The sequence below is a fragment of the Microvirga zambiensis WSM3693 genome (assembly GCF_016735695.1).
Taxonomy (GTDB): Bacteria; Pseudomonadota; Alphaproteobacteria; order Rhizobiales; family Beijerinckiaceae; genus Microvirga; species Microvirga zambiensis.
In genome coordinates this window covers 1-56,090 of record NZ_JAERQD010000037.1, presented here as the reverse complement: position 1 = coordinate 56,090, position 56,090 = coordinate 1, and the positions used below count along the sequence as shown (strand labels likewise).

Genomic DNA, 56,090 nt, shown 5'->3' with positions numbered 1-56,090 from the left:
AATGGATGCACAATTGGAAGCGGCGCGGCTGGCGCACCGCCGACAACAAGCCGGTGAAGAACGAGGACCTATGGCGTGCGCTCGACGAGGCCGCATCGAGGCACAACGTCGCCTGGCACTGGGTCAAGGGCCACGCGGACGACCCGACCAATATCCGCGTCGATGAACTGGCCGTCGCCGCGATGCAGCCGTTCAAGAAGCAGAGCCGGAGAGCCGGTGCCTGATCGCTCGGTTCCAGCCTGGGATGTCATGACCGGGCCTGTCCCGGTCATCCTGGTGCTATGGAGCGCAGTGCTCTTCTAATCGGGATCACCGGCACAAGGCCGGTGATGACGAAGCAGGTGAATTTCCGGCTTGTTTCCGGGCGGATCAAAGATCCTTCAAAATATTCTCGGCGCCGGAATGCTGCGCCTTGGAGGGAGCGTCCTCCACGTTGATCGCCTTCACCACACCGTCGTCGACGACCATGGAATAGCGCTGGGAGCGCGTGCCGAGGCCGAAGCCGGAGCCGTCCATGGACAGGCCGATCGCCTTGGCGAAATCGGCGTTGCCGTCGGACAGGAACTCGATGCCTTCCGCCTCGGAGGCCTTGCCCCAGGCCTCCAGCACGAACACGTCGTTGACCGCGGTGACCAGGATGCCGTCGACGCCCTTGGCCTTGATCTCGTCCTTCTTCTGCACGTAGCCGGGCAGGTGATTGCGGTGGCAGGTAGGAGTGAAGGCGCCGGGAACGGCGACGAGAACGACCTTGCGGCCCTTGAAGAGATCGTCCGTGGTTTTGGCCACCGGCCCGTCCGGCGTCATGACACGGAAGGTGACCTGGGGAAGGCGTTCTCCAACCTGGATGGGCATAGGCGGTTCTCCAAAAGGGAAAAGGTGCCTCTTCCCTAGCGCGGCAGTTCCTTGGCGTCGAGGCTCACTTCCGTCTCGACGGACTTTCCCCCTGCAACGAGCGTCAGGCGCAAGGCAAGCGGTCCGGATGCGTCCTTGGGCTTTTCCTCAACCGTGACGGTGAAGCGGTTCGCATCGTCCGGGAGCGAGGTCGAGAGATACCAGTTTTCCGGCCCCTCGGCGAAGAGGGCAGGCTTCGCGCTGGAGGGAGCGCGGGTCGTGACGATATAGGCGGGCTTGTCCTGCTTCACGGGCTCGACCGAGATGACCGACAGATCACCCGGGGCGGCAAGGGGCTGGGGAACGGGCACCTTGGCCAGGGCCGCCTCGATGAGGCTGCGGCCCATTGCATCCTCGGTGAGATCCAGCGTCAGGTCGGCGCGGGCCGGGATGCAGATCTCCTTGCAGACCCCGTATTCGGCGGAGAGCACGAGCTTGACCGGCCTGTCCTTGGCCGCAGCCTTCACGATGACGGGGAACACCACCTTTTTGCCGTAGACATGGATCGTGCCTGCCGCATCCTCATGGCGGGAGGGAGAAGGCCAACGGATCTCGGCGTCGGCCAGGTTCTCCGACCCGCTCCAGTCGAACCGGGGCGGCAGACCGGAATCGCCTGGATTGCGCCAATAGGTCTTGAAACCGGGATCGAGGGTGATCTCGATGCCGGCGAGCCAACGATCCCCCTGCAATCCGCCGGAGATCAGGCGGGCGCGGGAGTGAAAGCCTTGGGTCGAGGCGGACGGCTTGAGAGATTGCGCGGCAATGGGAGCAAGAGACAAAATAAAAAAAATCGCGGCCGAAGCGGCGCGGAACATGAATGCCATGGAACTGACGCCTCCCTGAGGCGCTTCCCTTATGCGTTTCTCTTCGGGTCTGCCATCCACGATCCTGTGATCGGGTGGCAAGGCAAGCAAGGCAGATTTTAGGATATGGGCTCTCATCTTCCACCTTACGGCATCGAAACCTCGTATCTCGACGGGCAGGTCCTCGTTGCCATGCCGGGGATGATGGATGAGCGCTTCGCGCGCTCCGTGATTTATGTCTGCGCCCATTCTGCGGAAGGGGCGATGGGGATCATCCTCAACCGCCCCGCGACGAATGTGAACATGCCCGATCTCCTGGTGCAGCTCGAGATCATCCCGGAACTGGAGCGGATCCGGCTGCCGCAGCGGGTCGGGACCATGCAGGTGCTGATGGGCGGGCCCGTGGAGACGAGCCGCGGCTTCGTTCTGCATTCGCCTGATTTCCATATCGAGCAATCGACGCTGCCCATCGACGACAGCGTCTGCCTGACGGCAACCATCGACATCCTGCGTGCCATCGCCGCCGGGCGTGGACCTGAGAACGCGGTGCTGGCGCTGGGCTATGCCGGCTGGGGTGCAGGCCAGCTGGAAATGGAACTTCAGGCCAATGGCTGGCTCAACTGCCCCGCGGATGCGGAGCTGATCTTCAACACCGCCGTCGACCTGCGCTACGAGATGGCCCTGCGCCGGATCGGGATCGAGCCGGCGATGCTGTCCATGGAAGCTGGCCACGCCTGATCAGGCGGCGGCCGGCGCTGCTCCCACGAGCTGGCGTGCCTGCAGCGTCGACATCGGCTCGCCGAAGACCGATCCCTGCGCATATTCGCAGCCGAGCTGGTAGAGCTCGATGGCTTCCGACTCGCTCTCCGCACCTTCCGCGACGATCTCCATCCCGAGTTCGTGTGCCATCTTGACGATGGAACGCAGAATGACCGGCTTGCCGGAGGCCATCAGACGCACGAAGGACTCGTCCACCTTGATCGTGTCGAACGGGAAGCGTTGCAGATAGGTGAGGGCGGAATAGCCCGTGCCGAAATCGTCGAGCGAGAGCCCGGCGCCGAGATCGCGCAGGCGAGCGAGCATCTGCGCCGAGTATTCCGGGTTCTCCATCACGAGGCTCTCGGTCATCTCGATCTTGAGCGTGCCGGGCAGGACACCTGAGCGGGCGATGACCGTCTTCACATCCTGCAGCAGATCGTGCCGGAGCAGGTGCTGGCTCGACATGTTGACGCTGGCGAAGATCGGCGGCTCGACCTCCAGCGCATTCTGCCATGCGGCGAGCTCGCGGCCGGTCTGTTCCAGCAGGAACACGCTCAGCTTGATGATGAGGCCGGTTTCCTCGGCGATGGACATGAAGTCCTCGGGACCGATGCGGCCGAGGCGCGGGTGGTCCCAGCGCAGCATCGATTCGAAGCCGGCGATGGTCCGGTCCTCGAGGCGGACGATCGGCTTGAACAGAACCTTCATCTCGTTGCGGTCGACCGCATGCCGAAGGTCGGTCTCCATCGTGAAATGGTCGCTGCGGTCGGAGCGCATGGTCGGCCGGAAGACCTCGATCCGGTCGCCTCCATGGCGGCGCGCATGGGCCATCGCGATCTCGGCGTTGCGCAGCACCTCCTCGCGCCGCGCGGCGATCTGCGGATCGTAGAGAGCGATGCCGATGGACGCGGTGAGGAAGATCTCGCGCTCGGCATAGGTGAACGGCGTCGTCACCACGCGGCGAACCATGTCGGCGAAGGAGATGATCCGGTCGGTTTCACGCTCGGAGAGCAGGATGATGGCGAATTCGTCGCCCGAGATGCGGGCCAGGGTATCCTGCGGCTTGAGCAGGCGGCTCAGGCGACGGGACAGGGTGAGCAGAACCGAGTCGCCGGCGGCGAACCCGGCGATGGCGTTCGTTTCCTTCAGCTTGTCGAGATCGACGACGAGCACGGTGGGACGTAAGGAATCATCCTGGCTGGCGAAGGTGAGGGCGGCTTCGAGGCGGTCGTAGAAGAGCTGCCGGTTCGGAAGGCTCGTCAGGTTGTCGTGCACGGCATCGTGCAGCAGGCGCTCCTCGGCCGTCTTGCTGTCCATGACGTCGGCGAGCGTGCCGACGATGCGCAGAACCTCGCCGTCCGAACCGATCACGGGGCGCGCCTTGAGGCGGAACCAATGGTGGGCACCGGAAGCCGAGCGCAGGCGGAAATCCTGGGTCAGGCGGCCACGGCGCTGCTCGATCACCGCATCGAGGGCGAGCCGGTAGCGATCCTTGTCGAAGGGGTGGATCAGGTCGAGCCAGGCGGAGGCCGGGCCTTCGAGGGAGCCGCGCTTCAATCCGAGCTGATGCTCGACCTCGGGGCTGACGAAGATATTGTCGGAGACCACGTCCCAGTCGAACACGATGTCGCCGGCGCCGGTCAATGCGAGCGCCCTGCGCTCCGTGTCGTTCACGAAGCCACGGGTGAAGGCGCCGCCGGCGAAGGCGTGCTGCATCACGGTGAAACCGATCAGCATGACCACGAGCACGAGGCCGCCGACGAGAGCGGGAGGCACGAGGTCAGAGGAAAGCTGGCCCACCACGGTAAAGCTTGCCGCCGTCACCCAGGCCACCAGGAGCAGCCATGTGGGAACGAGCATGACCGCGCGGTCATAGCCGTGCGTCGCCAGATGGATCACCAGGACGAAGCCGATACCGGCCACGGCGGCGATCGACATGCGGGCGACGCCCGAGGCGACCGGCGGATCGACGATGGCGAGCGCCACGAGGCCGCCGAGGAAGAGAAGCCAGAACGCGGTCACGTGGCTGTAGCGCACGTGCCAGCGGTTGAGGTTGAGATAGGCGAAGAGGAAGACCAGGAGGGTCGCCGCGAGCACCGCTTCCGCGCCGGCGCGATAGACCTGCTCGGTCGCCTCGGTGATCGGGAAGATGCGCTGGAAGAAGCCGAAATCGATGCAGGCATAGGCCAGGACCGCCCAGGCAAGGGCCGCCGCCGCCGGGAAGATCAGGGCGCCCTTCACCACGAAGACGATGGTGAGGAACAGGGCCAGCAGGCCGGCAATGCCGATGATGATGCCCTTGTAGAGGGTCAGGCCGTTGACGCGATCCTTATAGGCGTCCGCGTCCCAGAGATGGAGCTGGGGAAGGTTGTCCGTACGCAGCTCCGCCACGAAGGTGACCGTGGTGCCGGGATCGAGGGTGATCAGAAAGAGGTCCGCATCTGCGCTGTCGTCCCGCTCGGGCCTGATACCCTGGCTCGCGGTGATCGCCGCGATGCGGGTCGCGCCGAGGTCGGGCCAGAGGACGCCCGAGCCGGTGAGACGGAAATGCGGAGCGACCAGAAGCCGGTCCACCTGCTCGTCGGTGTCGTTGGTCAGCGCGAAGACCATCCAGTCCGGCCGCGTGCCCGCCTCGCGGGCCTTCACCGCGATGCGGCGGACGATTCCGTCACGTCCCGGGGCGGTGGAAATCCTGATCTCGTCCCCATCCGAGTTGTAGCGCTCGATGGCCGGCGTGAGGTCGATGGCCTTCATCTTGGGGTCGACGCGCACAGATTCGACGGCCCAGCCGGTCGACGGCAAGGCCAGCCCCAGGAATGTCGCCAAAAGAAGGGTTATGGCGAAAGATACGATCCGCAATGCTTCGGTCTTTCGTCCGGTACTAGACAGTGGAATAGGATTGGTACCGGTCAGGAGGCTTGAGGGCAAGGTGGAGCCTCTCTTGGCCCCCACTTGTCCGCAGGACTCGATTGTTATTGTTACAAGCGGGCTGTGAGACCAGTTTGCGGCGGGATTGAGGAGATCACATCATGCCATGTCACCGGCACCGATCCCCGGATCAAGTCCGGGCAGATGATGACCATGCGGCAGGTGTCGTCCCCGTCAGACCTAAGAGGCTGGCTCGTCAATCTCTCGCCTCATCCTGAGGAGCCACGGAGTGGCGTCTCGAAGGAGGGTCCAGAGCGCAATGGAAACGCCCTCGTCCTTCGAGACGGTCACTCCGTGACCTCCTCAGGATGAGGGCTAGGGGGCGGAAACCCTTTTGAGCCAGATGCTCGGAACAGGTGCGGCGCAAAACCTCAGCCGCGCAGGGTCGAGGCGATGCGGTCGAGGGACGGGAGATCCTTGATCGGGCCGATGGCTGCGAGCGTCGGGGTACCCTGCAACAGGCGGCGCCCCGCCTCGCGCACATGCTCCACTTCGAGGGCGTCGACCTTCTTCTTGATCTCTTCGCTGGAGATCAGCCGTCCCCAGGACAGGCTCTGGCGCGCGACCCGCTCGATGCGGCCGCCGGGAGCCTCCAGGGCGGTGAGAAGGGCTACCTTCATCTGCGCCTTGGCGCGGATCAGCTCGACCTCGCTGATGTCCTGTGTCGCCTCGACCATGCAGGCGAGCGTCACGTCCATCAATTCGCTCACATCCGCCCCCGCCGTTCCGGCGCCGATGCCGAAGAGGCCGCAATCGGAGAAGGGCCAGTGGAACGAATCGATGGAATAGGCGAGACCGCGGGTCTCGCGCACCTCGTGCCAGAGGCGCGAGGTCAGGCCGCCGCCGAGAATATGGGCGAAGAGGTGGGTTGCGAAGTAATCCGGATCCTTGAAGGACAGGCCGGGCAGCCCGAGAACGATATTGGCCTGTTCGAGCTTGCGCGGGATGCGCCTTTCGCCGCCCGTGTAGCGTCCCGACTCCGGCTGGCGCGGCGCAACGGCGGGCATGGCGCCGAACAGGCGATCCGCGATCTCGACGATCTGCGCATGATCGACGTCGCCTGCTGCGGCGAGCACCATCTTGCCGGGGGTGTATTCCCGCGCCAGGAACGCGCGGATCGTCGCCTCGTCGAAACTCCTGATGGTGTCCGGCGTGCCGAGGATCGGCCGGCCGACTGCCTGGCCCGCGAAGGCCGTTTCCATGAAGGCGTCGTAGATCAGGTCGTCGGGAGTATCCTCGACGGCGGCGTATTCCTGCAGGATCACGCCTTTCTCGCGGGCGAGCTCGCCGGGGTCGAAGGCCGAGTTGATGAGAATGTCGCCGAGCACGTCGAGGGCGACATCCACGTCCTCCCCGAGGACGCGGGCGGTGTAGCTCGTGTATTCGACGCTCGTCGCGGCGTTGATGTCGCCGCCCACATTCTCGATGTCCTCGGCGATCTGCCTGGCCGAGCGTCGCGCCGTTCTTTTGAACGCCATGTGCTCGATGAGATGCGAGAGGCCATGCTCATGCGGCTCTTCGTGCCGCGAGCCGGTGCCGACCCAGACGCCGAGAGTCGCGGTGGCGATCTCGGGCATGCGCTCGGTGGCGACCATCAGGCCGTTGGACAGGGTGGTGATGTCGATCCGCTTCTCGCGGACGAAATGCTGGTTCATGCGGCAGCGCCTCTGACCGCCCGTGCGCGCTCGCGGATGAAGCGCTCGACCGCAGCCTGATCGTTCGGGAGAATCGTGAAGCTCTCCTTGCGCTCCATCAGATCCGCCATGTGCGGCGGAAGTGCGGGGCGGATGCCCGTCGCGCGCTCGACCGCATCGGGAAATTTCGCGGGATGGGCGGTGGAGAGGGCGATGACGGGCGTTTGCGGATCGTCCTTCAGCAGCGCGCGGCCGGCACGGGTGCCGACGGCGCTGTGCGGATCGAGCACATAGCCGGTGCTGCGATAGGTCTCCGCCATCTCCGCGATCACGTTGTCTTCGTTCACGGCCGTCGCCGTGAATTCGTTACGGATGCGCGCGAGCGGATCCGCGTCGATGGTGAAGGCACGGGACTGGTTGAGGCTCGCCATGAGGCGGCGCACGGCCCCGCCGTCGCGGCCGTAGACCTCGAACAGCAGCCGTTCGAAATTGGACGAGATCTGAATGTCCATCGACGGCGAGGTGGTGGGCTCGACGCCCTTCATCTCGTAGGTGCCCGAGGCGAGGGTTCGGGCCAGGATGTCGTTGGCGTTGGTGCCGATCATCAGCCGATCTATGGGCAGTCCCATCCGCTTGGCGACGAAGCCGGCGAGGATATCGCCGAAATTGCCGGTGGGCACCGAGAAGGACACCGGGCGGTAGGGCGAGCCCAGCGCGACGGCGGCGGTGAAATAGTAGACCGCCTGCGCCGCGACGCGCGCCCAGTTGATCGAGTTCACGCCGGAGAGCTGCAGCTCGTCGCGGAAGCGGGCATGGTTGAACATGCCCTTCACCATGGTCTGGCAATCGTCGAAGGTGCCCTCGACCGCCAGCGCATGGACGTTCGGCGAGGCCACCGTCGTCATCTGGCGCCGCTGCACGTCCGAGACGCGGCCATGCGGGTAGAGGATGAAGATGTCGACCTGATCGAGCCCCTTGAAGGCCTCGACCGCGGCGCTTCCCGTGTCGCCCGAGGTGGCGCCGACGATGGTGGCGCGTGCGCCGCGGCTTTTAAGCACGTGGTCCATGAGCCGCCCGAGCAGCTGCATCGCCACGTCCTTGAAGGCAAGCGTCGGGCCGTGAAAGAGCTCGAGCACGAACAGGTTGTCGCCGATCTGCGTCAGCGGGCAGACGGCGGCGTGCCGGAACGAGGCGTAAGCCTCGTCGATCATGCCCCCGAATGCGGCCTCGGGAATGTCGCCGTCGACCAGGGGGCCGAGCGCGGCCTTTGCGACCTCCGCATAGGGTTGCCCGGCGAAACCGCGGATCGTTTCGGCCGTGAGTGCCGGCCAAGCTTCCGGGAGGTAGAGGCCGCCGTCACGGGCAAGGCCGGTCAGCAGGGCATCGGCGAAACCGAGCGCGGGGGCTTCCCCCCGGGTCGAGACATGGAGCACGTTGGATCTCCTGGAAATTCCGGCGGACATTAGAGCGGTTTGCAATCTTTTTGAAATTGCAAACCGCTCTAATGGGTCATTAGCCGCATCTTCTTATCGGCGAACCGGTATCCACTTCGCCGGAAGATGCTTTATGGTCATGAACCGGACACGGCAAGCCGCATCCGGTCGCAGATATCATGGTTTTATGCGCGCCATCGCATAGGCATCGACGAAGGCGCCGCCCCGGAAGGCATAATCCCGGTGGGTGCCCTCCATCGCGAACCCGTGGCGCTCGTAGAGGGCGACGGCCCGCGCATTGTCCACGTAGACGGTCAGTTCGATCCGCCGCAGGTTCATCCAGTCGTCGGCGATCATGATCAGCTCGCGCAGCAGCCGGGAGCCGATGCCCTGTCCGCAGAATTCGTCGTGCAGGCCCATGCCGAGATAGGCGACGTGGGCACGCCGTCCCGTCTGGTGCTCGAACCCTCCGCTGCCGATGATCCGGCCGCTTTTCTCGACAACCAGGCTGACATTGTTGGCCGGGTTCAGGCTCTCGAGCCATTTCAGGGTCGCCTCCGGGGTCTGATGAGGCAGCCGCAACGTGCCCCAACGATAGCCGGGCATGTTCGCGAGCGCCGCGATTCCCTCGCAATCCATGGGGCGGGCTGCGCGAATGACGATGTCCTCGACGGGACTGGGGGGATGATTTTCAGGCTGCTGGTTCATGTCGCTCTCCTCTGAAGGGGGCGGAGGCGAACCGAAGCTTTTTGGAGAAGCCCTGCTCGTCTCCGCAGGGCTTGTCGGGAATGCTCGACGCTTAACCGATGCGCAAAGCCTCTCCCGTACGCCCTGCAAGGCGCATCGTGAGACGGGTTACGGACGTGAGAAGCGTGAACATGGGAGACATGGTACAATCGTCAGGACGATAAGCCAAGCTCGCCGCCTTGGGATGCTTTCGCCCATGCGCATGACCCGGATCGACTGGATCCTGCTCCCCATTCTGGCCGGCGTGCTGGCAGGCATAGCCCTCGGTGCGTTTCTCTTGGCGGGCTTCCTTGGCCTCGGCGTTCTCGGTCTCATCATCGGCGTCATGGCCCAGCGCATCGAACTGGAGAAGGATGGCGCTACCAGCAATGACATGACGACTTCGCTCTATGCGCAGCAATTCATCGCGCAGGAGCGCATGACCCGCGCCGAGCGGGCCGAGCGGAGAGCGGAGAACGAGGCGCTTCTGAAATGGCTCTTCGTCGCCAAGGTGGTCAGCGCCGGGCTGATCATCCTCGGCTTCGGCCTCTTCGTCCTATTTCAGCTCGGCTGAAGCCGGCCCCTGCAGCCGCCGCCAGGCGAAGGCCGCGAAGACGCCGATGAGCGTCAGCGCGATTCCGAACCAGGTGATCGCGTATTGCAGGTGGTTGTTCGGCAGGGTCAGCGGGGTCTGTCCGCCGCGCGGCCAGCCGCCGGGATTGGGGCTCGCATCCGCGTCGATCAGGAAAGGCGCCACGCGCTCGAGCTTGTGGGCTGCGGCAATGGCCTGCGGGTCGCGGGCGAACCATTGGTTCTTGGCGGGGTCGTCATTGGGCGTAAACGTGTTGCGCACCTCCGGAGCGCGCACGAGGCCGGTGATCGTCACATCGCCCGTGGGCTGGCTCTCGGAGCGGCGGGCGGGATCGCGCAGATCGGTCGGGATGAAGCCGCGGTTGACCATCACGATGGCGCCGCTCGCAAGCTTCAGGGGCGTGATCAGATAATAGCCCTGGATCGGCGCGCCCTGACGCTCGCCTGGAGCGAGGCCGTAGACGGGGGCTTCGAACTCATGAAGGAAGGTGCCGGTCACCCGAACCTTGCGGAACTCGTCCCGGTCCGCCCGCCAGGAGGCCCATTCCGGTTCCGGCAGGATGGCGCCCGGCTCGCCATAGGCGCGGGCCTGGATCTGCGCGATCAGGTCTTCCTTCCAGGCCATGCGCTGGAGCTGCCAGGTGCCTAGCCCGATCAGGATGGCCAGCGCCACGAGGGCCGCAAGACCCGGAACGACGAGCGAGCGTCCCTTGTGCGATCCGGAGGCGGTCACTTGTGGAAGCGCCCTTCCTCGGCCTTGTGGTGGTATTGCAGATTGACCAGCACGCCCTTGAGCGGCCGCACGAGGAGGAGGCTGAGGGCGATGCTCAGGGTCGTCCACATGATGAGGTGAAGCCAGATCGGCGGCTCATAGGTGAACTCGGCCCACAGCGCCAGGGCCACCACCACGATGCCGACGAAGGACATCACGAAGAAGGCCGGCCCGTCGCCCGTATCGGCGAAGGCGAGATCGAGGCCGCAGGCCTCGCATTTCGGCTGAACCTTCAGGAAGCCCTGGAACAGATGCCCCTTGCCGCAGCGGGGGCACAGCCCCTTCAGTCCGGTCGTGATGGGCGAGGGCAGGGAAGGATCGTGAGCCACGGCTTTTCTCCAGACAAGTGCCGGTCGGCGAACTCTCTCGCAGATGGCGACGAGGAGCCCAAAAGCGAAGGGCGGCCTGACGCCGCCCCTGCCGGATCTCAATTGCGGTAAGGGGGGTCAGTGACCGCCGCCGGCCACCGGGCCGCCGTAGCCCCACACGTAGATGGCGGCGAAGAGGAACAGCCACACCACGTCGACGAAGTGCCAGTACCAGGCGGCGAACTCGAAGCCGAGGTGCTGCTTGGGCGTGAAGTCGCCGCGATAGGCGCGCAGCAGGCAGACGGCGAGGAAGATCGTGCCGATGATCACGTGCGCGCCGTGGAAACCCGTCGCCATGAAGAAGGTGGCGCCGTAGATGTTGCCTTTGAAGCCGAAGGCCGCGTGGCTGTACTCGTAGGCCTGAACGAAGCTGAACAGGATGCCGAGGATCACCGTGAGCCACAGGCCCGCCTTGAGGCCCTGGCGGTCGTTCTCGAGAAGCGCGTGGTGCGCCCAGGTCACCGTGGTGCCCGAGGTGAGCAGGATCAGGGTGTTGAGGAGCGGCAGGTGCCAGGGGTCGAAGGTCTCGATGCCCTTGGGCGGCCACACGCCGCCGAGTGCCTCGACGCGGGCGTAGAGCTGCGGGTCGCCGGCATAGAGCGCCGCGTCGAAATAAGCCCAGAACCAGGCAGCGAAGAACATCACCTCGGAGGCGATGAACATCATCATGCCGTAGCGGTGGTGGAGCTGGACCACGCGGGTGTGCGAGCCCGTGTTGGCCTCCTTCACCACGTCGGTCCACCAGCTGAGCATGGTGTAGAGAACGCCGATGATGCCTGCGCCGAAAATGAACGGGCCGAGATGCATCCCGGCAATGGTGAGGGCCTTCCACCAGGTCACGAACCCGGATGCCATGAGGAAGGCGCTGACCGCGCCGATGAGCGGCCACGGGCTCGGCTCAAGGATGTGGTAGTCGTGGTTCTTGGCGTGGGCCTCGGCCATTTCGTGTCGTCTCCGTGCCTCGAAGGTGATCTCGCTTTAGGACGTTTCCGCCCAGCTTGTCACGTCCCTTATTGCGCGATGGGTTTGGTGGATGATGTCGCCTCCGCCACCGGCTTGCCCCCCTTGGAGGGGAAGTAGGTGTAGGAGAGAGTGATGGAGGTCAGATCCTTCACGTCGGGGTCCTGCACGAGGCGGGGGTCGACGTAGAACACGACCGCGGATTCCAGAGTCTCGCCCGGCTGGAGCGTTTGCTCGGTGAAGCAGAAGCATTCGAGCTTCGAGAAATAGGTGCCGGCGAGGTCCGGCTGCACGTTGTAGGTGGCGATCCCCGTGCTCGGCCTGTCGCCGGCATTGGTGACCTTGTAATAAACCGTCGTGGTCTCGCCGAGCTTGACCTTGACCTCGGGCTTCTCCGGCGAAAAGCGCCAGTTGAGGCCGGGCGCCACGTTGGAGTCGAAGCGCACGGAGATGATCCGGTCCATCACCTCGGAGCCGTTCTCGTCGCGGACGATCGGCGTGCCGCCGAAGCCCGTCACCTTGCAGAAGAGGTCGTAGAGCGGCACGGAGGCGTAGGCGAGGCCGACCATGCCCACGACGATGCCGACGCAGGCGAAGGCCGTGCGTTGCATCTTGCGTTCGAGGTTGGGAGTCTCAGCCATGTCGAACCTCACATAGGACGCTGCATGACGCCGGGCCCGAGCTTCGCGATCGTGATCACGTAGAAGATCAGCACGAGGCCGCCGAGGGTGAGAGCCAGCGCCAGCGAACGTTTGCGACGCCGCTTCTGTTCCTCGGGAGTCAGGCTGCGGGGAGCTTTGGGGTCAGCCATCCGATCACCCGAAAACCGGCCGGAAGAAGCCGAAACCGTGCTCCGCGAGCAGGGTCGCGAAGAGCAGGAAGAGGTACAGGATGGAAAAGCCGAAGAGCTGCTGGGCCACCCGCATGGCCGGCTCGCCCTTGCGCAGGCGATAGACCTGCACCGCTAGCGCCAGCATCCCGAGGCCGCCGACGAGCGAGACGATGGCATAGGCGAGGCCGCCGAAGCCGAGCGCGACGGGCGCCATGCCCAGCGGCGCCAGAAGGACGGTGTAGGCCAGGATCTGGAAGCGGGTGGCATCCGGCCCGGCCACATTCGGCAGCATGGGAATGCCGGCGCGCTCGTAATCGCTCGACTTCACCAGGGCGAGCGCCCAGAAATGCGGCGGCGTCCACATGAAGATGATCGCGAACAGCACGATGCTGTCCAGCGCGACGTGACCGGTCACGGCGGCCTGCGCCACGACCGGGGGGAGGGCACCTGCCGCGCCGCCGATGACGATGTTCTGCGGCGTCCAGCGTTTCAGCCACATGGAGTAGATCACCACGTAGAAGAAGATCGTGAAGGCGAGGAGGCCTGCAGCGAGCCAGTTGCTGGCAAGGCCGAGGATAATGACCGAACCGAAGGCCAGGGTCAGGCCGAAGGCGAGCGCCTCGCCGGGCTGGATCTTGCCGGCCGGGATCGGACGCTTGCGCGTGCGGGTCATGATCGCGTCGATATCGGCATCCCACCACATGTTCAGGGCACCGGAGGCGCCGCCACCGACAGCGATCATCAGCAGGGACACGAACGCAACGACGGGATGAACGTCCGGATGGCTCACCACCATGCCGACGAGCGCGGTGAAGACGACGAGAAACATCACGCGCGGCTTCAGGAGAGCGAAGAAGTCGGACACGTCACCCTGAGAGAGGCCTGCGGTGACGCGGCTTTCGGTTTGGGGTTCGGCCAGGCTGTTCGACATGGTGCTCATAACTGAATCTTCCGAAATGCCGTGACGAGGCCGAAAAGGCCTCCGATGGTCGGCTCCTCGCCGGAGGGCTTGAAAAGTGAAGCCCTCTGGGGAGGAGCGGGCGGCGCAGGGCCGCCCACTCGAATACTTTAGTGGCCCGTGTCGATGACGCGCGGCAGCGTCTCGAACTGGTGGTACGGAGGCGGAGAGGACAGCGTCCATTCCAGCGTCGTCGCACCTTCGCCCCACGGATTGTCGGCGGCCTTTTCCTTGCGGACGAAAGCATAGACCACGCCGAACATGAAGATGAAGAGGCCGGCGAAGAAGATGTAGGCGCCAATCGAGGACACGAGGTTCCAGCCCGCGAAGGCATCCGGGTAATCCGCATAGCGGCGCGGCATGCCGGAGAGGCCGAGGAAGTGCATCGGGAAGAACAGCACGTTGGCGCCGATGAACGCGACCCAGAAATGCAGCCTGCCGATCCAGTCGGGCATGATGTAGCCGGTGATCTTCGGGAACCAGTAGTAGATGCCGGCGAAGATCACGAAGACCGCGCCGAGCGACAGCACGTAGTGGAAGTGGGCCACCACGTAATAGGTGTCGTGCATGTAGCGGTCGATGGGAGCGTTCGCCAGCACGACGCCGGTGACGCCGCCGACCGTGAACAGGAACACGAAGCCCACAGCCCACTGCATCGCCGCCGTGAAGCGGATGGAGCCGCCCCACATGGTGGCGATCCACGAGAAGATCTTCACGCCGGTGGGAACCGCGATCACCATCGTGGCGAACACGAAATAGGCCTGCGTCTGCAGCGAGAGGCCGACCGTGTACATGTGGTGTGCCCACACGACGAAGCCGACCACGCCGATCGCCACCATGGCATAGGCCATGCCGAGATAACCGAAGATCGGCTTCTTGGAGAAGGTGGAGATGATGTGGGACACGATGCCGAAGGCCGGCAGGATCATGATGTACACTTCGGGGTGGCCGAAGAACCAGAACAAGTGCTGGTAGAGCACCGGATCGCCGCCGCCCGACGGCTCGAAGAAGGTCGTGCCGAAGTTGCGGTCGGTGAGCAGCATCGTGATCGCACCCGCGAGAACCGGCAGCGACAGGAGCAGCAGGAACGCGGTCACCAGCATGGCCCAGGCGAAGAGCGGCATCTTGTGCAGCGTCATGCCCGGAGCGCGCATGTTGAGGATCGTGGTGATGAAGTTGATCGCGCCGAGGATCGAGGCGGCACCGGCGAGGTGCAGGGCCAGGATGCCGAAGTCGAGCGCGGGACCCGGATGGCCCGCGGTCGAGAGCGGCGGATAGACCGTCCAGCCGCCGCCGAAGCCGAGCGAGCCCGGAGCGCCTTCGACGAAGAGCGAGCAGAGCATCAGGCCGAAGGCCGAAACGGTGAGCCAGAACGAGATGTTGTTCATCCGCGGGAAGGCCATGTCGGGTGCGCCGATCATGAGCGGGATGAACCAGTTGCCGAAACCGCCGATCAGCGTGGGCATTACCATGAAGAACACCATGATGAGGCCGTGGCCGGTCACGAAGACATTGAAGGCCTGCGGATTCGAGAAGTACTGGAGGCCGGGCTCCTGCAGCTCCAGGCGCATGGCGACGGAGAGAAGGCCGCCGACGATGCCCGCCGTGAAGCCGAAGATCAGGTAGAGCGTGCCGATATCCTTGTGGTTCGTCGAATAGAACCAACGGCGCCAGAAGGTCGGAAGGTGATCGTGGTGATCCGCGTGAGCGGCATCAGCTGCATGTGCCATGATGAGACCTCTGTGGTCCTTCTTACAATTACTGAGCGGTGGCGAACTTGAGCGGGGCAGAGCTTTCGGTCGAAGCATACTTCTGCTTCGCCTCGGCAAGCCAAGCGGCAAATTGCTGCTCGCTCACGACGCGGATTTCGATCGGCATGTAGGGATGGCCGTTGCCGCAGAGTTCGGAGCACTGGCCGAAATAGACGCCTTCCTTCTCGGCCTTGAACCAGGTCTCGTTCAGGCGACCGGGAACGGCATCGACCTTGATGTAGAAGGACGGCATGGCGAAGGCGTGGATCACGTCGGCGGAGGTCACCTGGACGCGCACGACCTTGCCGACCGGAACGACCATGGCGTTGTCGGCGCCGAGCAGACGCGGCTGATCGGGCTTCAGGTCCTTGGCTTCGGTGATCATGTTCGAATCGAACTTGAAGCCGCCGCCCTGATCGGCGGGATACTCGTAGCCCCAGTACCAGGAAAAGCCGGTCGCCTTGACCACGAGGTCGGCCTGCGGCGGAACGAGCTGCTGGCGCAGGAGGCGGAAGGAGGGAATGGCGATCGCCACGAGGATCAGCACCGGAACGATGGTCCAGGCGACCTCGAGAAGGGTGTTGTGCGTGGTCTTGGAGGGAACCGGATTCTTGTTCTCGTTGAAGCGTACGACGACCGCAATGAGCAGCGCCAGCACGAAGAGGCTGACCACCGTGATCAACCAGAGCAGATAGGTATGGAAGTTGGACACGCTCTGTCCCAACTCGGTGACCATGTCCTGCATGCCCATTTCCCAGGGGGAGGGCCGGCCGGCCGCAGCCGATGCCTCACTTATGCCCAACACAAGTGCGACCGCTGCCGTGGAGAGGGCGGTCACCGATCGACGTGCATTCTCGATCCGCATCGGCGTTCCAAAGCTCCTAAAGATGTGATGGCGCAAGGCCATAGAAAGCATCGGGGAAGGCGCGGGCATGCAGAAATCGGCGCCCGGCTTGCGCCATCACCTTTGATCTGCGTCAAAGACCACAGGACGCGCTCAAGCGCAACGGTAGAAGCGTTCCAAACTGTGCGTCATAACCGCCAAAAAGCATTTCGACCTGCCAAACGGCCTCTCTCGCTTGACATCGCGGCCCCTGCCATGGTCCCAACGGGGCCAAAGATGGATCGAAGCGGCGATGGCCGCTGCCCTCGTCAGAGGGATTCGCGAATGGAGAAACCGATGGGCGCATCGCGGTGGGTTCGTTCCGGTGCGGCGGCATTCCTGGGGCTCTCGGCCCTGTTGGGAGCCAGCGGAGCCGGCGCTCAGGGCATGGTCAAGAACACCTACGGCGAGTGGCAGATGCGCTGCGAGACGCCTGCCGGAGCGACGGCCGAGCAATGCGCCCTCGTGCAGAACGTGGTGGCCGAGGACCGCCCCAACGTCACGCTCGTCATTATCGTGTTGAAAACCGCCGACGGCAAAAGCCGCCTCCTGCGCGTCGTCGCGCCTCTGGGTATTCTGTTGCCCTCGGGCCTCGGCCTCAAGATCGACCAGACGGATATCGGCCGCGCCGGCTTCGTGCGTTGCCTGGCGACCGGCTGCGTCGCCGAGGTCGTGATGGAGGACAGTCTGATCAGCCAGATGAAGACCGGCCAGCAGGCCACCTTCATCGTGTTCCAGACGCCGGAGGAGGGGATCGGCATTCCCGTGTCCCTGAATGGATTCGCGGCAGGGTTCGACGCCCTTCCGTAACAGATTGAAGAAAAGACTGGGGGCGATCATGAGAGATGGATTGAGCCGGAAGGCCGGATGGACGCTCGCCGTGCTCGGCCTGACGGCGCTGGCGGGCTGCAGTTCACCGGGACAGGGCAGCATCGGGGTCGGCGAAATGCTGCTGACCGGCGGAATGACGCGGCCGCCTCCCCAGGCCGTTGTGAACCGCGACGTCTATTGCCCGAGCATCGAGGTCTTCGACGGCGGCTCGGTCCTCCAGGTTCGCGGCGGCGGCGAGGCCGGCTCGGTGCGCAGCCAGCTCACTCTCGGCGAGATCGCCCGCGAATGCGTCGGCCAGACGGACGGCTCGACTCTGGTCAGAATCGGCGTGGAGGCAAGGGCGCTTCTGGGCGTCGGCGGGTCCGCAGGCCGCTACGACATTCCGGTCCATATCGTGGTGAAGGACGGCTCCACCGTCTTCGCCAACCGGACCCGCCGCGTGGCGGCGGCGATCCCGGCAGGCCAGACCCAGGCGACGGTCTCCGTGATCGAGGAGGGCATCGTGGTTCCGGCCGCCAATGCCAACAGCTTCGAGATCGAGGTTGGCCTCGGGACCGGCACCGGTACCGGGCGTCGCGGCTAATAAAGCACCGCCGCGCCCGCGCGCTGGTTGAGCGGAATGGCAAGGACCTTGTCGATCCGGCGCTCGTCGAGGTCGATGACCTCGAAGCGCCAGCCGAGCGTCTCCACATGTTCGCCCGTGGTCGGCAGGTGCTGAAGCTCGCTGATCACGAGGCCGCCGACCGTGTGGTAGCTCCGGCTCTCCGGCAGGGTCACCCCGAGAATCTCGGCCATTTCGTCGACGGGCATGGAGCCCGCGAGCAGCCATGAGCCGTCCTCGCGCCGGACCGCATCGGGCTCCGGAGCCTCGCCGTCGGACCGGAAGGCGCCGACGATGGCCTCCAGCGCATCGGCCGGGGTCACGACCCCCTCGAAATGCCCGTATTCGTCATGAACCAGCGCCATCGGCACCTCCGCGTCGCGGAGTGTGGCGAGTGCATCGAGAGCATAGAGCGTATCCGGAATCACCGGTGCCTGCTGAACATGCTTGCGGATGTCGAGCGGCTGGCCGGACAGCATGGATGCCAGCAGCTCGCGCGACTGCACGACGCCGATCACGTTGTCGGGCGTGTTCTCGCTGACGGGCAGGCGCGAATGCGGGGTCTCGATCAGCAGCTGGCGGATCGTCTCGTCGTCGTCGTCGAGGTCGATCCAGTCCACATCCGTCCGCGGCGTCATGAGGCCGCGCACCGTCCGGTCGCCGAGGCGGAGCACGCCCGAGATCATCCGCCGCTCCTCCTCCTCGATGACGCCGGCGCTCTCGGCCTCGCCGACGAGCAGCTTGATCTCCTCTTCGGTCACGGTCGACGAATCGTCGGACTTGGTGCCGATCAGGCGGAAGATCAGGCTGGTGGAGGCATTCAGGAGCCAGACCGCGGGGGCCGCGACCTTCGAGAGCACCAGCATCAGGGGGGCCATGGTGCAGGCGATGGTCTCCGGGTTGCGGAGCGCCAGCTGCTTCGGCACCAGCTCGCCGATGACGATGGAAAGATAGGTGATCGCGCCGATCACGAGGCCGTAGCCCAGGGGTTCGGCCGCGCCCTCGGGCATGCCCTGGCCTAAGAGGATCTGGGTCAGCCGGTCGCCGAGCGCGGCGCCGGAGAAGGCGCCGGCCAGGATGCCGACGAGGGTGATGCCGATCTGGACCGTGGACAGGAACCGGCCCGAATCCTCCATGAGAATCAAGGCCGTGCCGGCACCGGAGCGGCCCTGCTCGGCCATGGCCTTGAGACGGGGCCGCCGGGCGGAGACGATGGCAAGTTCGGAAAGAGCGAAGACGCCGTTGAGGGCGACGAGAGCGAGAGCGATGATCAGTTCTAGCAACGATGCAAGGAGCTGCTGACCGGATCAGGCCGCGCTTCTCCCCTTCTGTGAAAAGATGGCCCTTAAGATGGAGCGTCGGGGGGCTGCCGTCAATTAAAGGGTGAGAAGGATCGCCCTGCTTTGTCGGGTAGTGGCTCAGTTTGCCTCCGCCCGTCATTCCGGGTTCCGCTACGCGGCCCCGGAATGACAGCGGCCCGGTCGGAACTCAATCAGAACTCAAACTGAGTCACTCCTCTTTGTTGACAGGAGGTCATTTCCTCTTCAGAGCTAAACCCAGCCGATGATCCCCGCGGAAGAGACCGGGCTTAGAGCCCGGCGCCGAAGGCGCAACCGCCCCGGAAACGCTCAGGCCAAAGGACCGCGCGGGAGCTGGCACTCTGGAAAGCGGCGACGCCATGGTGTCGCCCACCGACGGGCGTAACCCGCCGCAGAAGCGGTGAGGGAAATCTCTCAGGTCTCGGGACAGAGGGGGCGCAGAGCAACGGGCCGCAAGGCTCGATGGAACGCGCACCTTTGAGGAAATCCGATGGCCGAGCCGGTACATAGCGACGAGCCGCTCCTGAAAACCCCGCTCCATGCCGAGCATGTGGCCCTTGGCGCCCGCATGGTGCCCTTCGCCGGCTACGACATGCCGGTGCAGTACCCCACCGGCATCCTGACCGAGCACAACTGGACCCGCGAGCATGCGGGCCTGTTCGACGTCTCCCACATGGGCCAGGCCTTCCTCGTCGCCGAGGACAAGAGCCATGAGACCGTGGCGAAGGCCCTCGAGGCGCTGATTCCCGCCGATGTGCTGAACCTGAAGCCCAACCAGCAGCGCTATTCGCAGCTACTCGCCGACGACGCCGGCATCCTCGACGACCTCATGGTCACCCGCGTCGGCGCGCCCGGCCACGAGGGCTGGCTCTATCTCGTCGTGAACGCCTCCATGAAGGAGCAGGACTACGCCCATATCCAGGCTCGCCTGCCCAAGGGCGTCAGCCTCAACCGCAAGGACGATCTCGGCCTGATGGCCCTGCAGGGACCGTCCGCCGAGGCGGTTCTCGCCAGGCTCGCGCCCGAGACGGCAGGCCTGCCGTTCATGATGTCCGCCGATGTGCAGATCGACGGCATCTGGTGCCACGTCTCCCGCTCCGGCTATACCGGCGAGGACGGCTTCGAGATCTCCTGCCATGGTGAGGATGCGGCCAAGCTCTGGACCAAGCTCCTCGCCGATCCGGAGGTGAAGGCCATCGGCCTCGGCGCGCGCGATTCGCTCCGGCTCGAGGCGGGGCTCTGCCTCTACGGCCACGACATCGACACTACGACCTCGCCCATCGAAGCCGGCCTGATCTGGTCGATCCAGAAGCGCCGCCGCGAGGAGGGGGGCTTTCCGGGCGCCGCCCGCGTCCAGAGTGAGATCAAGGACGGTGCTTCCCGCGTTCGCGTCGGCATCAGGCCCGAAGGCCGCGCCCCGGCCCGCGAGGGTGCTGTCATCACCACGCCCGACGGGCGCGAGGTCGGCATCGTGACCTCCGGCGGCTTCGGCCCTACCGTCAACGGCCCGGTCGCCATGGGCTATGTGGCGAAGGACGTGTCCGCCATCGGCACCGATCTTCATCTCGTCGTTCGCGGCAAGCCGCTGCCGGCCAAGGTCGCGGCCATGCCGTTCGCACCGCATCGCTACAAGCGCTGACATTTCAAGAAGAGGGAATTCATCATGACCACGCGCTACACCAAGGATCACGAATATATCCGCGTCGAGGGCGATGCCGGCATCGTCGGCATTTCCGATTATGCGCAGGGCCAGCTCGGCGATGTCGTGTTCGTGGAACTGCCGAGCGTCGGCAAGAATCTGTCGAAGGGTGATGAAGCGGCCGTCGTCGAAAGCGTGAAGGCGGCAAGCGAAGTCTACGCACCCGTCTCCGGCGAGGTGGTCGACGTCAACCGCGATCTCGAAGCTTCGCCCGGCACGGTCAACGAGGATCCCGCCGGCCGCGGCTGGTTCATGAAGATCCGCCTGACGAATCCGAGCGAGCTCGACGGCCTCATGACCGAGGAACAGTATCAGGAGTTTGTGAAGTCGATCAGCTGAAAACAGCGATCGCAAATAAAGGGGGGCACCATGTCACACGACGCACACGAATACACAGCTACCGTCCGCTGGAGCCGCGACGGCGCGACCTTTTCAGATAGCCGCTACAGCCGCGGCCATTCCTGGTCGTTCGATTGCGGCATCGAGGTTCTCGCATCCGCATCGCCGTCGGTGGTGCCGCTGCCGCTCTCGCGGGAGGATGCCGTCGATCCGGAGGAGGCTTTCGTCGCGGCGGTGTCGAGCTGCCACATGCTCACCTTCCTCTCGATCGCTGCCAAGAAGCGCTACGTGATCGACAGCTATGTGGATCACGCCCTCGGCATCATGACGCCCAACGAGAAGGGCAAGCTGTATGTGTCCAAGGTGACATTGGACCCCGAGATCAAGTTCTCGGGCGACAAGATCCCGACGCCCGAGCAGATCGCCGACCTGCATCACATTTCCCACCAGGAATGCTTCATCGCCAATTCCGTCATCACGGAGATTGTCGTGGCGGGCATTCCCTCGCACTAATCGTAAGGTTTCTTACCGATGCGCTATTTGCCTTTGTCCGACACCGACCGCGGCGAGATGCTCGCGCGGATCGGCGTCAACCATGTTGACGAGCTGTTCGCCGATGTGCCGCAAAACCTGCTCCTGACGGAGCCGGTGGATCTGCCGCGCCGCAAGGGCGAATTGGAGGTGGAGCGCATCCTCTCCCGCATGTCCGCGAAGAACGTCTCGGCCTCGAGCGTGCCGTTCTTCGTGGGCGCCGGCGCCTACAAGCACCACGTGCCCGCAACCGTCGATCACCTGATCCAGCGCTCCGAGTTCCTGACGAGCTACACGCCGTATCAGCCCGAGATCGCTCAAGGGACGCTGCAATATCTGTTCGAGTTCCAGACTCAAGTGGCCACGCTCACCGGCATGGATGTGGCGAACGCCTCCATGTATGACGGCTCCACCGGCACGGGCGAGGCGGTGTTGATGGCGCATCGCGTCACCAAGCGCCGCAAGGCCGTGCTCTCGGGCGGCCTGCATCCGCACTATGCCGATGTGGTGAAGACGCTCTCCGACATGGCGAGCGACGAAACGATTATCCTCGCGCCGGACGTGACCGGCACCGAGGACATTCTCGCGCAGATCGACGACACCACCTCCTGCGTCGTCGTGCAGTCGCCGGACGTGTTCGGCAACGTGCGCGACCTGAAGCCCATCGCCGACAAGGCGCATCAGCACGGCGCATTGCTGATCGCTGTCTTCACCGAAGTGGTGTCGCTGGGCCTGCTGAGGTCGCCCGGAAGCATGGGCGCCGACATCGTGGTGGGCGAGGGGCAGTCGATCGGCAATGCGCTGAATTTCGGTGGGCCTTACGTGGGCCTCTTCGCCACCCAGTCGAAGTACATCCGCCAGATGCCGGGCCGCCTCTGCGGCGAGACGGTGGATGCGGATGGAAACCGGGGCTTCGTGCTGACGCTGTCGACCCGCGAGCAGCACATCCGCCGCGACAAGGCGACGTCGAATATCTGCACGAATTCAGGGCTTTGCTCGCTCGCCTTCACCATTCACATGACGCTGCTCGGCGAAGCCGGTCTCTCGCGGCTCGCCCGCATCAACCATGCCAATGCGGTGAAGCTGGCGGATCAGCTTGCCGCCGTGAAGGGCGTCGAGGTTCTCAACAAGACCTTCTTCAACGAGTTCACCGTGAAGCTCACAAAGCCCGCCGCCGAAGTGGTCGAGCGTCTCGCCGAGAAGGGCGTGCTTGCCGGCGTGCCCGCGTCGCGTCTCCTGCCTGGCGCCGGCCTCGACAACCTGCTGCTCGTCGCTTCCACCGAAGTGAACACCGATGATGACCGCGCGGCCTTCTGTGCCGCCTTGAAGGAGGTTCTGTGATGTTGAACCGCCAGGGACGTCCCTCTTCCGCCGGCGAGGCCGGCACCACCACGCATCCGACCTTCACGGGCAACAAGGCGCTGGCGCAGGTCGAGCCGCTGCTGTTCGAGATCGGCCGCTATGACACGACCGGCGTCGATCTCGACGAGCCGGAGGATCTCAAGCCGCGCCTCGGCGGGCTGGAGCGCAAGGAGGCCATCGGCCTGCCGGGCCTCTCAGAGCCCGAGACCATGCGCCATTACGTGCGCCTCAGCCAACAGAACTACGGCATCGATACGGGCCTGTTCCCGCTCGGCTCCTGCACCATGAAGCACAATGCTCGGCTCAACGAGCGTGTCGCGCGCCTGCCGGGCTTTGCCGACGCGCATCCGCTGCAGCCGGTCTCGACCGTGCAGGGTGCTCTCGAGCTCATGAACGAGCTCGGGCGCTATCTGATCACGCTCACCAACATGACGGCCGTCGCGCTATCGCCGAAGGCCGGCGCCCATGGCGAGCTCTGCGGCATGATGGCGATCAAGGCCGCCATCGAGGCGAAGGGCGAGGGCGCCACACGCAACGTGGTGTTGGTGCCCGATTCGGCGCATGGCACGAACCCGGCGACCGCGGCTCTCATCGGCTTCAAGGTGAAGCCGGTGCCGGCGCGCGATGACGGCTTCGTGCATGTGGAGGACGTGAAGAAGCTGCTCGGTCCCGACGTCGCGGCGATCATGCTCACCAACCCCAACACCTGCGGCCTGTTCGAGCCGCAGGTGGCGGAGATCGCCAAGGCGATCCACGATGCGGGCGCCTATTTCTACTGCGACGGCGCCAACTTCAACGCCATCGTCGGTAAAGCGCGTCCCGGCGATCTCGGCGTCGATGCCATGCACATCAACCTGCATAAGACTTTTTCCACGCCCCACGGCGGCGGCGGTCCGGGCTCCGGCCCGGTGGTGCTCTCCGCCCGTCTCGCGCCCTTCGCGCCGGTGCCGTTCGTCCGCGCAGGCAAGAATGGTTTCGAGCTGGTGGAGCAGGAAAGCGATGCGGCGGAAAAACCTTTCGGCCGCATGACCGCGTTCCACGGCCAGATGGGCATGTATGTGCGCGCCTTGTCCTACATGCTCTCGCATGGCGCGGACGGCATGAAGCAGGCCTCGGAAGACGCCGTGCTCAACGCCAACTACATCCGCGCCGGCCTGTCGGATCTGCTCTCGCTGCCCTTCGGCGACAAGCCGTGCATGCACGAGGTGCTGTTCGACGATGCGTGGCTGAAGGACACGGGCGTGACCACGCTCGATGTGGCGAAGGCGATGATCGACGAGGGCTATCACCCGATGACCATGTACTTCCCGCTGGTGGTGCATGGCGCCATGCTGATCGAGCCGACGGAATCCGAATCGAAATCGTCCCTCGACCTCTTCATCGCGACGCTCCGCGACCTCGCCATGGCCGCGAAGAAGGGCGACACGGAGCGCTTCACCGGCGCCCCCTACCACGCCCCGCGCCGCCGCCTCGACGAGACCCGCGCCGCGCGCAATCCGGTGCTCAAATGGACGCCGCCCGCGCCCGTGGCGGAAGCGGCTGAATAGGCCTTTAAGATCCATCCTGCTTCTGGAAATGCCGCCGTTTCGGGCGGCATTTTCATGTGTGAAGTCGGCTTGGATTTGAACGAGGCCTATCCGTTCAGAGAGGAGGCAAATCGCGCTGCCTGAATTAAGGATGCTGTAACGTAACGGCAACTCTCATGGTGCCGGGCGAGCTTCGGCAAGGCATCGGGTTTTCTCAGTTCGAGGCTCTGAGCGGACTGGATCCACGAGCGGAGTTTTGCCCGGACATCGTGACTGGCGGGACAGCACGCGATGACGGCCTCCAGGTCGAAAGCTTCGAACTATCGCCCGGAAATCCAGGGCATCCGCACCATCGGCGCTCTTCTGGTGGCTATCTTCCACATCTGGGGCGGCAGGGTCTCCGGAGGCGTGGACGTTTTCTTCGTCATTTCGGGCTTCCTGATCACAGGCTCTCTCTACAGGGAGATCAAGCGGACCGGCACCATCGATGTCTTCGCCTTCTGGGGGCGAATCGCGAAACGGATCGCACCGATGGCCTATGCGGTTCTCGCCCTCACATTGCTCGCGGCCCTGCTGTGGATGCCGCATTCGCGCCAGCAGGGTTTCCTCGTCGAAGTCGTCGCCAGCGCGCTTCAGCTCGAGAACATCAAGCTGATGATGAGCTCGGTCGATTATCTCGCGCGGGACGACGCCCCGAGCCCCGTTCAGCAGTTCTGGGCGCTGTCGGTTCAGGTGCAGTTCTACGCGATCTGGCCGTTTCTGCTTCTGGCCATCGCATGGCTTTCCCGATCGTTTCACCACGCGGCGAAGACCTGCCTCTGCGTACTGGCCGCGGTTTTCGCGGCGTCGCTGGTCTATTCGATCCTCCAGACCCGGCTCGATCCTGCGCCGACATATTTCAACACGCTGGCCCGCGTGTGGGAATTCGCGCTCGGAGGCGCTTTGGCGATCGCGCTTCCCTATCTGAATCTTCCCGCGAAGCTGCGTCTCGCTGCCGGTTGGGCAGGATTGCTCGCTGTCGTGAGCTGCGGTCTCGTTATTCCCGCGACCGCGCATTATCCCGGCTATGTTGCTCTGTGGCCGACGCTCGGCGCGGCGCTGATCGTTCTCTCGGGCGGCGGAGGAACGGCCTTCGGGGCCGACCGCATTCTGGCCTCCAGGCCACTCGTCGCGCTGGGGGACATTTCGTTCTCGTTCTATCTCTGGCACTGGCCGATCCTGGTGTTCTTCCTGATCGTCGGCGAGCGGACGCAGCTGGGTTTTGGAAGCGGCCTCCTGGTGATCGCGACGGCACTCGCAGGAGCTTATGCGACAAACCGGTGGCTCGAGCGGCCGATTCAGCGATCCTCTCTCGGCGGGCGATTTGCCTGGCAGGTTCACGCCATGGCCTTGGGGCTGGCTCTTCCGGTGATCGCTGCCGCCATCGGTTGGTTCGCTTTCAACCAACGGCAGGAAATACGCGAGGCCCTGGCACTTGAACGAAGGATGAAAGATTATCCCGGCGGCCGGATCGCAATGTCGCCGGCGACGGCCATCAAGCCGAATGTTGCACTCTTTCCGTCGGTTGCCGAAGCCAGAAGCACTGCTCCGCCTGCCTGTCGCAGCGAAGAGGGCAGTGGGACCTTCGCCTGCACTCATGGCAGGGTGAATGGGGCGCGCAAGACGATCGTTCTGACCGGCGGCGCACAGGCGGAGCAATGGCTGCCGGCGCTTGAGGTGCTCGCGTCCGGACAGCAATGGAAGATCGTCGTGCTTGCCGATCGCAACTGTCCCGCACCGGGCGAAGGAAGCGCGGAGTCGTTCTGCCCGGAATGGAGCGATGCGATCCGCGATGCCGTGCTCAAGATCCATCCGGATGTCGTGTTCACCCCGTCGACGCTGCTTCGGCGAGAGAGTGCGGAGAACATCCCGGAGAGCTCTCTCAGGATATGGCGCCAGCTCGCCGAACACGGCATCACGTTCATCGCCGTACGCCACACGCCGACGATGCGCATGGACGTCCTCGATTGCGTCGAGGACAATCGACAGGCGATTTCCAATTGCGCGGTTCCCCGTCGGCAGTTGTTCGCCGAGAACGACCCGTCCTCCCGGCTCAATCCCAAGCCGAGAAATGTCAGGTTCATCGATCTCACCGACCGGTTCTGCGACAAGGAGATCTGTCTGCCTGTCGGCGGCAATGTCCTGGCCTTCCGGGATGCGCATCACATCACGGCGGAGTATTCCCGGAGCCTCGCACGTCGGCTGGGTCTGAAGATGAGGCAGGCCCGCCCCGATCTTTTCCTGTCGGCGTCGCTGGAAGATTTGGGCGGCGACTACCCCGGCGGTGCGCATCCCATGGCGCTTGAGACGACGCTGACGCGGAATGTGCCGGTCTATCCAAGAGCGGCCGCCGTCAAGTCCAGGCACCCGAATCATTGCCAGCAGAACGAGACCCAGTCGGAGGTTCTCACCTGCGTCTATGGAGAGCTGAAGAATCCCACGAAGACCATCGCACTCGTCGGCGGTTCGCATGCCGAGCATTGGCTCCCGGCGCTCGAGAGGCTCGCGCAGGAGTACAAGTGGAGGATCGTCGCCGTTACGAAGAGCGCTTGCCAGTTCAGCACAGAGGTGGAGCGGAATCCTTCCTGCGCTCAATGGAACAGGGATGTTCAAGGGGTGCTGGTCAGGATCGGTCCGGATGCAATCTTCACCACCTCGTCGCGTCGCAGGTCTTCGACCGAGTCGATCGAGTACGTCCCGGAAGGCTATCTCGACCACTGGCGGCAGCTGGCGGACAAGGGCGTGTCCGTGATCGCAATCCGCGACAGCGCCCGGACGAAGGCCGATGCTCCCGACTGCATCGAAGCCAATCGGCACGATATCGCGAAATGTGCCGTGGCCCGCGATCAGCTGTTCGATGCAGTCGATCCCTCGACGAAGCTCGAGCCGAAGCCGAGCAATGTCAGCTTCATCGACCTCACCGACCGGTTCTGCGACGAGACGCGTTGCTATCCTGTCGGAGGGAATGTGCTCATCTTCCGGGACACGCACCATATCACGATGGAATATGCCCGCACTCTCGCCGGTCCGCTGGGTGAGCGTATGAGGCAGGTTCGTCCTGACCTGTTCCCGGGAAAGGCGGGTTAAAGACGGGTGTGGGGCTGCCTTCGGCTAGAGCCGTTGCCACTTGCGTGGAATCAGCTCCCCTCTTTGCTTTGCCGCATTTTTGACGGCGAATCGAAAAATGCTCTAGACGGAGCCAGAAGTCGACCTATGGGCTGCTGAACCTGCGAACCGCGGTCGGCAGATCCGCCATATTCAAAATGGTATGCGGCGCTCCCGCCTGCCGCAGCTTGTCAGCGTGGTCCGGTCCGCAATGCCCGCCGCCGGCAAAGCCGATCACACGCATCCCGGCGGCGAGAGCCGCCTGAACGCCGGCGGTGGAATCCTCGATCACGACGCAGTCCTCGGGACGGGCGCTCATGTGGCTTGCCGCGTGAAGAAACAGGTCGGGAGCGGGCTTGCCGCGCGCAACCTGAGTCGAGCTGAAGATGTCGTCGAACAGGTCCGCCAATCCCGTGATGCGCAACGACAAGGTGATCCGCTCCGGCACGGAGGAGGAGGCGACGCAGCGTGGATAGGGGAGGGAGAGGATGGCGTCGCGCACGCCCGCGATAGGCTTCAGGTCGGTCTCGAAGCGCTCGAACAGGATGCGGTTGAGTTTTTCGCCAAAATCATCGGGAAGCCTGCGGTTCCGCTCGGCCTCGATGCGCGAGATCATGGTTTTCAGGCTCACGCCGAGAAATTGCCGCGCAACCTCCTCTGCCGTGTAGGGAATGCCGATCTGTGTGAGAAACTCGGCATCGATCCGGCAGCTCAACACTTCCGAATCGACCAGCACGCCGTCGCAGTCGAAGATCAGCAGCATCGTATCCTCACTTGGAAAGCCGGATCGGATGAAACCCAAAAGTGCATTCCACTTTTGGGTCCGATCTCCAAGCAAAAAGGCCGCCTCGAGGGCGGCCTTCGAAGTCTTTCGTCCGTCAGCGAGGCCTTACTGCAGCTTCGTGCGCACGTCGTTGAGGCTCGAGGTCAGGAGCGACGTCGCGGTGGCGCCGGAGATCTCGTCGCGCAGCACGCGCTCGGAGGCCTTGATGGCGGCGTCGACCGCAGCGGCACGCACTTCCGCGGAGGCCTGGGCCTCGGCCTGGGCGATCTTCGCCTCGGCGGTGGCCGTGCGGCGCTTCACGAAATCGGCCATCTTCTCCTGCGCCTCGCGAGCCAGGCGCTCGGCCTCGTCGCGGGCGGTGGAGACGATTTCGGCGGCCTCGCGCTCGGCGACGGCGCGCTTGGACTCGTATTCCTTGAGAAGGCGTTCGGCGTCCTGGCGCAGGCGCTTGGCCTCTGCCAGTTCATCGGCGATCCGCTTGCCGCGGGAATCGAGCTGGCCCAGCACTTTGCCCGGCACGCCGTAGTAGAACAGGATGCCCCAGAAGATGACGAAGGCGACCGCGACCCAGAATTCAGCGCTTTGAAACATGCGGACCTCCCGATCAGGCCTTGATCTGCTTGAGAGCGGCTTCGACAGCCTGCGGGGCCGGAGCCTTGCCGGTCAGGCGCTCGATGATGGCGGAAGCGGTATCGCGGGCGATGGCATCCACGTGGCTCATGGCCTCCGCCTTCTTGGTCGTGATCGTGGCGTCGGATTCGGCAAGCCGCTGGTTCAGGTCCGCCTCAAGCGCCTTGCGCCTGGCGTCGCTCTCTGCGGCGAGCTTGGCGCGGGTTTCCTGGGCGAGGGCCTGGGCGCGGCCCTTGGCTTCGGCAAGTGCCTTCTCGTAGGCCGTGCCGGCCTCTTCCGCGCGGGATTTCATGGCAGCCGCGTCGTCGAGATCGTTGGCGATCATTGCGCGGCGGTTCTCGATGATTCCGCCCAGGCGCGGGAGGACCAGCCGTGAGAGCAGGGTGTAGAGCGCCACGAAGGTGATGGCGAGCCAGAGGAGCTGGCCACCATAGGTCTCCGTCTCGAAGGGCGGGAACCCGATATCTTCGTGAGCGCCGCCGGGGGCCTCTGTTGTGGCATGGGTCGTCTGAGCCTGAGCCATGAGCAGATCCTAAAGAACGATCCTAGAAACAATGAATGACGGCGGTGTGGCCGCCGTCACCCTTGTCGAGGCGAAGCGCTTATTATGAGCGCTCCGGCCTCCCGATCACCGCGTTGAGATTAGGTGAACAGCAGAACGAGAGCGACGACGAGGCAGAAGATGCCGAGACCTTCTGCGAGCGCCGCGCCGATGAAGGCGCGAGCGAACTGGCCGTCGGCGGCCGACGGGTTGCGCAGAGCGCCGGACAGGAAGTTACCGAAGATGTTGCCGACGCCCATGGCGGCGAGACCCATGCCAATGCAGGCGAGGCCCGCGCCGAGGTACTTAAAAGCGATCGGATCCATTGTGATCTCCTTGGGAATGCTGTGATCGGGAGGGAGGAAGGTGTAACTCGGCGCAGACCTAGTGGCCCGGGTGCAGCGCGTCGTTGAGGTAGATGCAGGTCAAGACCGTGAAGACATAGGCCTGCAGAGCGGCGACGAGGAACTCGAGCGCCATGAGAGCAACCGCCATGAGAAGCGGTAGCGGAGCGAGGATCGTCAGGGCGCCGCCGGCAGCCAGGAGGCTAACGACAAAGCCTGCGAAAACCTTCAGCGCGATGTGTCCCGCGAGCATGTTCGCGAAGAGACGCAGGCTGAGCGAAATCGGGCGGGAGAGGAACGAGATGAGCTCGATCACCACGATGAATGGCAGGAGCCAGGCCGGAACGCCCGACGGCACGAAGAGGCCGAGGAAATGGGTGCCGTGCTTCATGAAGCCGTAGGTCACCACCGTGCCGATCACGAGCAGAGCGAGCGCGAAGGTGACGATGATGTGGCTGGTGACCGTGAAGAAGCCCGGGATCATGCCGAGCAGGTTTGCCGTCAGCACGAACATGAAGAGCGAGAACACGAGGGGGAAGAACTTCATCCCCTCCTTGCCCGTGGCATCGACCAGGGTGTTGGCGACGAAGTCATGCAGGACCTCGGCCACCGACTGGGCGCGGCCCGGAACGACGGCGCGCTTGCGCGTAGCATAGAGAAGGCCGCCCACGATCACGGCGGCAGCGCCGATCATGAACAGGGACGAATTTGTGAAGTTGATGACCGGAATGATGGGCTTGATCTGGAATTGTTCGATCGGGCTCGCCATGATCCGCTCTCAAAGTTCGCTGTTGTCCAATGCCGTTCGGCGTTCGAAAGCCTTAAGTCCGTTACCGCTTGTCGTCATACCGGGCGGATTTGACCATCCCGGCCGCTCGCATCAGGTTGAGCATCCCGGCACAGAAGCCGAGTATCAGACAAATGATCAGACCCCAAGGGGATGTCCCGAACAGGCGATCGACAAGCCAACCCAGAATCCCGCCGGCGGCAACTCCTGCAACGAATTCGGCCGAGAGCCTGAAGGCTTGGCCGAGGGCGCTGGAATCTGACGTCGGACGGGCACGAGGCTCGGATTCGGCTCGCTGCGCGGATGCTTGGGAGATCCGCGCGTCGAGCGACTTCAACCTCGCTGACAGGTCGGCATCGTCGGTGCTGTCCGGTTTCCGCTCATTTCCACCGTTCCGCTCTTGAGGGTCCGCCATTGCGATCTCCTTTGAAGCGATGCGGGAAGATGCTTGGAAGCCAGCCCCGAAAGCCGGGCGCACCATATGAGCGGGGGTCCCCCCTGTCAAGGACCGACTGAAAAGATCTAAGTCTTTGAAAATTCTAAAGTATTGGTGTTTTTGGGTGTGCTGGACCTGGAAGCGCACATGTTTTTGAGGCCGAAGCATGGCGGAGGCCTGAAAGCCTTACGGCATCGGACCTAGAAGTGGATTCCACTTCTAGGATCCATCCGATGCCTCTCTTCTGGGCTGGCGCATCGTCCGGGGCCGACCCAACGGGCCGCGTTAGCGAAAACCGGGGCCACTTTTCGGCACGATGCGCTAGGCTACCTCAAGAATGCGCTCTGCGCTCTGCAGATCGACGGAGACCAGCTGCGAGACGCCGCGCTCGGCCATGGTGACGCCGAAGAGCCGGTCCATCCGCGCCATGGTGATCGGGTTGTGGGTGATGACCACGAACCGGGTCTCGGTCTGGCGCGCCATATCCTCGAGAAGGGCGCAATAGCGCTCCACGTTGGCGTCGTCGAGCGGCGCGTCGACCTCGTCGAGCACGCAGATCGGCGAGGGATTCGTGAGGAACACCGCGAAGATCAGGGCCGTGGCGGTGAGCGCCTGCTCGCCGCCGGAGAGCAGGGTCATGCTCTGGGGCTTCTTGCCTGGCGGGCGGGCGAGGATTTCGAGGCCGGCTTCCAGCGGATCGTCCGAATCGACCAGGGTCAGCTCGGCCGTGCCGCCGCCGAAGAGAGTCGTGAAGAGGCGCTTGAAATGGTCGTTCACCACGTCGAAGGCGGCGAGCAGGCGCTCGCGGCCTTCGCGGTTGAGGCTGCCGATCGCCTGGCGCAGGCGCTTGATGGCTTCGACAAGGTCGTCCCGCTCGCCGGCGATGTTGTTGTATTTGGTTTCGAGCTCGGTGAGCTCCTCGTCGGCGCGCAGGTTCACGGCGCCGAGGCGTTCCCGGTCGTTCTTGAGGGAGTGGAGCTTCGATTCGATCTCCGCGTGGGGCGGAAGCTCGGTCACCTCCCTGAGGCCTGCGAGCTCGATCAGGCCGGCCGGGGTCGTCTCCAGGTTCTCCGCGATATTGCGGGTGATCTCGGCGAGGCGAGCGACGGCCGCCTCGTGGCGGGCCTGCGATCCGGCGCGGGCCTCACGGGCCGCTGACAGTGCCTCCAGGGCCGCGCGGGCGGCGCGGTCGGTCTCGGCGAGGCCGGTCTCCGCATCGGCGAGGCGGTCGGCGGCTTCCTTGCGCTTCGCCTCCGCCTGCTCGACCTCCGCGATCAGGGCGCGGCGGCGCTGCAGATAGGTGTCGGGCGCCTCCAGCAGGCGCTGATGCTCGTCCTGAGCGCGCTCCAGGCGCTCGCCCAGATCCTCGAAGGCCCTGGCGGCACGGGCGACGCGCTCGGTCCAGAGGCGGATGTCGGAGGCCAGAGCGTCTTGCCGGCGCCGGCGCAGTTCGGCCTCGTGCATGAGGGATTGCAGGGCGGCGCGCGCCTCGGAGGCTGCGGCCCGGCGCTCGGCGACGCGGGTGCGCTCCTCTAGCAGGCGGCTTTCGAGATCCGGCGCGGGGGCGAGGTCCTGCAGGGCTTCTTGTGCATCCTGCACGCGCTCCAGCGCCTCCGCCTCGCTCTCGGAGAGGCGGGTCAGGCCTTCCTGCAGGGCCGAGCGGCGCTGGCCGAGCTCGGCTTCCTTGCGCTCGGCCGCCACCAGCCGGGTCCTCGCGGCGTCGAGCGCCTGCCGGGTCTGTCGGGCGGCCTCGATGGCCTGCATCTCGTGCGAAGCCGCCTTGCGGACGGTCTCGAGTGCGGCTTCCGCCTCGCGGCGCAGGTGCTCGGCCTGTTCGCGGGCTTCCGCCGCCTCGCGTTCCAGATCGCCAAGGCGGTTCTTTTCCGCCAAGCGACGGGCGGCGGGCGAGGGCGCTTCGGCGGCCGCCGTAAAGCCGTCCCAGCGCCACAGGTCGCCTTCCATGGAGACGAGCCGCTGGCCGGGCTTCAGGAGCCCACGCAGGCGAAGGCCGTCTTCCTTGCTCACCACGCCGATCTGGCGCAGGCGGCGTTGCAGTTGCGCCGGCGCCTGGGCGAGGTCGGCAAGCGAGGAAACGCCCTCCGGCAGGGAGGGATCGCCCTCACCGGAGGTGGTCTCGGCCCAATGATGCGGGGCCGAAGGGTTGATCGAGGCTTCGAGATCGTCGCCAAGCGCTGCACCGAGCGCCGTCTCGTAGCCCTTCTGGACCGTGATCTGGTCGACCGCCGGTGGCCAGAGGTCGCCGGTGGCGGAGGTGACGAGCTTGGCAAGCGTGCGCGCCTCGGTTTCGAGCCGCTGCGCCTTGCGCTCGGCCTCGTTGACGGGCTGGCGCAGGCGGTTTTCCGCCTCCCGGGCGGCCGCAAGGATCTCGCGAGCCTCGATCACCGATTCCTCGGCGCTCTGGGCGGTTTCCTCGGCAATCGCCGCTTCCTCGCGCATGTCGTCGAGCGACGGCCCGTCCTCCGGCGAGGCCGAGAGCGCCGCGATGTCGCGCTCCAAGCGCTCTTTTTCGGATCGGAAACGGGAGGCGCGCTCCATCTCCTCGCGCACGGCGCGTTCCAGGGCGGCGCGGCGGGCATTGAGGTCGGAGGTCTGGGCCTGAAGGGCGCTTAAAGCCGCTTCGGCCTCGGCCAGTTCGGCCTCGGCGGCCTGAAGGCGCTCATTGGCCTCGGCGCGGGCATCGTCGGCTCCGTCCGTGGTGAGCGCGATCTCGGCAGCCTCGGATTGCAGGCGCTCGATGGTGGCCTCGGCATCCGTGCGCTGGGCCGCCTCGCGGGCGATGTCGCGGTTGAGGTCGCCGATATGGCGCTCCAGCTCGACCACCCGCTCCTTGGAGCGGCGCTCTTCCGATTCGAGCTCGTTGCGGGCATGGGTCAGGCGCTGCAGGGCCGCCGCGGCCGCGGCCTCTTCCTGCCGCAGGGCCGGGATGCCATGGGCGGAAACGGCCTGGGCGGTGGCGGAGCGGGTCTGCTCCTCGGTGGCGTCGGCAACCGCCTTTAGATCCTCGGCGACCTGGCGCTCGGCCGTCGCGGCCTGATCCCGCGCCTCGGCGAAGCTGATGGCATAGACCAGGGCTTCGAGCCGGCGGATCTCGGCGGACAGGTTCTTGTAGCGCGAGGCCTGGCGGCCCTGGCGCTTCAGGCTTTCGATCTGGCTCTCGAGCTCCCGGATCACGTCCTCGACGCGCACCAGGTTGTCCTCGGCGGCCTTGAGGCGCAGCTCGGCCTCGTGCCGGCGGGCATGAAGGCCGGCGATGCCGGCGGCATCTTCGAGAATGCGGCGGCGGGCCTGGGGCTTGGCGGAGATGATCTCGCTGATCTGGCCCTGGCGGACGAGAGCCGGCGAGCGGGCGCCGGTGGCGGCGTCGGCGAAGAGGATCTGCACGTCGCGGGCGCGCACTTCCTTGCCGTTGACCCGATAGGTCGAGCCTTCCTCGCGCTCGATCTTGCGCGAGATTTCAAGCAGATCGGTATCGTTGAAGGCGGCAGGCGCCGTGCGCTCGCCGTTGTCGATGGTGAGCATCACCTCGGCCCAGTTGCGGGCCGGGCGCCCCCCGGAGCCGGAGGAGCCCGAGAAGATGACGTCGTCCATCCCCGTGGCGCGCATGTTCTTGTGGGAGTTCTCTCCCATGACCCAGCGCAGGGCCTCGACGAGGTTGGACTTGCCGCAGCCGTTCGGGCCGACGACGCCGGTCAGCCCCGGCTCGATCAGGAAGTCGGTGGGCTCGACGAAGGTCTTGAAGCCGGCGATGCGAAGGCGCGTCAGCTTCATGGACGCGCCTTCCCGTCCCGCCCGGGAAGGGCAGGGTGAAGGAGCTTATTCGCCCAAGAGAGGCTTGATGACCTTTTCAATCTCATCGATCGACAGGCTTCCAGGATGACGCTGACCATTGATGAAGAAAGTCGGCGTGGAGTCCACACGGAACTGCTCAATACCCCGGTTCTTCACCGCGTTGACTGCGTCATATAGTTTCTGGTCCTTGAGGCAAGCGTCAAATTTTTCCTGTGAAAAACCCGCCTGGCGCATCAGCCCGCGCAGGGCGTCCAGCGGCTTGTCCACAAAAGCCCAGTTGCGCTGCTGCTCGAACAGCAGGTCCGTGATCAGATAATATTTGTCGTTGCCGTCGCAGCGGGCGAGCATGAAGCCGGCGGTCGCGAGCGGGTCGAGCGGGAATTCGCGCAGGACGAAGCGGATCTTGCCGGTATCGATGTAGCGCTTCTTCAGCTCGGGCCAGGTCGTCTTGTGGAAATTGGCGCAGTGGGAGCAGGTCATCGAGGCGTATTCGATGATCGTCACCTTGGCGTTTTCCGGGCCGAGAGCCACATCGCCGAGGGGGCCGGGGACCGCGAGGTCCGATACGGCCACGTTCTGGGCAAGCGCCGGCAGGCTCGTGGCGAGATAGGCGGCCGCGGCTGCGGTCCCGAGAAGCTGAAGCGTCTGGCGCCGGGTGATCATCGTGGAAAGGCTCCTGAAGAGATTTCGTCCTGCGGTAGAATGCCTTGCCATTCCTGGCAAGCGCCAACCATGTCACGCTTTCGTGCTTGAACGGGAGCTGACGATGGCCTGTCCGAGCCGGTCGAGAGCAGCCCTCAGGGATTCCTCCTCGATGGGCTCGACCGCCCTGCCGACCTTCGCCCGATCCGCCGGGGTGAGAACGGGCGGGGGCGGGCGCTTGGTTTCCACCCGCCGAACCGGGCCTTGCTTCAAGACGAGCTTCCCGATGCAGCGCCAGCCGTAATAGGTGTTCACCCGGTCGATGACGGTCGGCGCGAGGTGCTGCATCTCGAGGGCGAAGGCGCTCTCGACCCTGATCACCAGGGTCGCCGGGTCGGGCCGCGCTTCCGGATCGGCATGGGGGCTTTTGCGTTTCCACTCGATCTTGAGCGGCTGGGTGAAGGCGGAAAGCCGCTCGCCGACAATATCGGGCCAGGCCATGATGACGTCCGACGTGGCAAAGCCTTGCGCCGCCAGGCTCGGGGACAGGCAGACGTCGAGAAACTCGGCGAGGGGGCGGGCAAGAGGTCTTGGTCGTCTCAATGGGGCCTCTGTCGTCTCATGTTGAATGTCCAAAAGCCGCGTTGGAATATGCGCTATAGAACGCTATTGCCAATTCCATGTTAACGCCCGCCGCGAGCGCGACCAAGCCCGACCCGCAGGATCTTCTCGCCTGGTACGACCGTCACCGGCGCGATCTGCCGTGGCGTGCCAGGCCGGGCGAAACCGCGGACCCTTACCGCGTCTGGCTCTCCGAGATCATGCTGCAGCAGACGACCGTGGCGGCAGTCCGGTCCTATTACCTGAATTTTCTGGAGCGTTTCCCCTCTGTCGAGGCCCTTGCCGAGGCGCCGAGCGAGGCGGTGATGCATGCCTGGGCGGGGCTCGGCTATTATTCCCGCGCCCGCAATCTCCATGCCTGCGCCAAGGCGGTCATAGAGAAGCACGACGGACGCTTTCCCTCGACCGAGGCGGAGCTGCTGAAGCTTCCCGGCATCGGCGCCTATACGGCGGCGGCGGTGGCGGCGATCGCCTTCGACGAGAAAGCGGCGGCGGTGGACGGCAATGTGGAGCGAGTCGTCTCCCGCATCTACATGGTCGAGGAGCCGCTGCCGAAGGCCAAGCCTTTGATTCGTGCGCTGACGGAAGAGCTGGTACCTGCGGACCGGCCCGGCGATTTCGCGCAGGCCGTCATGGATCTCGGCGCCACGATCTGCACGCCCAAGCGCCCGGCCTGCGCGCTCTGCCCGTGGATGGTGCCCTGCAAGGCGCGCGCGGAAGGTCTGCAGGAGAGCTTTCCGCGTAAGCAGAAGAAGGAGAGCGGGCAGCTGCGCAAGGGCGCAGCCTTCGTGGTCCTGCGCGCCGACGACACGATCCTGCTCCGCACACGCCCGCCGCTCGGCCTGCTCGGCGGCATGGCCGAGCCGCCGACGAGCGAATGGGTGCCGGACTACCAGCCCTCCCGCGCGGTGCTCGACGCTCCCATCGAGGCGCGCTGGCAGCGGCTCCCCGGCACGGTGAAACACGTCTTCACCCATTTCCCGCTGGAGCTGACGGTGCTCTTCGCCAAGGTCGCAAAAGGCACGCCTGCGCCAGAGGACATGCGCTGGACGCCGCGCCTTCAGCTGCACGAGGAGGCATTGCCCGGCGCCATGAAGAAGGTGCTCGTGCATGCGCTGGGGGATATTCCGGGGCCGAAGGGAAAGAGCGAGAAGCAGGCGAAGGGTGCGTGAGGTCGCCTCTTTCTTCCACGTCATGGCCGGGCTTGTCCCGGCCATCCCGATCCTGAAAAACGCTGCGTCTTACTGATCGAGATCACCGGCACAAGGCCGGTGATGACGTGGTGGGAGAAGGGGAGAGAAGAGGCATCTCACCCGCCCACCAGCGCCTTCTGGTTCTGCTTGAACAAAGCCGCCAGCGCGTTCGCCACCCGCGTCACGTTCGGGCGGTTGCGGCTGCGGCGATGCATGACGAGGAAGACGTCCTCGATCAGGTCGCCTTCGGGCTTTACCACCTGGATGAGGTCCGGGTCCGAATCGCCGAGCCAGCAGGGGAGGAAGGCGGCGCCCAGGCCCGCCTTTGCCGCCTGGTAGCGGATAGGCATGTCGCCGATGCGGGCGGCGATTGTGCGGCCCTGCGCGAACTCCGCCACATAGGCGGCCTGTCGCGACAGCGTCGGGTCCTCCGGCGGCGCGATGACGGCGGTCGGGTTCTCGTCACGGGCATACATGGCGAAGGCGATCTGGCCGATCTTGCGCGCGACGAGATCGTCGGTGCCCTCCGGCAGGGACCGCATCCTGAGCCCGATATCGGCCTCGCCGGAGGCGAGATCGAGCCGCTGCCGGGTCGGGATGTAAGCGATCTCCACGGGAGTCGCCGCCTCGTGCAAAGCCGTGGAATGCAGCGACAGAAAGAGGGTCACCGAGGCGGTCGCCGTGATCCGCACCGGTGCGTCCGGGTCGGGGCGGTAGGCAGCCGCGGTGCGCGAGACGATGGCGGCAGCGTCGCCCATGGGGGCGGCGGCCTCGAACACGGCCTGTCCGGCCTCCGTCAGGTCGAGATTGTTCGGGCCGCGCTGAAACAGCGAGATCCCCAAGGTTTCCTCGAGCACCTTGATGCGCCGCGCGACCGTCGGCTGGCTCTGGCCGAGCGCCTTCGCGGCGGAGTTCATCGATCCATGAGCCACCACGGCGAGAAAGATCCGCAGATCGTCCCAGGACGGTTCGGTGAGGGCGAGACGGAAGGGATCGAGAGACGAAGAAGCCATGAGATGATGCTAAAGCGCCGGGCCGGGTCCGGCATAGGGGGAATGTTCCAGGACATGCCGCAGCATCGCGCAAAGCCCTGAAGCCCGCAGCCCGCCAGGAGCGTGGGAGAGGTCTTCAGTTTTGATGAGGAATTGGGAAAGGCATCGAGCAACGAAACTCTTACGTCATGGCCGGCACAAGGCCGGTGATGACGTAAGTGGGTGTCAATCCCAGCGACCCACAGGCGGGCGAAATATACCCATCAGCTCAGTGCCGGCTTCGGCTTGAGCCGAGTGATCGCCGGAGCGCGAGCTGGCGCATGAAGCGCCTTGGCTTTCAGATATCTGTCACCCGCCGTCTCGCAATGCCAGGGCAGGGTGCCCGCCGGCAGATACTGGCCTAAGGCATCAAGCGCGAGCATCGCGACGGTCACGACCGCGACGATCACGACCGCGACGGCGGAGGCCTGGCTCGCAAGGCCCGCTTCTTCGAGATTGTAGAGCACCACGCCGATGGTTTCCGTTCCCGCAGACCAGAGAAGGGCGGAGACCGTCAACTCGCTGAAGGCGAGCAGGAAGGCCATCAGGCCGCCTGCGACGGCAGCCGGCAGCAGCGACGGCAGAACGATGTCGACAAGCCGCTGCGTAAGGCGCGCGCCGTCGATGGCGGCGGCTTCTTCCTGCGCCATGTCGACCTGTTCCATGCCCGCGAGCACGGGCTTCAACGTCACCGACAGGAAGCGGGCGAGATAGGCGAAGACGATGATCCACGGCGTCGCATAGAGCGAGACGCCGACGAGCGGCAGCGGCTTCAAGAACAGCAGGATGCACGCGATGGCGAGCACGATGCCGGGCAGCACGTAAGATATCTCGAGAAGAGCGATTGCCGCCGTTCGTCCGTAAGCCATCAGGCGCACGAGGCCATAAGCCAGCGGCACGGACAGGATCGCCAGCAGGCCTGCGGCGCCGCCTGCGTAGAGCAGCGAATTCGTGAACGCCCGGATCGTCACGTCCTGCCGCGCCAGCACCTCGGTGAAGTTGTCGAGGGTGATCGTCGCGAGGTTGAGGGGCATGCCGTAGGACGGCACGAGCGCCGATGCCAGCAGGGACAGCATCGGCAGAACGAGGGTGAGGCCGATGACCAGGGCGACGATGGTCTCTGTTGCCGCACGCCCACGGCCGAGCGGCCAGAACGGCTGCAGCGGCGCATCCTCTTCAAGATGCACGCTGCTCCGGCGCATCAGCAACTGGCTCGCCGCGACGCAGACGATGGCGATGACGGCAACGAGAAGGCCGAGTGCGGCCACATCGCTTAAGGTTCCCGTGCCGAAACTCGACAGGCGGCGATAGATGAGAACCGGCAGCGTGAGATAATTCACCGGCGCCCCGAGAAGCGCCGGAATGCCGAAATTGCCGATGCCGGCGACGAAGGCGAGCAGCGCCGCGCCGACGAGATGCGGGCGCAGCAGCGGCAGAAGATGATCGGTGACGATCCGCATCGGATGCGCACCATCGATGCGTGCAGCCTCGACGACGGCGGAGGGAATGCGCTTCAGACCCGCGCTCATCACCACATAGACGAGGGGTGCGTGATGCAGCCCTATCACGAGCACGATGCCGCCGCGTCCGAGCATCGGATTGGCGCTCCCCGCTTGCGGCGCAAGGCCGATGGTGTTGAGGATCGGCGAAGCGGGACCGGCGAGATGCAGGAAGGCGAGTGCCATCACCTGCGGCGAGATCATCACCGACAACACGAAGAGAAACGAGACGAGGCGTCGTCCGCGCATGTCGGTGACGCCGAGCGCGAAGGCCATGACGACGCCGAGCGGCACGGCGATCAGGCTCGACAGGAACGCGGTCTCGAGGGTCGCACGCGTCGCATTGACGGCGGATCTGCTCGACAGGGCGGCGAGCGCAGCATCGGGATTGAACACGCCGCCTGGAGCCAGCGCCGTCAGCAGCAGCCGTGCGGCGGGCAGAACGTCGAAGGCGAAGACGATCAGAACGACGAGAGCGAGAAGGCCGAAACCTCCCCGCTCCAGGAACGATCTGCTCGGTGTGGAACGTCTCACTGTCCGAAGATGTCGGCAAAGGCCGCCTTGTTCTTGGTCTCGTCGGCAAGCGCTTTTGCCGCATCGAAGCTCATGACCTTGATCTCACCGCGCGCGGGATAGCCGGCGGGCAGCGCGACGGCCGGATGGGCTGCGATGTAGCCCTGCTTCAGCGCCAGCTCCTGCCCCTCCTTCGAGAGCACGAAATCGACGAAGGCGCGCGCGGCGTCGGCGTTCTTGGTGGTCTTGAGGATTGCAACCGGCTCGGACACGGCCGACACGCCTTCCTTCGGGAACACGAACTCGATCGATGCGCCCTTGGCCTTCTCGCGGATCGGCATGTAGTCGACGATCACGCCATAGAGCTTCTGGCCGCCGGCCACCTGCTTGAGCACGTCGCCGTTGCCGCCGCCGGCGACCGCGTCGTTGTCCTTGAGCGCCTCGTAATATTTCCAGCCGCCTTCGACATTGCCCGTGAGCGTCGCGGCATGGATGAGCGCGGCGCCGGAAGTGAGCGGGCTCGGCATCACGAGCTGGCCCTTGACCTCGGGCTTGGTGAGATCGGCCCAGGAGGCCGGCTTGAACGAGGCCTTGGTGTTGTAGGCGATGCCGGTGGTGATCAGCTTGGTGGCGAACCAGAATTTTTGAGGGTCGTGGATGCCGGCGGGATAGGCGGAGACGTCCGCCTTCTCGTGCGCCAGGAGCCGGCCTTCCTTCTTCAGGCCTTCCATGGTGACGCTGTCGGCGATCAGCAGCACGTCGGCCTGGGGCTGCCCGGCTTCGAACTCGGCGCTCAGCTTGGCGAGGATCTTTGGCGTGCCGTCGCGGACGAAGGTCACGTTGACGCCTGGGTTCTTCGCCTTGAAGGCGTCGATCGTCTGCTGGGCGTCGGTGTTGGGCTGGCTCGTATAGAGAACGAGATTGCCGGCAAGCCCTTGTGCCTGCGCGAAAGCGGGCACGAGAACGGCAAGCAGGGGCAAAATGCGCTTCATGGACACGGGGCGATCCCTCTCTCTAGGTAAGGCTTCCCCGCGCTAGCGGTGTTGGATGACGCCTCTGTGACGAAAAGCTAGCGCATCGTGCGGAAAAGTGGACCCGGTTCTCCGCCCCGAACGATGCGCCAGTTAAGCTGAGCATCGGGATTGATCCCAAAAGTGGTTTCCACTTTTGGCCCGATGCTTTGGCGCGGCAAAGCAAAAAGGGCCAGCGCACGGCCAGCCCTTTAACAGATTTGAGATGTCGCTGGAAACCCTTTAGGCCGCCAGCTCCGCCCGCACCTTGGCGCGGAACTCGTCGATGGAGACGAGCTGCCCCTTTCGTTCCACGTTCCAGAAGGTCCAGCCGTTGCAGGAAGGAAATCCTTGGGTCAGTGCGCCGATCTTGTGGATCGAGCCGACGATGGCGCCGAGTGCGAGCGTTCCGTCGGCGCGCACCACCGCCTTGTGGCGGCGGCGCTCGTCGACCAGGGTTTCGCCGGCCTTCACGTGGCCGGCCTCGATGAGCGACAGGAAGGGCACGCGCACTTCCGTGCGCTTTTCCGGCGCCGCGGCAATCGACACATCCGAGAGCGGCTCGACCGCATCGATGCGCTTGCGCGCAGCCTTGGCGTAGATCGGATCGCGCTCGAGGCCGATGAAGTTGCGCCCGAGCATCTTGGCGATTGCGCCGGTCGTGCCTGAGCCGAAGAAGGGATCGAGCACCACGTCGCCGGGATTGGACGAAGACAGCAGAACGCGGGCGAGCAGGGCGCCCGGCTTCTGCGTCGGGTGCACTTTCCGTCCCTGCTCATCCTTCAGGCGCTCGTCGCCGGTGCAGATCGGGATGAACCAGTCCGAGCGCATCTGCACGTCTTCATTGCCGGCTTTGAGCGCGTCGTAATGGAAGGTGTAACCCTTCGAATCGGCGCCCTTCGAGGCCCAGATCATGGTCTCGTGCGCATTGGTGAAGCGGCGGCCCTTGAAGTTCGGCATCGGATTGGCCTTGCGCCACACGATGTCGTTCAGGATCCAGAAATCGAGATCCTGGAGGGCTGCGCCCACGCGAAAAATGTTGTGATAGGAGCCGATCACCCAGAGCGTCGCGTTCTTCTTCATCACGCGGCGCACGGCGAGGAGCCAGGCGCGGGTGAACGCGTCGTAATCGGCAAAGCTCGCGAACTTGTCCCAGTCGTCGTCGACCGCATCGACGAGGCTCTGGTCGGGGCGCGTCAGCGCCTGTTCGAGCTGCAGATTGTAGGGCGGATCCGCGAAGACCACGTCGACGCTCTCAGGGGGAAGCTTCTCCAGATTGGCGATGCAGTCGCCGAGAAGAATCTCATTGAGAGGAAGAGAGGGCGGCAGAACGGAGAGAGGCGCTTGACGCCTCGTCCGAGGTGCCGACGCAGCCCGCCCGGTACGCGAGACATGGATCCGGGAGGCGGCGCCAGCAACCCCGGTACGCGAGGTACCCATGGGTGATCACCGGTTACGCAACTGACACTCCGGATCATGATGGGATAGGGTAAAGAGGAGGTTTCCAAACCTGCCGAAATCCAAATATTTTGGATCGGCAAAACTTGCCTACGCTTTGAAAAGATTGAGGTATTTCGTTAATCAGCGTTAAGGGAGGTTACAGATCCAGTAACCCTTGGCGCAATGGTGAGAAACTCAGGCGATGGAAGGGGCACGGACCCTCGCTCGCGATCACCGTGAGATGCGCCTTCGTCGAGTAGCCCGCGTTGCTGGCAAAACCATAGGCGGGATAAGCCTCTCCGAGCCGCGCCATCATGCGGTCGCGAACCACTTTCGCGACGATCGAGGCCGCCGCGATCGAGGCGATCAGCGAATCACCCTTGATGATGGCTTCCGTCGCGCAGGGAAGGTGCGGCGGATCGTTGCCGTCGACGAAGGCGATGTCCGGCGTGCAGGGCAGGGCGGCGAGTGCCCTGCACATGGCGAGCAGCGAGGCCTGCCGGATGTTGATGGTGTCGATCTCCCGATGCGACACAGACGCGATGCCCACACGGGACGTCGCCATGATCTCGGCGAACAGAACCTCGCGCCGCGCCGCGGTGAGCGCCTTCGAATCGGCCAGACCCTGCGGCACTTTCGCGAGATCGAGCACCACCGCCGCCGACACCACCGGCCCCGCCAGCGGGCCGCGTCCGACCTCGTCGAGCCCGGCAATGCAGGTATAGCCCTGCGCACGGGCGGCATGCTCGCGGTCGAGGCCGAGGTCGGGGAGGCGAGGAGCGCGAATCGGTGCGGTCATGTGTGGATGAAAGCGGGAAGGGAGTGACTTTGTCATCCCCGATGAGCTGATAGGAGAGTCGCAGGCCGCTCGCCGTCATCCCCGGGCTCGTCCCGGGGATCCACGTCTTTGCAGCACTGCGGTTCCTCAAGACGTGGGTGGCCGGGACAAGCCCAGCCATGACGCCGGAATGATAGCGTGCAGCGAGACATCTAGAAAAGGTTCAACTGCCCCGTCTCCTTCGGCGGCACATTGAACAGGTCCTTGCGCAGGCGCAGGTTGCGCTTGTTCAGGCCGAGGCGTTCGGCGGCGGTCTCGAATCGCCGGCCGAGCATCCAGGCATAGGGGCCGACGCCCGATTGGCGGGTGCTCCAATCGGCATCGTAATCCTTGCCGCCGCGCGCCTCCTGCAGCAGCGTGAAGACGTGCTTGAGCTTGTCGGGGTAATGCTCGGCGAGCCAGTCGCGCATCAGGTCCTTGAGGTCGTGGGGCAGGCGCAGGAGCACATAGCCTGCCTCCCCGGCGCCGGCCTCAGCCGAGGCCTTCAGGATCGCCTCGATCTCGTGATCGTTGATCGCCGGGATGATCGGCGCAACCAGCACTGTCACGGGGATGCCGGCCTCGGTGAGCGTGCGGATGGTCTCGAGGCGCTTCGACGGGGTGGCGGCGCGAGGCTCCATCCTGCGGGCGAGCTTCGGATCGAGAGTCGTGATCGATATCGCGACCTTGGCGAGCTGCCGGTCGGCCATCCGGCTCAAAATATCGATGTCGCGGGTGACGAGGGCGGATTTCGTCACGATGCCGACGGGATGGTTCATCCGGTTCAGCACCTCGAGAATCGAGCGCGTGATGCGGAAGCGCCGCTCAACCGGCTGATAGGGGTCGGTGTTGGACCCGAGCGCGATGGTGGTCGGCTGGTAGTTCGGCGCGCGCAACTCCTTTTCCAGAAGCTCCGCCGCATTGGGCTTGGCGAAGATCTTGGTCTCGAAATCGAGACCGGACGACAGACCCTGAAACGCATGGGTCGGGCGCGCGAAGCAATAGGAGCAGCCATGCTCGCAGCCGCGATAGGGATTGATCGACTTGTCGAAGAGGATGTCGGGCGAATCGTTCTTGGTGATGATCGTGCGCGGCTTCTCGACGATCACCTCGGTGGGAAGCGCGGGAAGCTCGTCCTCGATCTCCCAGCCATCATCGAAGGCCTCGCGCTGCGCCGGCTCGTAGCGGCCGGACGGATTCGCCGAGGCGCCGCGGCCCCGGCGTCGATCCACTTCCACGCGATAGGAGGGATCGTCCATGCGCCGCCGCGCGGCCTCCGCCGCCTCCTGAGGCGTGCGCTTGGCAGGCCGCAGGCGGAGGGCATCGCGGGGTGAATCTTTGGCGCGGGCGGTCATGGTGGCCTCGAACGAATCCGGCTTCGGAAGAGCCGACATTATTGGAACAAAACAGGAACAAAATCAAGGCCCGGGGCTGCAAGAATGTCCTAGCGACGCCGGCAAAATGACGGGCTATACTGTTCACATGATAACTGTTCTCGTTCGCGTCACGCATGGGCCCGAGGCCCTGGCGGCTACCCTGAGTGCGCTTGTCCCGGCCGTTGCCGCCGGGCTGATCGGCGATGCCGTCATCCTGGCGGACAAGCAGGACGACGTCTTGGAGCGCGTCGCCGATGCCGCCGGCGCGACCCTGGTCGTGTCGCGGGATGCCTCCTGGTTGGAAGGCGCGAAGGCTGCACGGCGCGACTGGCTGTTGTGCCTCGACGACGGCGACATCCCGCAGGAGGGCTGGATCCGCGTCCTCGACCGTTTCGTCGCCCTCTCCAAGCCCGAGCGCGGGCTGGCGCGGATGCGCCGGCCGGGCGGCGGCGCTGTCAGCGTGTTCCTGAACCTGCTGGCGCCCTCATCCGTCCGTGGCGGAGACCTCGTCCATCGCCGGGTTCTCATGAACGAGGTGAAGGCTCGCGCGCCCATCCGCCTTGCGGCGAGCGTCGAGCGCGATCCGGTTTTCCGTTAAGAGCCGGCAATGCCCCCTTCATCTCCGACGATCGTGTTCTGTCCGGATGCGGAGCTTGGCTACGAGCGCAGCCGGACCCGTTTCGAAACAGGCGACGGGCTCGCGCTCGATGAAACCTACCGGCTCGCGCATCTGCCTCTGGTGGCGCCGAACCATCCAGGTGTCATCGCAACGCGCGAAGGCTCATCCTACGTGATGGGCCGGCACGAGCGGGTGTTTTCGCTCGTGCTGCCGGTTTTCAGCGATCTTCTGCTGCAATCGCCAGCCTATCGAGAGCTCGATGCCGCGATGAGGGCTGCACCTTTCGCGGGCAAGATCGCCTGGGATCTGCTGGAGCGGCGGAAGGACAAGCTGCACGCGACGATCTGCGGCTCCCTTTCCAAGGATACGCCGCCGTTGCTCGATCGGGACAGGCGCCGTGCATTGACGGAGTTCGGGCCCATCACCGTCGAGCTGCGCGGCCTGTTTTCCGGCAACGTGAATCGCGGCCGGCTTTATCTGCGCGCCTATCCGGAAAGCCGCAACGGTGAGAACGTGTTCCGCCTCATCCAGCGCAGCCTGGGCTGCCGCGAGACCGATCTTTACGTGGTCGGTCTCTACAACATGACCGACGATCTCGATGCGTCGGAGACCGCGGCGCTCGCCGCGTTGATCGAACGCTGGTGGGACCGGACGATCCTGCAATTCGAGGTCGATCGCCTCTGGCTTCTGGGAGCCAGCGACGATCTGGTCCTGGATTCCGCGATCGAGGAGAGCGTGTCGCTCGTGTGATCAAGCCTTCAGCTTGGTCCGCTTCAGGTGCTCGTCGAGGCGCGGCATGATCTCGACGAAATTGCAGGGCCGGTGCCGGTAATCGAGCTGATATGAAAGAATGCCGTCCCACGCATCCTTGCAGGCGCCGGGAGAGCCCGGCAGCACGAAGACGAAGGTCGTGCCGGCGACACCGGCGGTTGCCCGCGACTGGATCGTCGAGGTGCCGATCTTGTCGTAGGAGATGCGGTGGAAGACGGCCGAAAAGCCCTCCATCCGCTTGTCGAACAGGGGCTCGACGGCCTCGGGCGTCACGTCCCGGCCGGTAAAGCCCGTGCCGCCGGTGGTGATGACCACGTCGACCGCCGCATCGGCGATCCAGCCCTGCACCTTGCCGCGGATCGCGTCGATGTCGTCGGTGACGATGGCGCGATCGGCGAGCTTATGGCCGGCCTTTTTCAGCCGCTCGGCCAGCGTCGTGCCCGACGTGTCCTCCTCCAGCGAGCGCGTGTCGGAGATCGTCAGCACGGCGATGCTGAGCGGGACGAAGGGGAGGGATTCATCGATGCCGGGCATGGGAGTGATGCTCTTGAAGACGCGGCATTCATTTAGCGCAGGAAGAGGGGCGGTTCCACATGTGTCATCCCGGACGGAGCGTAGCGAAGATCCGGGATCGCATGAGGAGAGTGGCGCGGGTGTCCCCTCCCTCCTTGTGGGGGAGGGCTAGGGAGGGGGGTGCAGCGCCGGAGCCTCATCGGTTAGCGCTCATACCCCCCTCTCCAACTCTCCCCCACAAGGAGGGAGAGGGCCTGTGACGTTTCGCTTGTTAAGCGATCCCGGATCGGCTTCGTCGTCCGGGACGACACTCGTCTCTCGCCCTTAAAGCCTGCTCGCCCTGAACGTGTCGCAGGCCTGGATCGAGCCGGTCTTCAGACCGGTGGTGAGCCAGCGCGTACGCTGCTCCGAAGAGCCATGGGTGAAGCTGTCGGGCATTACGCGGCCTTGGCTCTGCTTCTGCAGTCGGTCGTCGCCGATGGCTGCCGCAGCCTGGATCGCCTCCTCGATGTCGCCCGGCTCGAGCGACTTCCAGCGCTGGTCGGAATGGTGTGCCCAGACGCCGGCAAGGCAATCCGCCATCAGCTCGACGCGGACGGAGAGCTGGTTGGCTTCCGCCTGTCCGACCTGGCGCTGGCGCTCCTGCACGCGCGGCAGGATGCCGAGCTGGTTCTCGACATGGTGCCCGACCTCGTGCGCGAGCACATAGGCGTAGGCGAAATCTCCGCCGGCGCGGAAGCGGCGCTGCATCTCCTGGAAGAAGGAGAGGTCGATATAGACGGTCTGGTCGAGGGGGCAGTAGAACGGACCCATGGCCGATTGCGCGCCGCCGCAGCCGGAGCGGGTGGCATCCGAGAACAGCACCAGCTTCGGCGGTTTATACTGAATGTTGGCCTGCTGCGGCAGGACGTCCTTCCACACGTCTTCCGTGTTGCCGAGAACGGCCGAGGCGAAGCGGCCCATCTCGTCCTGGGGCGTACCCTGGCGGCCCTGCTGTTGCTGCTGATAGCCGGAGCCGCCGCTCATCATCTCGGCGCCGCCGATCAGGATGCGGGGATCGATGCCGAGCGCCCAGCCGATCAGGCCGAGGATGACAATGGTGCCGATGCCGAGCCCGCCCGCGCCTCCGGGCACACCCATGCCGCGACGGTCTTCTACGTTCGACGAGGTTCGAAAGTCTTCCCAGCGCATGATCCACCTTCCGGCAGCGGCATTCTTGGCCGCGAATGCTTAAGGCTTAAGCATATGAACCGGTTCCGGAACGGCCCGGAAGAGCGCCTTATTCCCTGCCGTCGAGTGCGCGCCGCAGCGCCTGGAAATCCCGCCAGCCAAGCCGCTTCTGCAGGGGTTGGCGCAAGAGGTAGGCGGGATGCAGGGTCGGCAGCGTGCGGATCTCGCGTCCGTCCTCGGTCTTGTAACTATACCAGCGTCCGCGGGTGCGGAGAATGCCATCCTTGATGCCCAGAAGATTCTGGGCCGCGGGGCCGCCGAGGCAGATGACGAATTCCGGGCTCGCCAGCTCGATCTGCCGCGCGATGAAAGGCTTGCAGATCGCAACCTCCTGCGGCGTCGGCGTGCGGTTGCCCGGCGGGCGCCAGGGCACGATGTTGGCGACGTAAACCTGGGTGCGGTCGAGCCCGATGGTCGCGAGCATGCGGTCGAGCAGCTGGCCGGAGCGGCCCATGAAGGGCTTGCCGATCCGATCCTCGTCTGCGCCCGGGGCTTCGCCGACCAGCATGACGCGGCCTTCGGGATTGCCGTCTGCGAAGGCGAGGTTCTTGGCCGAGAATTTCAGGGCGCAGCCGTCGAAGCCGGTGAGAATCGCTTCGAGTTCCTCCAGGGACCGGGCGTGGCGGGCCTGCTCGCGGGCCATGTTCGCCACTTCCTCCGGCGCGCCGGCGGCAGCCTTCGGCAGGGCGCGGGGAGAGGGAGCGGATGGCTGAGATGGAGCCGCTTTCGGCTTCGCGGTTTCGGCCTTCGGCTCGGCGAAGCGGTTGTTCGGGGTCTCGTCGAGCGCAAGATCGACACCTGCCTCGACATGGAAGTCGAGCAGCGCCTGGAGAGCATCGCGGTCGGAAGGGGCACCCTGCATGGGCTCTATGTAAGCGTCCGGAGGGGAGTGGACAACCGAAGCCTGCAAAGGACTCAAGGAATCTCGCTCTTAGAAAGCGAGTAACGATCGGCATCCTCCTAAGCCCTCATCCTGAGGGCCGCCGGAGGCGGCGTCTCGAAGGATCAGGGCGCCTCCAGAGAGCACTGGACCCTCCTTCGAGACGCAGCTTCGCTGCTCCTCAGGATGAGGTTGGTGATGTGCGAAGGCAGCCCTTCACGAGATCAAATCGAAAAGCGTCGGGCTCTCGTCGCGCCTGGCGTCTTCGATGGCGAGCAGCCGGCGCTTGGTCGTGCTGCCGCCATTGGCCGAGAAGCCTCCCAGTTTGCCACCCGCCGCGACGACCCGGTGACAGGGCACGATGACGGCGATGGGGTTGCGTCCGAGGGCCTGGCCGATCGCCCGGGCATTGTCGATGCCGAGCCGGGATGCGACCTCGCCATAGGTCAGCACGCGGCCCGGGGGAATGCTGCGGCCGATCTCGTAGACGCGGCGGTCGAAATCCGGCACGCCGTCCATGTCGAGCGGCACCGCGGACAGATCGCGCGCTTCACCCTGCATCAGCGCCACGACGTCGGCGATGACGACTTGGATGTCGGGCGGCGGCGGGGTTTCGACGATGCCTGGAAAGCGCCTGGCGATGCGGCCCTGCATCCTGAAAGCGTCATCCTCTGGCAGCTGGAAGCCGATGATGCCGCGCTCGTTCCAGGCGAGCCCGCAGAGGCCAATGGCCGTCTCGAAAAGCGTGTAGGACGCGGCGTGATTGGGATGCTGCGACATGCTTCTTTTTAGACCTCCCGGACCTGCGGAACAACTTGGGCTGGCATTATCCACCGGCTGATTGCATTTCTCGACCCGATCCCTGCTTCGCGACACGACTGCGATAATTGAGTTTCCGTATGACCTTATGCGGAAACGGAACTTTCGGCTTTGCGGCAATACGGCTAGGAGAGGTGCTGGTTAGAATGACTTGAGAAATCGCATAGATGGTTCATATGTAAACCATCTATGTCATGAAGCGTTGACGCCGCGTATCAGGAGGAAGCCATGTCCGATCTGCCTGCCCGTGAATCGATGGAGTTCGACGTCGTCGTCGTGGGCGCAGGTCCGGCGGGTCTCGCCACCGCGATCCGGCTCAAGCAGAAGGCGGCCGAGGCGGGGGCGGACATTTCCGTGGTCGTGGTCGAGAAGGGCTCCGAGGTCGGGTCCCATATCCTCTCCGGCGCGGTGGTCGACCCGATCGGCCTCGATGGCCTGCTGCCGGAGTGGCGCGAGGACCCCGACCGGCCGCTGAAGACGGAAGTGACCGCCGACGAGTTCATGTATCTGGGCCATGCCGGGGGCGTGAAGCTGCCCAACCTGTTCATGCCCAAGCTCATGAACAACCACGGTAATTTCGTCGGGTCGCTGGGCAACGTCGCCCGCTATCTCGGCCGCAAGGCGGAGGAACTCGGCGTCGAGATCTATCCCGGCTTCCCGGCTTCCGAGGTGCTGGTCGAGGACGGCAAGGTGGTCGGCATCGCCACCGGCGACATGGGCGTCAGCCGCAACGGCGAGCCCAATGCCAACTTCACCCGCGGCATGGAGCTGCGCGCCAAATACACGATCTTTGGCGAGGGGGCGCGGGGCTCGCTCACCAAGCAGATGGTCGAGCGCTTCGGCCTGAACCAGGGCCGCGATCACCAGAAATACGGCATCGGCATCAAGGAGCTCTGGCAGGTCAAGCCGGAGCATTTCCGGCGGGGCCTCGTGCGCCATTCCATGGGCTGGCCCTTGCCGAACAATGCCGGCGGCGGCTCCTGGCTCTACCATTTCGACGACAACCTCGTGTCCGTCGGCTTCGTGGTGCATCTCAACTACAAGAACCCGACCCTGTCGCCCTTCGACGAGTTCCAGCGCTTCAAGACGCATCCGATGGTGCGCGACGTGTTCGAGGGCGGCAAACGCATCGGCTACGGCGCCCGAGCCATCATGGAGGGCGGCTGGCAATCGGTGCCGCGCTTAAGCTTCCCCGGCGGCTGCCTGGTCGGCGACTCGGCCGGCTTCGTCAACGTGCCGCGCATCAAGGGCAGCCACAACGCCATCCTGTCGGGCATGCTGTGCGCCGACCACGTCTTCGACGCCCTGCAGGCGGGCCGGGCCCATGACGAGGTCTCGGCGTACGAGGAGTCCTGGCGCGCCTCGCCGATCGGCCACGATCTGAAGCGGGTCCGCAACGTCAAGCCGCTCTGGTCGCGCTATGGCACCGCCATCGGCGTGGCGCTGGGCGGGCTCGACATGTGGCTGACCGAACTCTTTGGCTGGTCGCCCTTCGGCACCATGAAGCACGGCAAGCCGGACCATGCCTGCACGCTGCCGCTCGATCAGGTGACGCCGATCAAATACGACCGGCCGGACGGCGTGCTGACCTTCGACCGGCTGTCCTCGGTGTTTCTGTCCAACACCAACCACGAGGAGGACCAGCCGGTCCATCTCAAGGTCAAGGATATGGGGCTGCAGAAGGCCTCCGAGTTTGAGGTCTATGGCGGTCCTTCGCAGCGCTACTGCCCGGCCGGCGTGTACGAGTGGGTGGAGGGCGAGGGGGGCGTGCGCTACCAGATCAACGCCCAGAACTGCGTCCACTGCAAGACCTGCGACATCAAGGACCCGAACCAGAACATCAACTGGGTCACCCCCGAGGGCGGCGGCGGGCCGAATTACGTGAATATGTGAGGCACCTCTCCCCCCTTGCGGGGAGGGGCAGGGGGCGGTGGTGCGACTGGGTGAGACCTTTCTCGTCACTTTGGCTACGTCATGGCCGGCCTTGTGCCGGCCATCTCGCTTGGAAGAACGCAGCGCTTCACACAATCGGGATCACCGGCACAAGGCCGGTGATGACGTCGAGAGCGTTACGAAGTGCAGCTCTCCGACTTTCCGACCCCCACCCTCAATCCCTCCCCGCAAGGGGGAGGGAAGAAAACCCATCACGACGCTTTTACGGCCCCAGCGGCAATTGTCCCCTTGCGGCTGCCGGAGGGAGGCGCCATTCTCCGGCCTGATTTGACGCACATCTCCACATCCAAAGATGTTGCGATATTGGAGCCGCGCTTCGTGCCCATTTTGAAACTGCCTTTGGCTCGCAAGGGCCTGCCTGCACTGCTGTTCATGACCGCCGGCCTCCTGGCCGTCCCCGCGCTCGCCAACACGGCCGAGGACGAGATGCTGAGGCCTGCCCAGAGCCTCGAAGGCAATTTCCTGTCGGCCTATGTGGCGGGCTCCGCGCGGGATACAGAGGCTGCGACGATCTTCTTCCGTGAGGCGATCCAGGAGGATCCCCGCAACCAGGAGCTTCTGGAGCGCGCCTTCGTCGCCTTCCTCGCCAACGGTTCCATGAGCGAGGCCATCCGCTCGGCCGAGCGGCTCTCGGCGCAGGATCCCTCCAACAACCTGGCCCAGTTCGCCCTCGCGGTCCGCTCCCTGAAGGCGCAGAAATATGCCGATGCCCGCAACCGCCTGTCGAAGGGCATGCGCGGCCGCCAGGCGGACCTGACGGCGACGCTTCTGACCGCCTGGACCTATGCCGGCTCCAAGGACGGCAAGCAGGCGCTTGCCACCGTCGACAAGCTCAAGAACGAGCGCGCCTTCGACCAGTTCCGCGAATATCATGCCGCTCTCATCGCCGACGTGGTGGGCAATTCCGCTGAGGCCGAGAAGCGCTTCAAGGCCGCCTATGAGGGCGAGCGCAACACCCTGCAGGTGGTCGATGCCTATGGCCGCTTCCTGGCCAAGCGCGGCCGCAAGGACGAGGCCCTGAAGATCTACAAGGCCTTCGACGATGTCGCCCCGCGCCATCCGGTCGTGCGCGCCGCCATGAAGGCGCTCGAGGAGGACAAGCCTCTCCTGCCGACCGTCACCAATGCGCAGGACGGCGCGGCCGAGCTGCTCTACGGCCTCGGCGTCGTCGGCAACACGCAGGGCGACGAGCTGACCGCGATCATCTATCTGCGCCTCGGCCTCGACCTGAAGGGCGATCATCCGCTCGCCCTCGTCACCCTCGGCGACGTCTATGAGCGCCTGAAGCAATACGACAAGGCCAATGCCATCTTCGAGCGCATCCCCAAGGAATCGCCGGTGCGGCCGAGCGCGGACATCTCCATCGGTCACAATTACGAGCTGATGGGCCGCGGCGAGGATGCCATCACCCATCTCGAGAAGCTCATGAAGGAGCGTCCGGACGACGTCGAGGTCGTCATGGCGCTCGGCAACGTGCAGCGTTCGCGGAAAAAATTCGCCGAGGCCGCCGAGACCTACGACAAGGCGATCAAGCTGATCGGCCAGCCGGAGCGTGGCCACTGGATCCTCTATTTCTACCGCGGCACGTCCTATGAGCGCGCCAAGCAATGGGACAAGGCCGAGGCCGATCTGAAGAAGTCGCTCGAACTCGTTCCCGAGGGGCTGCCGGCCGGCCGGGCTCAGGTGATGAACTATCTCGCCTATTCCTGGGTCGACCAGAACCTGAACATCGACGAAGCCTTCAAGATGCTCACGAAGGCCGTGGAGCTCGCGCCCCGCGACGGCATGATCATCGATTCCCTCGGCTGGGCCTATTACCGCATGGGCCGCTACGACGACGCCGTGCGGGAACTGGAAAAGGCCGTCGAGCTGAAGCCCGGCGATCCGACCATCAACGACCACCTGGGCGATGCCTATTGGAAGGTCGGTCGCAAGCTTGAGGCGAAGTTCCAGTGGGATCACGCCAAGACCTCCGATCCGGAGCACGAGGAGCTGGTGAAGATCCTCAAGAAGATCGACAACGGTCTGGAAGACGATCCGAAGCCGGCCGCCGCCGAGAACGCGCCTGCTCCTCCGCCGGAGGAGCCGAAGAAGAACGGCGGGTAGTCAAAGCAGCCCGCTCGCGTCATGCCTGGCCCTGTGCCGGGCATTTTCGTTTGCAGACAAGCCACAACCCAAGCCCTCATCCTGAGGAGGCCGTCAGGCCGTCTCGAAGGATCAGGGCGTGTCCAGTGCTCTCTGGAGCCTCCTTCGAGACGCAGCTTCGCTGCTCCTGAGGATGAGGTCGAGGGGTCTGGAGACTTGGTTATGATTGGCATAGCGGGGCTACTCTTCCCATCGGCCCCGCTCTCGGGCATGGAAGCGCCATGCCTCAGCCGCTCGCCACCCGCGCCCCCGCCAAGATCAACCTGACGCTTCATGTGCTCGGGCGGCGGGCGGACGGCTATCACGCGCTGGAAAGTCTCGTCGCCTTTGCCGGCACGGGAGACGACCTGCGGCTAGAGCCGGGCTCGGACCTGGCCCTGACCATCGAAGGGCCGACCGCGCCTTTGGCCGGAAGCGATACCGATAATCTCGTCCTGAAGGCGGCCCGTCTCCTGGCGGAACGCGTGGAAGGCCTGAAGGTGGGCGGCTTTCACCTGACCAAGCGCCTGCCGGTGGCAGCAGGGATCGGCGGCGGGTCCTCGGATGCGGCGGCGGCGTTGCGTCTGCTCGCGCGCCTCAACGGCCTGCCGCTGTCTCATCCGGGGCTTCGCGAAGCAGCGCGCCTGACCGGCGCCGATGTACCCGTCTGCCTTGAGCCGCGGGCACGGATGATGCGCGGAGTGGGCGAGATTCTAGGCCCTGCGCTCGACCTGCCGCGTCTGTTCGCGGTGCTGGTCAATCCGCGCGTTCCCATGGAAACGCCGGCCGTGTTCAAGACGCTCGATCTGCAGCCGGGACAAGTGTTGTCCGGAGCGGCTCATCCTGTGCTCGTGGCGCAATCCGCGCAGCAGATTCTTGCGGCACTGAAGACTGCCCGCAACGACCTCGAACCGCCGGCGCGCGCATTGCAGCCGTTGATCGGCGAAGCGCTTGCCTTGTTGCGGGGGACGGCAGGTTGTCGGCTGGCACGCATGTCGGGCTCGGGTGCGACGGTGTTCGGGCTCTACGACGATTGCGAAGCGGCGGCCGAAGCGGGAAAGCAGATGCGGCGTGAGCGGCCGGATTGGTGGGTCAAGGCGACGAGCCTTCGGTAAACATCTCAACGTCAGCACACCCTCCCACGTCATCCCCGGCCAGTAGTGTGGTGAAGGTTCTGCAAATCGCCTGAGCGGGGCGGCCATGGCAGGATGGTGATGTCTGACGTCACTCACTCCGAGAGGAGCCCACCATGACCAGCCCCAAGGATAGACCCGCCACCGGTGCCATCAAGGACCTTCTGAACCAGAGCCCCGATGCTTTGCGCGAGATCGTGCACGCCGTCATGCAGGAGATGCTCGAAGCCGAGATGAGCGATGCCCTCCAGGCCGAGAAGGGCGAGCGCACCGTTTCCCGCCTGGGCTACCGCTCGGGCTACTACAGCCGGACCCTGGTGACCCGGGTCGGCAAGCTCGAGTTGCGCGTGCCGCAGGACCGCGATGGGCGCTTCTCGACCGAGCTGTTCGAGCGCTATCAGCGCTCCGAGCAGGCCCTGGTGGCTACGCTCGCCGAGATGTATGTGCAGGGCGTCTCCACCCGCAAGGTCAAGGCGATCACCGAGGAGCTGTGCGGCCACAGCTTCTCGGCTTCCGCGATCTCGGCCATCAACAAGCGCCTCGACGACAGCCTGGCCCAGTTCGCCTCCCGAAGGCTCGAGGAGCCGTTCCCCTACCTGATCCTGGACGCCCGTTACGAGAAGGTGCGCGAGGGCGGCATCGTCAGCTCGCAGGCGGTGCTGATCGCTGTGGGCATTGACTGGGACGGCCGGCGCCAGATCCTCGGCGTCGAGATGGCCAACCGGGAAAGCCACTCTGTCTGGAAGACCTTTCTGCTCGGCCTGCGCGAGCGCGGTCTCTCCGGGGTGGAGTTGGTGGTGGCCGACGATCATGCCGGCTTACGAGCCGCCATCCGCGAGGTGCTGTCAGAGGCGGCCTATCAACGCTGCTATGTGCACTTCCTCCGGAACGCTCTCGATCACCTGCCGCGCAAGGCGGACGATGATTGCCTGC

The 56,090-nt window shown here is 65.0% G+C and carries 52 protein-coding genes and 1 riboswitch (1 of these 53 running past the window's edge); of the genes, 18 read left to right on the top strand and 34 right to left on the bottom strand.

Annotated elements, in window-relative coordinates; all coding sequences use genetic code 11:
- Positions 1–224, top strand: the end of a protein-coding gene (gene rnhA / locus JKL46_RS23385) for a ribonuclease HI (RefSeq protein ID WP_201837903.1). The gene continues 244 nt to the left of window position 1, outside the view; only the last 224 of its 468 coding nucleotides appear in the window; the start codon falls outside the window, past its left edge; the stop codon is at positions 222–224.
- Between the two features lie 145 nt (positions 225–369).
- Here rnhA and JKL46_RS23380 read toward each other — a convergent pair whose 3' ends face one another.
- Both JKL46_RS23380 and JKL46_RS23375 read right to left on the bottom strand, forming a co-directional pair.
- Positions 370–852, bottom strand: a complete 483-nt coding sequence (locus JKL46_RS23380; protein ID WP_201837901.1) for a peroxiredoxin — start codon at positions 850–852, stop codon at positions 370–372.
- A gap of 35 nt (positions 853–887) precedes the next feature.
- Complete coding sequence (locus tag JKL46_RS23375; RefSeq protein WP_201837898.1) at positions 888–1,715, bottom strand: protein-disulfide reductase DsbD domain-containing protein; 828 nt, start codon at positions 1,713–1,715, stop codon at positions 888–890.
- A gap of 105 nt (positions 1,716–1,820) precedes the next feature.
- Here JKL46_RS23375 and JKL46_RS23370 point away from each other — a divergent pair, with 105 nt between their 5' ends.
- The gene (locus tag JKL46_RS23370) at positions 1,821–2,432 is read left to right on the top strand and encodes a YqgE/AlgH family protein (RefSeq protein ID WP_201837896.1); all 612 of its coding nucleotides are present in this window, start codon (positions 1,821–1,823) and stop codon (positions 2,430–2,432) included.
- Here the strand turns inward: JKL46_RS23370 and JKL46_RS23365 are convergent, their stop codons facing one another.
- The 4 genes from JKL46_RS23365 to JKL46_RS23350 all read right to left on the bottom strand — a co-directional run bounded on the left by JKL46_RS23365 (position 2,433) and on the right by JKL46_RS23350 (position 9,156).
- Complete coding sequence (locus JKL46_RS23365) at positions 2,433–5,312, bottom strand: EAL domain-containing protein (protein ID WP_201837894.1); 2,880 nt, start codon at positions 5,310–5,312, stop codon at positions 2,433–2,435.
- Between the two features lie 440 nt (positions 5,313–5,752).
- Positions 5,753–7,036 carry a M16 family metallopeptidase gene (locus JKL46_RS23360; protein WP_201837892.1) on the bottom strand — a complete coding sequence of 428 codons (1,284 nt, stop codon included), beginning with the start codon at positions 7,034–7,036 and terminating at the stop codon, positions 5,753–5,755.
- On the bottom strand, positions 7,033–8,448 hold the full coding sequence (gene thrC, locus JKL46_RS23355) for a threonine synthase (protein ID WP_201837890.1): 1,416 nt from the start codon (positions 8,446–8,448) through the stop codon (positions 7,033–7,035). Before thrC ends, JKL46_RS23360 begins: the two co-directional genes overlap by 4 nt.
- Before the next feature lie 177 nt (positions 8,449–8,625).
- The gene (locus JKL46_RS23350; RefSeq protein WP_201837888.1) at positions 8,626–9,156 is read right to left on the bottom strand and encodes a GNAT family N-acetyltransferase; all 531 of its coding nucleotides are present in this window, start codon (positions 9,154–9,156) and stop codon (positions 8,626–8,628) included.
- A 235-nt stretch (positions 9,157–9,391) separates the two neighbouring features.
- On the opposite strand from JKL46_RS23350, the gene JKL46_RS23345 reads away from it, so the two are divergent.
- Positions 9,392–9,748: a hypothetical protein gene (locus JKL46_RS23345; protein WP_201837886.1), complete on the top strand. Its 357-nt coding sequence runs from the start codon at positions 9,392–9,394 to the stop codon at positions 9,746–9,748.
- Here the strand turns inward: JKL46_RS23345 and JKL46_RS23340 are convergent.
- From JKL46_RS23340 to coxB, 8 genes are all read right to left on the bottom strand, one after another.
- Positions 9,731–10,498 carry an SURF1 family cytochrome oxidase biogenesis protein gene (locus JKL46_RS23340; protein WP_201837884.1) on the bottom strand — a complete coding sequence of 256 codons (768 nt, stop codon included), beginning with the start codon at positions 10,496–10,498 and terminating at the stop codon, positions 9,731–9,733. The genes JKL46_RS23345 and JKL46_RS23340 overlap by 18 nt on opposite strands.
- Positions 10,495–10,866, bottom strand: a complete 372-nt coding sequence (locus tag JKL46_RS23335) for a DUF983 domain-containing protein (protein ID WP_201837882.1) — start codon at positions 10,864–10,866, stop codon at positions 10,495–10,497. The genes JKL46_RS23340 and JKL46_RS23335 overlap by 4 nt, the downstream gene beginning before the upstream one ends.
- A gap of 117 nt (positions 10,867–10,983) precedes the next feature.
- A complete protein-coding gene (locus JKL46_RS23330; RefSeq protein WP_201837879.1) occupies positions 10,984–11,847 on the bottom strand; it encodes a cytochrome c oxidase subunit 3 in 864 nt (287 codons plus the stop codon).
- A gap of 68 nt (positions 11,848–11,915) precedes the next feature.
- On the bottom strand, positions 11,916–12,506 hold the full coding sequence (locus JKL46_RS23325) for a cytochrome c oxidase assembly protein (protein WP_201837877.1): 591 nt from the start codon (positions 12,504–12,506) through the stop codon (positions 11,916–11,918).
- An 8-nt stretch (positions 12,507–12,514) separates the two neighbouring features.
- Positions 12,515–12,676 (bottom strand): hypothetical protein, encoded by a 162-nt coding sequence (locus tag JKL46_RS23320; RefSeq protein ID WP_201837875.1) that lies wholly within the window; start codon positions 12,674–12,676, stop codon positions 12,515–12,517.
- A 4-nt stretch (positions 12,677–12,680) separates the two neighbouring features.
- Positions 12,681–13,637, bottom strand: coding sequence for a heme o synthase (locus JKL46_RS23315; RefSeq protein WP_201837873.1), 957 nt, complete (start codon positions 13,635–13,637; stop codon positions 12,681–12,683).
- A gap of 128 nt (positions 13,638–13,765) precedes the next feature.
- Complete coding sequence (gene ctaD, locus JKL46_RS23310) at positions 13,766–15,385, bottom strand: cytochrome c oxidase subunit I (protein ID WP_201837871.1); 1,620 nt, start codon at positions 15,383–15,385, stop codon at positions 13,766–13,768.
- A 28-nt stretch (positions 15,386–15,413) separates the two neighbouring features.
- On the bottom strand, positions 15,414–16,271 hold the full coding sequence (gene coxB, locus JKL46_RS23305; RefSeq protein ID WP_201837869.1) for a cytochrome c oxidase subunit II: 858 nt from the start codon (positions 16,269–16,271) through the stop codon (positions 15,414–15,416).
- 315 nt (positions 16,272–16,586) lie between these two features.
- On the opposite strand from coxB, the gene JKL46_RS23300 reads away from it, so the two are divergent.
- Both JKL46_RS23300 and JKL46_RS23295 read left to right on the top strand, forming a co-directional pair.
- Positions 16,587–17,099, top strand: coding sequence for an invasion associated locus B family protein (locus tag JKL46_RS23300; RefSeq protein ID WP_201837867.1), 513 nt, complete (start codon positions 16,587–16,589; stop codon positions 17,097–17,099).
- A 28-nt stretch (positions 17,100–17,127) separates the two neighbouring features.
- On the top strand, positions 17,128–17,703 hold the full coding sequence (locus JKL46_RS23295) for a hypothetical protein (RefSeq protein ID WP_201837865.1): 576 nt from the start codon (positions 17,128–17,130) through the stop codon (positions 17,701–17,703).
- Here the strand turns inward: JKL46_RS23295 and JKL46_RS23290 are convergent.
- Positions 17,700–19,004, bottom strand: a complete 1,305-nt coding sequence (locus JKL46_RS23290; protein WP_201837863.1) for a hemolysin family protein — start codon at positions 19,002–19,004, stop codon at positions 17,700–17,702. The genes JKL46_RS23295 and JKL46_RS23290 overlap by 4 nt on opposite strands.
- 280 nt (positions 19,005–19,284) lie before the next feature.
- Positions 19,285–19,375: riboswitch (glycine riboswitch) on the top strand.
- Positions 19,376–19,530: 155 nt separating this feature from the next.
- Here JKL46_RS23290 and gcvT point away from each other — a divergent pair.
- The 6 genes from gcvT to JKL46_RS23260 all read left to right on the top strand — a co-directional run bounded on the left by gcvT (position 19,531) and on the right by JKL46_RS23260 (position 27,623).
- Positions 19,531–20,679 (top strand): glycine cleavage system aminomethyltransferase GcvT, encoded by a 1,149-nt coding sequence (gene gcvT, locus JKL46_RS23285; RefSeq protein ID WP_201837861.1) that lies wholly within the window; start codon positions 19,531–19,533, stop codon positions 20,677–20,679.
- A gap of 24 nt (positions 20,680–20,703) precedes the next feature.
- On the top strand, positions 20,704–21,078 hold the full coding sequence (gene gcvH / locus JKL46_RS23280) for a glycine cleavage system protein GcvH (RefSeq protein ID WP_201837859.1): 375 nt from the start codon (positions 20,704–20,706) through the stop codon (positions 21,076–21,078).
- Positions 21,079–21,108: 30 nt separating this feature from the next.
- Positions 21,109–21,591 (top strand): OsmC family protein, encoded by a 483-nt coding sequence (locus JKL46_RS23275; protein WP_201837856.1) that lies wholly within the window; start codon positions 21,109–21,111, stop codon positions 21,589–21,591.
- Positions 21,592–21,609: 18 nt separating this feature from the next.
- Positions 21,610–22,950: an aminomethyl-transferring glycine dehydrogenase subunit GcvPA gene (gene gcvPA, locus JKL46_RS23270; RefSeq protein ID WP_201837854.1), complete on the top strand. Its 1,341-nt coding sequence runs from the start codon at positions 21,610–21,612 to the stop codon at positions 22,948–22,950.
- Positions 22,950–24,518, top strand: coding sequence for an aminomethyl-transferring glycine dehydrogenase subunit GcvPB (gene gcvPB / locus JKL46_RS23265; RefSeq protein WP_201837852.1), 1,569 nt, complete (start codon positions 22,950–22,952; stop codon positions 24,516–24,518). The genes gcvPA and gcvPB overlap by 1 nt, the downstream gene beginning before the upstream one ends.
- A 270-nt stretch (positions 24,519–24,788) precedes the next feature.
- A complete protein-coding gene (locus JKL46_RS23260) occupies positions 24,789–27,623 on the top strand; it encodes an acyltransferase family protein (protein WP_201837850.1) in 2,835 nt (944 codons plus the stop codon).
- A 124-nt stretch (positions 27,624–27,747) separates the two neighbouring features.
- On the opposite strand, the gene JKL46_RS23255 is transcribed toward JKL46_RS23260, so the two are convergent.
- The 9 genes from JKL46_RS23255 to JKL46_RS23215 form a co-directional block, all read right to left on the bottom strand.
- Complete coding sequence (locus JKL46_RS23255; RefSeq protein WP_201837848.1) at positions 27,748–28,404, bottom strand: HAD family hydrolase; 657 nt, start codon at positions 28,402–28,404, stop codon at positions 27,748–27,750.
- Positions 28,405–28,530: 126 nt separating this feature from the next.
- Positions 28,531–29,016 carry a F0F1 ATP synthase subunit B family protein gene (locus JKL46_RS23250; RefSeq protein WP_201837846.1) on the bottom strand — a complete coding sequence of 162 codons (486 nt, stop codon included), beginning with the start codon at positions 29,014–29,016 and terminating at the stop codon, positions 28,531–28,533.
- A 13-nt stretch (positions 29,017–29,029) separates the two neighbouring features.
- Positions 29,030–29,578: a F0F1 ATP synthase subunit B family protein gene (locus JKL46_RS23245; protein WP_201837844.1), complete on the bottom strand. Its 549-nt coding sequence runs from the start codon at positions 29,576–29,578 to the stop codon at positions 29,030–29,032.
- A gap of 119 nt (positions 29,579–29,697) precedes the next feature.
- Positions 29,698–29,922 (bottom strand): F0F1 ATP synthase subunit C, encoded by a 225-nt coding sequence (locus tag JKL46_RS23240; RefSeq protein ID WP_099508815.1) that lies wholly within the window; start codon positions 29,920–29,922, stop codon positions 29,698–29,700.
- A gap of 58 nt (positions 29,923–29,980) precedes the next feature.
- A complete protein-coding gene (locus JKL46_RS23235; protein ID WP_201837842.1) occupies positions 29,981–30,709 on the bottom strand; it encodes a F0F1 ATP synthase subunit A in 729 nt (242 codons plus the stop codon).
- A gap of 61 nt (positions 30,710–30,770) precedes the next feature.
- Complete coding sequence (locus tag JKL46_RS23230) at positions 30,771–31,142, bottom strand: AtpZ/AtpI family protein (protein WP_201837926.1); 372 nt, start codon at positions 31,140–31,142, stop codon at positions 30,771–30,773.
- A 342-nt stretch (positions 31,143–31,484) separates the two neighbouring features.
- On the bottom strand, positions 31,485–34,952 hold the full coding sequence (gene smc, locus JKL46_RS23225; RefSeq protein ID WP_201837840.1) for a chromosome segregation protein SMC: 3,468 nt from the start codon (positions 34,950–34,952) through the stop codon (positions 31,485–31,487).
- A 45-nt stretch (positions 34,953–34,997) separates the two neighbouring features.
- Positions 34,998–35,636, bottom strand: a complete 639-nt coding sequence (locus JKL46_RS23220; RefSeq protein WP_201837837.1) for a DsbA family protein — start codon at positions 35,634–35,636, stop codon at positions 34,998–35,000.
- 72 nt (positions 35,637–35,708) lie between these two features.
- Entirely contained in the window at positions 35,709–36,218 is a 510-nt protein-coding gene (locus JKL46_RS23215) for a DUF721 domain-containing protein (protein WP_201837835.1), read from the bottom strand.
- Positions 36,219–36,295: 77 nt separating this feature from the next.
- On the opposite strand from JKL46_RS23215, the gene mutY reads away from it, so the two are divergent.
- The gene (mutY, locus tag JKL46_RS23210; RefSeq protein ID WP_201837832.1) at positions 36,296–37,408 is read left to right on the top strand and encodes an A/G-specific adenine glycosylase; all 1,113 of its coding nucleotides are present in this window, start codon (positions 36,296–36,298) and stop codon (positions 37,406–37,408) included.
- A gap of 137 nt (positions 37,409–37,545) precedes the next feature.
- Here the strand turns inward: mutY and JKL46_RS23205 are convergent, their stop codons facing one another.
- From JKL46_RS23205 to JKL46_RS23180, 6 genes are all read right to left on the bottom strand, one after another.
- On the bottom strand, positions 37,546–38,442 hold the full coding sequence (locus JKL46_RS23205) for a LysR family transcriptional regulator (RefSeq protein WP_201837830.1): 897 nt from the start codon (positions 38,440–38,442) through the stop codon (positions 37,546–37,548).
- A 242-nt stretch (positions 38,443–38,684) separates the two neighbouring features.
- Positions 38,685–40,493, bottom strand: a complete 1,809-nt coding sequence (locus tag JKL46_RS23200) for an ABC transporter permease subunit (protein WP_201837828.1) — start codon at positions 40,491–40,493, stop codon at positions 38,685–38,687.
- Entirely contained in the window at positions 40,490–41,464 is a 975-nt protein-coding gene (locus JKL46_RS23195) for an ABC transporter substrate-binding protein (RefSeq protein ID WP_201837826.1), read from the bottom strand. Before JKL46_RS23195 ends, JKL46_RS23200 begins: the two co-directional genes overlap by 4 nt.
- Before the next feature lie 261 nt (positions 41,465–41,725).
- Entirely contained in the window at positions 41,726–42,922 is a 1,197-nt protein-coding gene (locus tag JKL46_RS23190; RefSeq protein ID WP_246529479.1) for a site-specific DNA-methyltransferase, read from the bottom strand.
- Between the two features lie 157 nt (positions 42,923–43,079).
- The gene (locus tag JKL46_RS23185; protein WP_201837824.1) at positions 43,080–43,721 is read right to left on the bottom strand and encodes a ribonuclease HII; all 642 of its coding nucleotides are present in this window, start codon (positions 43,719–43,721) and stop codon (positions 43,080–43,082) included.
- A 191-nt stretch (positions 43,722–43,912) separates the two neighbouring features.
- A complete protein-coding gene (locus JKL46_RS23180; protein ID WP_246529480.1) occupies positions 43,913–44,998 on the bottom strand; it encodes a PA0069 family radical SAM protein in 1,086 nt (361 codons plus the stop codon).
- Between the two features lie 202 nt (positions 44,999–45,200).
- On the opposite strand from JKL46_RS23180, the gene JKL46_RS23175 reads away from it, so the two are divergent.
- Positions 45,201–45,713 (top strand): glycosyltransferase family 2 protein, encoded by a 513-nt coding sequence (locus JKL46_RS23175; protein ID WP_246529478.1) that lies wholly within the window; start codon positions 45,201–45,203, stop codon positions 45,711–45,713.
- A 9-nt stretch (positions 45,714–45,722) separates the two neighbouring features.
- Positions 45,723–46,484, top strand: coding sequence for a hypothetical protein (locus JKL46_RS23170; protein ID WP_201837822.1), 762 nt, complete (start codon positions 45,723–45,725; stop codon positions 46,482–46,484).
- On the opposite strand, the gene moaB is transcribed toward JKL46_RS23170, so the two are convergent.
- The 4 genes from moaB to JKL46_RS23150 all read right to left on the bottom strand — a co-directional run bounded on the left by moaB (position 46,485) and on the right by JKL46_RS23150 (position 49,908).
- Positions 46,485–47,039, bottom strand: a complete 555-nt coding sequence (gene moaB / locus JKL46_RS23165) for a molybdenum cofactor biosynthesis protein B (RefSeq protein ID WP_201837820.1) — start codon at positions 47,037–47,039, stop codon at positions 46,485–46,487. It abuts the gene before it with no gap.
- A 303-nt stretch (positions 47,040–47,342) separates the two neighbouring features.
- Positions 47,343–48,209 (bottom strand): KPN_02809 family neutral zinc metallopeptidase, encoded by an 867-nt coding sequence (gene ypfJ, locus JKL46_RS23160; RefSeq protein ID WP_201837818.1) that lies wholly within the window; start codon positions 48,207–48,209, stop codon positions 47,343–47,345.
- 88 nt (positions 48,210–48,297) lie between these two features.
- The gene (locus JKL46_RS23155; RefSeq protein ID WP_201837816.1) at positions 48,298–49,110 is read right to left on the bottom strand and encodes a uracil-DNA glycosylase; all 813 of its coding nucleotides are present in this window, start codon (positions 49,108–49,110) and stop codon (positions 48,298–48,300) included.
- A gap of 234 nt (positions 49,111–49,344) precedes the next feature.
- Entirely contained in the window at positions 49,345–49,908 is a 564-nt protein-coding gene (locus tag JKL46_RS23150; protein ID WP_201837814.1) for a methylated-DNA--[protein]-cysteine S-methyltransferase, read from the bottom strand.
- Between the two features lie 267 nt (positions 49,909–50,175).
- On the opposite strand from JKL46_RS23150, the gene JKL46_RS23145 reads away from it, so the two are divergent.
- From JKL46_RS23145 to JKL46_RS23130, 4 genes are all read left to right on the top strand, one after another.
- On the top strand, positions 50,176–51,840 hold the full coding sequence (locus tag JKL46_RS23145) for an electron transfer flavoprotein-ubiquinone oxidoreductase (RefSeq protein WP_201837812.1): 1,665 nt from the start codon (positions 50,176–50,178) through the stop codon (positions 51,838–51,840).
- Positions 51,841–52,218: 378 nt separating this feature from the next.
- On the top strand, positions 52,219–54,006 hold the full coding sequence (locus tag JKL46_RS23140; RefSeq protein WP_201837810.1) for a tetratricopeptide repeat protein: 1,788 nt from the start codon (positions 52,219–52,221) through the stop codon (positions 54,004–54,006).
- Positions 54,007–54,266: 260 nt separating this feature from the next.
- Positions 54,267–55,139, top strand: coding sequence for a 4-(cytidine 5'-diphospho)-2-C-methyl-D-erythritol kinase (locus tag JKL46_RS23135; RefSeq protein ID WP_201837808.1), 873 nt, complete (start codon positions 54,267–54,269; stop codon positions 55,137–55,139).
- A 134-nt stretch (positions 55,140–55,273) separates the two neighbouring features.
- The coding region (locus tag JKL46_RS23130; RefSeq protein WP_201837806.1) for an IS256 family transposase at positions 55,274–56,090 on the top strand (817 nt) is incomplete at its 3' end.

What these genes read in the sequence shown, in the direction of transcription:
- JKL46_RS23145 (WP_201837812.1), top strand. Translation starts at nt 50,176, where the DNA reads ATGTCCGATCTGCCTGCCCGTGAATCGATGGAGTTCGACGTCGTCGTC.
- JKL46_RS23170 (WP_201837822.1), top strand. Translation starts at nt 45,723, where the DNA reads ATGCCCCCTTCATCTCCGACGATCGTGTTCTGTCCGGATGCGGAGCTT.
- JKL46_RS23135 (WP_201837808.1), top strand. Translation starts at nt 54,267, where the DNA reads ATGCCTCAGCCGCTCGCCACCCGCGCCCCCGCCAAGATCAACCTGACG.
- JKL46_RS23295 (WP_201837865.1), top strand. Translation starts at nt 17,128, where the DNA reads ATGAGAGATGGATTGAGCCGGAAGGCCGGATGGACGCTCGCCGTGCTC.
- ctaD (WP_201837871.1), bottom strand. Translation starts at nt 15,385, where the DNA reads ATGGCACATGCAGCTGATGCCGCTCACGCGGATCACCACGATCACCTT.
- JKL46_RS23240 (WP_099508815.1), bottom strand. Translation starts at nt 29,922, where the DNA reads ATGGATCCGATCGCTTTTAAGTACCTCGGCGCGGGCCTCGCCTGCATT.
- JKL46_RS23320 (WP_201837875.1), bottom strand. Translation starts at nt 12,676, where the DNA reads ATGGCTGACCCCAAAGCTCCCCGCAGCCTGACTCCCGAGGAACAGAAG.
- gcvH (WP_201837859.1), top strand. Translation starts at nt 20,704, where the DNA reads ATGACCACGCGCTACACCAAGGATCACGAATATATCCGCGTCGAGGGC.
- JKL46_RS23345 (WP_201837886.1), top strand. Translation starts at nt 9,392, where the DNA reads ATGCGCATGACCCGGATCGACTGGATCCTGCTCCCCATTCTGGCCGGC.
- coxB (WP_201837869.1), bottom strand. Translation starts at nt 16,271, where the DNA reads ATGCGGATCGAGAATGCACGTCGATCGGTGACCGCCCTCTCCACGGCA.
- JKL46_RS23330 (WP_201837879.1), bottom strand. Translation starts at nt 11,847, where the DNA reads ATGGCCGAGGCCCACGCCAAGAACCACGACTACCACATCCTTGAGCCG.
- moaB (WP_201837820.1), bottom strand. Translation starts at nt 47,039, where the DNA reads ATGCCCGGCATCGATGAATCCCTCCCCTTCGTCCCGCTCAGCATCGCC.
- mutY (WP_201837832.1), top strand. Translation starts at nt 36,296, where the DNA reads ATGTTAACGCCCGCCGCGAGCGCGACCAAGCCCGACCCGCAGGATCTT.
- JKL46_RS23180 (WP_246529480.1), bottom strand. Translation starts at nt 44,998, where the DNA reads ATGGACGATCCCTCCTATCGCGTGGAAGTGGATCGACGCCGGGGCCGC.
- gcvT (WP_201837861.1), top strand. Translation starts at nt 19,531, where the DNA reads ATGGCCGAGCCGGTACATAGCGACGAGCCGCTCCTGAAAACCCCGCTC.
- JKL46_RS23175 (WP_246529478.1), top strand. Translation starts at nt 45,201, where the DNA reads ATGACGGGCTATACTGTTCACATGATAACTGTTCTCGTTCGCGTCACG.
- JKL46_RS23255 (WP_201837848.1), bottom strand. Translation starts at nt 28,404, where the DNA reads ATGCTGCTGATCTTCGACTGCGACGGCGTGCTGGTCGATTCGGAAGTG.
- JKL46_RS23380 (WP_201837901.1), bottom strand. Translation starts at nt 852, where the DNA reads ATGCCCATCCAGGTTGGAGAACGCCTTCCCCAGGTCACCTTCCGTGTC.
- JKL46_RS23230 (WP_201837926.1), bottom strand. Translation starts at nt 31,142, where the DNA reads ATGGCGGACCCTCAAGAGCGGAACGGTGGAAATGAGCGGAAACCGGAC.
- JKL46_RS23375 (WP_201837898.1), bottom strand. Translation starts at nt 1,715, where the DNA reads ATGGCATTCATGTTCCGCGCCGCTTCGGCCGCGATTTTTTTTATTTTG.
- smc (WP_201837840.1), bottom strand. Translation starts at nt 34,952, where the DNA reads ATGAAGCTGACGCGCCTTCGCATCGCCGGCTTCAAGACCTTCGTCGAG.
- JKL46_RS23205 (WP_201837830.1), bottom strand. Translation starts at nt 38,442, where the DNA reads ATGGCTTCTTCGTCTCTCGATCCCTTCCGTCTCGCCCTCACCGAACCG.
- JKL46_RS23155 (WP_201837816.1), bottom strand. Translation starts at nt 49,110, where the DNA reads ATGCAGGGTGCCCCTTCCGACCGCGATGCTCTCCAGGCGCTGCTCGAC.
- JKL46_RS23195 (WP_201837826.1), bottom strand. Translation starts at nt 41,464, where the DNA reads ATGAAGCGCATTTTGCCCCTGCTTGCCGTTCTCGTGCCCGCTTTCGCG.
- JKL46_RS23275 (WP_201837856.1), top strand. Translation starts at nt 21,109, where the DNA reads ATGTCACACGACGCACACGAATACACAGCTACCGTCCGCTGGAGCCGC.
- JKL46_RS23235 (WP_201837842.1), bottom strand. Translation starts at nt 30,709, where the DNA reads ATGGCGAGCCCGATCGAACAATTCCAGATCAAGCCCATCATTCCGGTC.
- gcvPA (WP_201837854.1), top strand. Translation starts at nt 21,610, where the DNA reads ATGCGCTATTTGCCTTTGTCCGACACCGACCGCGGCGAGATGCTCGCG.
- JKL46_RS23300 (WP_201837867.1), top strand. Translation starts at nt 16,587, where the DNA reads ATGGGCGCATCGCGGTGGGTTCGTTCCGGTGCGGCGGCATTCCTGGGG.
- JKL46_RS23245 (WP_201837844.1), bottom strand. Translation starts at nt 29,578, where the DNA reads ATGGCTCAGGCTCAGACGACCCATGCCACAACAGAGGCCCCCGGCGGC.
- JKL46_RS23260 (WP_201837850.1), top strand. Translation starts at nt 24,789, where the DNA reads ATGACGGCCTCCAGGTCGAAAGCTTCGAACTATCGCCCGGAAATCCAG.
- JKL46_RS23185 (WP_201837824.1), bottom strand. Translation starts at nt 43,721, where the DNA reads ATGACCGCACCGATTCGCGCTCCTCGCCTCCCCGACCTCGGCCTCGAC.
- JKL46_RS23325 (WP_201837877.1), bottom strand. Translation starts at nt 12,506, where the DNA reads ATGGCTGAGACTCCCAACCTCGAACGCAAGATGCAACGCACGGCCTTC.
- JKL46_RS23250 (WP_201837846.1), bottom strand. Translation starts at nt 29,016, where the DNA reads ATGTTTCAAAGCGCTGAATTCTGGGTCGCGGTCGCCTTCGTCATCTTC.
- JKL46_RS23150 (WP_201837814.1), bottom strand. Translation starts at nt 49,908, where the DNA reads ATGTCGCAGCATCCCAATCACGCCGCGTCCTACACGCTTTTCGAGACG.
- JKL46_RS23220 (WP_201837837.1), bottom strand. Translation starts at nt 35,636, where the DNA reads ATGATCACCCGGCGCCAGACGCTTCAGCTTCTCGGGACCGCAGCCGCG.
- ypfJ (WP_201837818.1), bottom strand. Translation starts at nt 48,209, where the DNA reads ATGCGCTGGGAAGACTTTCGAACCTCGTCGAACGTAGAAGACCGTCGC.
- gcvPB (WP_201837852.1), top strand. Translation starts at nt 22,950, where the DNA reads ATGTTGAACCGCCAGGGACGTCCCTCTTCCGCCGGCGAGGCCGGCACC.
- JKL46_RS23360 (WP_201837892.1), bottom strand. Translation starts at nt 7,036, where the DNA reads ATGAACCAGCATTTCGTCCGCGAGAAGCGGATCGACATCACCACCCTG.
- JKL46_RS23315 (WP_201837873.1), bottom strand. Translation starts at nt 13,637, where the DNA reads ATGAGCACCATGTCGAACAGCCTGGCCGAACCCCAAACCGAAAGCCGC.
- JKL46_RS23350 (WP_201837888.1), bottom strand. Translation starts at nt 9,156, where the DNA reads ATGAACCAGCAGCCTGAAAATCATCCCCCCAGTCCCGTCGAGGACATC.
- JKL46_RS23190 (WP_246529479.1), bottom strand. Translation starts at nt 42,922, where the DNA reads ATGGGTACCTCGCGTACCGGGGTTGCTGGCGCCGCCTCCCGGATCCAT.
- JKL46_RS23370 (WP_201837896.1), top strand. Translation starts at nt 1,821, where the DNA reads ATGGGCTCTCATCTTCCACCTTACGGCATCGAAACCTCGTATCTCGAC.